32 protein-coding genes are annotated in these 43418 nt (G+C 40.7%); 29 read left to right on the forward strand and 3 right to left on the reverse strand.

From position 1 onward, the window contains the following. The coding region (locus HMPREF1516_RS09660) for a Spy0128 family protein (protein WP_156916947.1) at nt 1-1085 on the forward strand (1085 nt) is incomplete at its 5' end. 452 nt (nt 1086-1537) lie between these two features. Beyond that, nucleotides 1538-3643, forward strand: coding sequence for an ATP-dependent Clp protease ATP-binding subunit (locus tag HMPREF1516_RS01130; protein WP_001063420.1), 2106 nt, complete (start codon nt 1538-1540; stop codon nt 3641-3643). A 58-nt stretch (nt 3644-3701) separates the two neighbouring features. Here HMPREF1516_RS01130 and HMPREF1516_RS01135 read toward each other — a convergent pair whose 3' ends face one another. Continuing rightward, entirely contained in the window at nt 3702-4184 is a 483-nt protein-coding gene (locus HMPREF1516_RS01135) for an S-ribosylhomocysteine lyase (protein WP_000032557.1), read from the reverse strand. 286 nt (nt 4185-4470) lie between these two features. Here HMPREF1516_RS01135 and HMPREF1516_RS01140 point away from each other — a divergent pair, with 286 nt between their 5' ends. The 5 genes from HMPREF1516_RS01140 to HMPREF1516_RS01160 are packed head-to-tail and all read left to right on the forward strand — an operon-like array spanning nt 4471 to nt 8399. Then, nucleotides 4471-5178: an ABC transporter ATP-binding protein gene (locus HMPREF1516_RS01140; RefSeq protein ID WP_000400713.1), complete on the forward strand. Its 708-nt coding sequence runs from the start codon at nt 4471-4473 to the stop codon at nt 5176-5178. Between the two features lies 1 nt (nt 5179). Beyond that, nucleotides 5180-5968 carry a lantibiotic ABC transporter permease gene (locus HMPREF1516_RS01145; protein WP_033605609.1) on the forward strand — a complete coding sequence of 263 codons (789 nt, stop codon included), beginning with the start codon at nt 5180-5182 and terminating at the stop codon, nt 5966-5968. Continuing rightward, nucleotides 5968-6690, forward strand: a complete 723-nt coding sequence (locus HMPREF1516_RS01150; protein ID WP_000588285.1) for a hypothetical protein — start codon at nt 5968-5970, stop codon at nt 6688-6690. Before HMPREF1516_RS01145 ends, HMPREF1516_RS01150 begins: the two co-directional genes overlap by 1 nt. Before the next feature lie 12 nt (nt 6691-6702). After that, nucleotides 6703-7401, forward strand: coding sequence for a response regulator transcription factor (locus HMPREF1516_RS01155; RefSeq protein ID WP_000404915.1), 699 nt, complete (start codon nt 6703-6705; stop codon nt 7399-7401). Continuing rightward, nucleotides 7368-8399: a sensor histidine kinase gene (locus HMPREF1516_RS01160; protein WP_033605610.1), complete on the forward strand. Its 1032-nt coding sequence runs from the start codon at nt 7368-7370 to the stop codon at nt 8397-8399. The genes HMPREF1516_RS01155 and HMPREF1516_RS01160 overlap by 34 nt, the downstream gene beginning before the upstream one ends. A gap of 134 nt (nt 8400-8533) precedes the next feature. On the opposite strand, the gene HMPREF1516_RS01165 is transcribed toward HMPREF1516_RS01160, so the two are convergent. Continuing rightward, nucleotides 8534-10018, reverse strand: a complete 1485-nt coding sequence (locus HMPREF1516_RS01165; RefSeq protein WP_000743592.1) for a DUF1846 domain-containing protein — start codon at nt 10016-10018, stop codon at nt 8534-8536. 152 nt (nt 10019-10170) lie between these two features. On the opposite strand from HMPREF1516_RS01165, the gene HMPREF1516_RS01170 reads away from it, so the two are divergent. The 20 genes from HMPREF1516_RS01170 (at nt 10171) to rfbB (ending at nt 33965) form a co-directional block, all read left to right on the forward strand. Beyond that, nucleotides 10171-11781, forward strand: coding sequence for a glycoside hydrolase family 13 protein (locus HMPREF1516_RS01170; RefSeq protein ID WP_001156784.1), 1611 nt, complete (start codon nt 10171-10173; stop codon nt 11779-11781). Nucleotides 11782-11950: 169 nt separating this feature from the next. Further along, nucleotides 11951-13918, forward strand: a complete 1968-nt coding sequence (locus HMPREF1516_RS01175; protein WP_001256761.1) for a peptide ABC transporter substrate-binding protein — start codon at nt 11951-11953, stop codon at nt 13916-13918. 147 nt (nt 13919-14065) lie between these two features. Further along, the gene (locus tag HMPREF1516_RS01180) at nt 14066-16027 is read left to right on the forward strand and encodes a peptide ABC transporter substrate-binding protein (protein ID WP_084647620.1); all 1962 of its coding nucleotides are present in this window, start codon (nt 14066-14068) and stop codon (nt 16025-16027) included. A gap of 191 nt (nt 16028-16218) precedes the next feature. Then, nucleotides 16219-17664, forward strand: a complete 1446-nt coding sequence (cpsA, locus tag HMPREF1516_RS01185) for an LCP family glycopolymer transferase CpsA (protein ID WP_000091230.1) — start codon at nt 16219-16221, stop codon at nt 17662-17664. A 1-nt stretch (nt 17665) separates the two neighbouring features. Further along, entirely contained in the window at nt 17666-18397 is a 732-nt protein-coding gene (cps4B, locus tag HMPREF1516_RS01190; RefSeq protein ID WP_000565337.1) for a capsular polysaccharide biosynthesis protein Cps4B, read from the forward strand. Between the two features lie 8 nt (nt 18398-18405). Beyond that, nucleotides 18406-19098 (forward strand): capsular polysaccharide biosynthesis protein CpsC, encoded by a 693-nt coding sequence (gene cpsC, locus HMPREF1516_RS01195; protein WP_000664132.1) that lies wholly within the window; start codon nt 18406-18408, stop codon nt 19096-19098. 9 nt (nt 19099-19107) lie between these two features. Beyond that, nucleotides 19108-19791, forward strand: coding sequence for a tyrosine-protein kinase (locus HMPREF1516_RS01200; RefSeq protein WP_001142501.1), 684 nt, complete (start codon nt 19108-19110; stop codon nt 19789-19791). A gap of 22 nt (nt 19792-19813) precedes the next feature. Next, the gene (locus tag HMPREF1516_RS01205) at nt 19814-21181 is read left to right on the forward strand and encodes a sugar transferase (protein ID WP_033605611.1); all 1368 of its coding nucleotides are present in this window, start codon (nt 19814-19816) and stop codon (nt 21179-21181) included. A 28-nt stretch (nt 21182-21209) separates the two neighbouring features. Beyond that, nucleotides 21210-22382, forward strand: coding sequence for a beta 1-4 rhamnosyltransferase Cps2T (gene cps2T / locus HMPREF1516_RS01210; RefSeq protein ID WP_033605612.1), 1173 nt, complete (start codon nt 21210-21212; stop codon nt 22380-22382). A gap of 3 nt (nt 22383-22385) precedes the next feature. Beyond that, nucleotides 22386-23537, forward strand: coding sequence for a glycosyltransferase family 4 protein (locus tag HMPREF1516_RS01215; RefSeq protein ID WP_000822222.1), 1152 nt, complete (start codon nt 22386-22388; stop codon nt 23535-23537). A gap of 8 nt (nt 23538-23545) precedes the next feature. Beyond that, the gene (locus tag HMPREF1516_RS01220) at nt 23546-24547 is read left to right on the forward strand and encodes a glycosyltransferase (RefSeq protein ID WP_033605613.1); all 1002 of its coding nucleotides are present in this window, start codon (nt 23546-23548) and stop codon (nt 24545-24547) included. A 14-nt stretch (nt 24548-24561) separates the two neighbouring features. Further along, entirely contained in the window at nt 24562-25563 is a 1002-nt protein-coding gene (wefF, locus tag HMPREF1516_RS01225) for a receptor polysaccharide phosphotransferase WefF (protein ID WP_033605614.1), read from the forward strand. A 33-nt stretch (nt 25564-25596) separates the two neighbouring features. Continuing rightward, nucleotides 25597-26565, forward strand: coding sequence for a glycosyltransferase family 2 protein (locus tag HMPREF1516_RS01230; RefSeq protein WP_033605615.1), 969 nt, complete (start codon nt 25597-25599; stop codon nt 26563-26565). A gap of 37 nt (nt 26566-26602) precedes the next feature. After that, nucleotides 26603-27763: a hypothetical protein gene (locus tag HMPREF1516_RS01235; protein ID WP_000912322.1), complete on the forward strand. Its 1161-nt coding sequence runs from the start codon at nt 26603-26605 to the stop codon at nt 27761-27763. Further along, complete coding sequence (locus HMPREF1516_RS01240; RefSeq protein WP_033605616.1) at nt 27760-29172, forward strand: flippase; 1413 nt, start codon at nt 27760-27762, stop codon at nt 29170-29172. Before HMPREF1516_RS01235 ends, HMPREF1516_RS01240 begins: the two co-directional genes overlap by 4 nt. A 9-nt stretch (nt 29173-29181) precedes the next feature. After that, nucleotides 29182-30285 (forward strand): UDP-galactopyranose mutase, encoded by a 1104-nt coding sequence (glf, locus tag HMPREF1516_RS01245; RefSeq protein WP_000272512.1) that lies wholly within the window; start codon nt 29182-29184, stop codon nt 30283-30285. 27 nt (nt 30286-30312) lie between these two features. Next, nucleotides 30313-31365 (forward strand): hypothetical protein, encoded by a 1053-nt coding sequence (locus HMPREF1516_RS01250; protein WP_000878652.1) that lies wholly within the window; start codon nt 30313-30315, stop codon nt 31363-31365. 71 nt (nt 31366-31436) lie between these two features. Then, nucleotides 31437-32306 carry a glucose-1-phosphate thymidylyltransferase RfbA gene (gene rfbA, locus HMPREF1516_RS01255; protein WP_000676122.1) on the forward strand — a complete coding sequence of 290 codons (870 nt, stop codon included), beginning with the start codon at nt 31437-31439 and terminating at the stop codon, nt 32304-32306. Continuing rightward, on the forward strand, nt 32307-32900 hold the full coding sequence (locus HMPREF1516_RS01260; RefSeq protein WP_000131466.1) for a dTDP-4-dehydrorhamnose 3,5-epimerase family protein: 594 nt from the start codon (nt 32307-32309) through the stop codon (nt 32898-32900). A gap of 18 nt (nt 32901-32918) precedes the next feature. Further along, complete coding sequence (gene rfbB / locus HMPREF1516_RS01265) at nt 32919-33965, forward strand: dTDP-glucose 4,6-dehydratase (RefSeq protein ID WP_000141510.1); 1047 nt, start codon at nt 32919-32921, stop codon at nt 33963-33965. Nucleotides 33966-34025: 60 nt separating this feature from the next. Here rfbB and rfbD read toward each other — a convergent pair whose 3' ends face one another. After that, nucleotides 34026-34880 carry a dTDP-4-dehydrorhamnose reductase gene (rfbD, locus tag HMPREF1516_RS01270; RefSeq protein ID WP_000600924.1) on the reverse strand — a complete coding sequence of 285 codons (855 nt, stop codon included), beginning with the start codon at nt 34878-34880 and terminating at the stop codon, nt 34026-34028. 248 nt (nt 34881-35128) lie between these two features. On the opposite strand from rfbD, the gene HMPREF1516_RS01275 reads away from it, so the two are divergent. Together HMPREF1516_RS01275 and HMPREF1516_RS01280 are read left to right on the forward strand one after the other, a co-directional pair. Next, the gene (locus HMPREF1516_RS01275) at nt 35129-37111 is read left to right on the forward strand and encodes a peptide ABC transporter substrate-binding protein (protein ID WP_000842598.1); all 1983 of its coding nucleotides are present in this window, start codon (nt 35129-35131) and stop codon (nt 37109-37111) included. Between the two features lie 267 nt (nt 37112-37378). After that, nucleotides 37379-43418 (forward strand): SpGH101 family endo-alpha-N-acetylgalactosaminidase (locus HMPREF1516_RS01280; RefSeq protein ID WP_084647621.1); only part of this gene is annotated, 6040 nt, incomplete at its 3' end.

Consider the following 43418-nt stretch of genomic DNA (forward strand, 5'->3'; position numbering starts at 1 on the left):
CAGAAGCAGGTGTGACCTACTCAACAGAATCCTACACAGTTAAAGTAACTGTAGCAGATAACGGTCAAGGTCAATTGGTTGCGACTGTAGAAGATGCGGACGCGGAACGTGTCTTCACTAATATCTATATAGCACCAGTACCAACAGCTACATCAGCAACACTTGAGTTTACGAAAGAATTGACTGGTCGTGCCTTGGTTGATGGTGAATTCCAATTTGAATTGTATGAAGGTACAAAACTAGTTGATACAAAAACAAACCAAGCTGGAAAAGTGACATTTAAAGCAATCAACTATGATGCAGAAGGTGTTCATACTTATACTGTAAAAGAAGTGAATGCCGGAGCAACTGGTATTACTTACGACACAGAAAAGACTGCAGTGGTAACAGTAACCAAAGATGCAGCAACAAATGCCTTGAAGGCAACTGTTGAATACCCAGCAGGTAATGTCTTCAAGAATAGCTTCAAAGCACCAGCGGTAGAAGCTACGATTGAAGCAACTAAGAAACTTGAAGGTAAAGAACTTGCGGCTGATGCTTATACTTTCGAATTGAAAGAGAAAGGCGCTGTTGTAGCTACAGCTAAGAATACTGCCGAAGGTAAAGTAGCCTTTGTTCGTTCATTCGAAGAAGCAGGTACTCATACTTATACCTTGGTTGAAAAAGTTGGTACTGAAGAGGGTGTTGAATACGATAAGACCGAGCATACCGTAACAGTCACTGTAGTTGCGGATGATCAAGGTCTCTTGACTGCAAAGGTTTCGTATGCCGATGGTAAAGAAGTTGTATTTACAAATAAATACACTGTTCCAACACCAACACCAGAACCAAATCCAAATCCAGCTCCAAATAATCCAGGAACAACGCCAGATCCAGCACCAACACCAGATCCAAACCCAACACCGGATCCAGATCCAAATAAACCAGGAGAAAAAGAGGAACCAAAACCAACACCTCCAGCTACGGAGACTAAAGGTAAAGCTGAACTTCCAAATACAGGTGAAGCAACCTCTATCCTTTCTGCAATTGGATTTGTAGTATTGGCATTGAGCGGATTGGTATTCTTCGTAAAACGTAAAGCTTAGGCTTTCGTAGGAGAAACATGAAACTTGGTAAGTGAGAATATTTCTTCTCTCTTAAACTTGATAGAGAAAGTCTCTAGAAAATTCGTTTTCTAGGGACTTTTTTTGTACTTCAAAAAATTTTTTAAAAAATAGTCAAATTTGGTCAAAAAGTTATTGACTTTTACTGACTAATGTGATATAGTAGAAACATAAGGAAAATGAATTCCTTAGAAAACCTCATTTTCAATGATTCTATTTCTTGAAAATGTATAATAGATACCCTAGAAAGGGGTGAGGCCTATGTTAAATCTAACAGACTTTGAAAAGAAAATGATAAAAGGCTTATTTAAAAAAGAAAAACCAGAAGTTATTCTTAGGGTAGCAAGTTAGCTAGTCTAAAATTTTTAAAACAAAGGTCAAAGATAGTCAATATCAGAGATCGCATCTAATTAAGAATAAACGAGGTAAAGAATATGAACAACAACTTTAATAACTTTAACAACATGGATGATTTATTTAACCAATTGATGGGTGGTATGCGAGGATACAGTTCTGAAAACCGTCGCTACTTGATTAATGGACGTGAAGTGACACCTGAGGAATTTGCTCACTATCGTGCAACTGGTCAATTGCCAGGAAATGCAGAAGTTGATGGACAAATGCAACAACACGCTTCAGGTATGAAACAAGACGGTGTCCTTGCTAAACTAGGTCGTAACTTGACCGCAGAAGCTCGTGAGGGCAAGTTGGATCCTGTTATCGGACGAAACAAGGAAATTCAAGAAACATCTGAAATCCTCTCACGTCGCACCAAAAACAATCCTGTACTTGTCGGAGATGCAGGTGTTGGTAAGACAGCCGTTGTCGAAGGCCTAGCACAGGCCATTGTGAACGGAGATGTTCCAGCTGCTATTAAGAACAAGGAAATTATTTCCATTGATATCTCAGGTCTTGAGGCTGGTACTCAATACCGTGGCAGCTTTGAAGAAAACGTTCAAAATCTAGTCAATGAAGTAAAAGAAGCAGGAAATATTATCCTCTTCTTTGATGAAATTCACCAAATTCTCGGTGCTGGTAGCACTGGTGGAGACAGCGGATCTAAAGGGCTTGCAGATATTCTCAAACCAGCTCTCTCTCGAGGTGAGTTGACCGTTATTGGGGCAACGACTCAAGACGAATACCGTAACACCATCTTGAAAAATGCAGCTCTTGCTCGTCGTTTCAACGAAGTGAAGGTCAATGCTCCTTCAGCAGAGGATACCTTTAAAATCCTTCAAGGGATTCGTGATCTCTATCAACAACACCACAATGTCATTTTGCCAGACGAAGTCTTGAAAGCAGCAGTTGATTATTCTGTCCAATACATTCCTCAACGTAGCTTGCCAGATAAGGCTATCGACCTTGTCGATGTAACGGCTGCTCACTTGGCAGCTCAACATCCTGTAACAGATGTGCATGCTGTTGAACGTGAAATTGAGGCAGAAAAAGACAAGCAAGAAAAAGCAGTTGAGGCAGAAGACTTTGAAGCAGCTCTTAATGCCAAAACACGCATTGCAGAATTGGAGAAAAAAATCGAAAACCACACAGAAGACATGAAAGTGACTGCAAGTGTCAACGATGTGGCTGAATCTGTGGAACGAATGACAGGTATTCCAGTGTCACAAATGGGAGCATCAGACATCGAACGTTTGAAAGATATGGCTCATCGCTTGGAACACAAGGTTATTGGCCAAGATAAGGCGGTAGAAGCTGTCGCTCGTGCCATCCGTCGTAACCGTGCTGGTTTTGATGAAGGCAATCGCCCAATCGGTAGCTTCCTCTTTGTAGGGCCTACTGGGGTTGGTAAGACAGAACTTGCTAAGCAATTGGCGCTCGATATGTTTGGAACTAAGGACGCTATCATTCGTTTGGATATGTCCGAATATAGTGACCGTACAGCTGTTTCTAAGTTAATCGGTACAACAGCAGGTTATGTGGGTTATGATGACAATAGCAATACTTTGACAGAACGTGTTCGTCGTAATCCATACTCTATCATTCTCTTGGACGAAATTGAAAAGGCTGATCCTCAAGTAATCACCCTTCTCCTCCAAGTATTGGATGACGGTCGTTTAACTGATGGTCAAGGAAATACAGTGAACTTCAAGAACACTGTCATTATCGCAACATCAAATGCTGGATTTGGCTATGAAGCCAACTTGACAGAAGATGCGGACAAACCAGAATTGATGGATCGTTTGAAACCATACTTCCGTCCAGAATTCCTCAATCGCTTTAACGCAGTTATCGAGTTCTCACACTTGAATAAGGAAGACCTTTCTAAGATTGTGGACTTGATGTTGGCGGAAGTCAACCAAACTTTGGCTAAGAAAGACATTGATTTGGAAGTTAGTCAAGCAGCTAAGGACTTTATCACAGAAGAAGGCTATGATGAAGTTATGGGTGTTCGTCCGCTCCGCCGCGTGGTTGAACAACAAATTCGTGATAAAGTAACAGACTTCCACTTGGATCATCTAGATGCCAAACATTTGGAAGCAGACATGGAAGATGGCGTTTTGGTCATTCGTGAAAAAGCCTAACTCAAGATTTTGAGAATAAAAAAGAAGGAACTAGCTAAAAGCTAGTTCCTTTTTGTGTTTAGATAACATGACGCTCAAAGGCATCATCTGAGATTCCTTGTTCCAGGATGAGTTTCGCCCATTCTTTAGCTGAAAAGAGGCTGTGGTCCTTGTAGTTTCCGCAAGATTCGATGGTTGTTCCAGGGACATCTTCCCAAGTAGTGGTTTCAGCAATTTCCTTGAGCGAATCCTTGATAACGGCCGCAATTTCAGCGCTAGTATGGCGTCCCCACATAATCATGTGGAAGCCTGTGCGGCAACCAAATGGTGAGCAGTCAATCATGCCGTCAATGCGGGTACGGATGAGTTTTGCCAAGAGGTGTTCGATAGTGTGAAGGCCAGCGGTAGGGATAGAGTCCTCATTTGGCTGTACCAAGCGAATATCAAAGTTGGAGATGACATCTCCCTTTGGCCCTGTTTCTTCCCCAATCAAGCGAACATAGGGTGCTTTAACAATAGTGTGGTCAAGTTCAAAACTTTCAACAATAACTTCTTTTGACATGGTAGTTCCTTTCAGTTTTCTTTTTTCATTATATCATAAAGGGTGCTGTTGATGGAGTTTGATAAATAATTTTTTGAGACTAGAATGATAATAAAGTCTCTATACATAAACCTCAGAATTATAAAAAAGAATGGAGTAAAGGAAAAGAAAAACTGAGTTCTTTCTAATGAAGCTAGAGCGACTTTTGAAAAGTGGATCAACTTTTTCTGAAATTTCTGTTTAATCTCTGAACTAATTCTGAACTAGATTGGGTATACTGGAGAAAATAAAGATAAAGGAGTTCAGTATGGAACATATGGTGAAAATAGAAGGCGTCTGCAAAAAGCATGGCAGCAAGCAGATTTTAGAAGATATTTCTTTTACAGCTAGAAGCGGTCGGATTACAGCTTTTCTAGGCCCAAATGGTGCAGGGAAAAGTTCGACCTTGAGGATTCTCTTGGGGTTAGATTGGGCGACAGCAGGAACTGCGACTTTTGATGGACAAACCTATCAGTCAATGATTTATCCTCTCAAAACAGTAGGTGCAGCTTTTGACGGTATTGGAGGTCTGCCAAATAGAAAGGTTTACGACCATCTGCATATTATTGCTGCAAGTAATGCTATTTCCAAGTCTCGGATCGATGAGGTTTTGGAGATGACTGGAATCGCTCATAAGAGGAAGGACCTCTTGTCAAGCCTGTCTCTGGGGGAAGGTCAACGCTTGGGTTTGGCAGCAGCTTTGCTGGGTGATCCTCAGTTTCTTATATTAGACGAGCCGACTAATGGGCTGGATCCAAGTGGGATTAAGTGGTTTAGAAAGTTTATCCGTCAGCAGGTTGATTTAGGGAAAACGGTACTTCTATCTTCCCATATCCTATCAGAGGTGCAAATGGTGACAGATGATGTGGTCTTGATTCATCATGGGCGAATTATTGAGCAAGGACGATTGGAAGAGGTGCTGCAAGATTCAGACAGTCTAGAAGATCTCTTCTTTGATTTGACAGAGGAGGTTTAAGATGAAAGAAACGATGTCCTTATTGCATTCAGAATGGTTGAAAATCCGATCAATCAAGGCTTTCAAAGTGAGTGTGGCCCTCATGCTGCTATTGGTGCCTGTCGTATCCTGGTTGGAGGGCCGACAGTATCTGTCTATCGGCTTGGAGGCTACGCCTGAGACGGTTCCTAATCTGATAAACGCCATTGATCCGCTGGAATATCTAGGTCTCAACGGGGCTTCTATGGCGGTCATGGTTTTGGTCATTTTAGCTGGAATTTTGGGAGCTATGGAATTTCAGTCTCATAGCTTGAGAACCAGTCTTTTAACCTGTAATAACCGCCTGAAGCTGCTTGTGGGGAAACTCATGACCTTTACTTGCTTTTCTCTTGCCATTAGCTTTTTATCAATCTACTTTAGTTATATGGTCATGCATTTCGCTTTAGGAAAGGAAGGGCTTGATCCGATTCTGCTCAATCAAGCAGCTTGGAGTCTGATTTTGTGGAAAACCTTATCTCTAACCTTATTGGGAATCCTTTCATTTTTGATAGGTTTATTGGCTCGGACCATGCTAGTTCCTCTGCTTTTTCTCGTACCCCAAATCTATAATTTAGGAAACTACCTAGCTGCTCACACGAGTTGGGGGACTTATTTGCCACAGCCAGCAGGAGAGTTGTTTGCTGCAACGCCAACTTCCCAATATGCTAACAATCCCTTGCAAGGGCTGTTGATACTTGGTGCATGGTTGCTAGTCATCGGCGGCATGGCTTCTCTGCGCTTTTTGAAGACGGATTTAGGAGGGCGATACTGATGATAAAAGCTCTGCTTAGAAGTGAATGGATTAAGTTCCGTTCTTACTATCTCGCTCTTGGTGCAGCCTTGGTGGTTCTGGTAGTCGTTCCTTTTTTCCTGATGAATCTTGACTATAGTCAGACAGCAGTTGGTCAGACGAAGGCTCTGAGCGAGGTTTTGCATGCCCTCTATCTGGCGCAGCCTGTCATCGTCATCTTCACTTCTCTCTATTTTGCCCAGGAGTTTGTCAAGTCTGGGATGCGAACGAATTTTCTAACTGTATCAAATAGAAAGGCTTGGTTGGCTGGGAAAATCCTTTTTCTGGCCTTACTGCTCTTGGCTCTCTACAGTGTCATGGTAGGCAGCTGTTTCTTTGTTATGCTGGCTCGTTTTGACCTGGACTTTAGCTGGTCCTTACTGGGAAAATTCCTCTATTACAGCTCTTTTGGTCTTCTCAGCAATATTTTTCTGGCTTTTTTAACTGCTGGCCTCGCTTTGCTCTTTCAATCTTGGGTTGTGCCGGTGTCGGTGCTCTTTCCTCTCTTGATTGGTCTCAGCCGTTTATTGGCGACTTTCATCAAGGAGGCAAAGTACCTGCCCGATCTGGCTACGCTAAATCTTTTTGAGTATGAAGGGCTTCAGCATTCAATAGATTTATCAGGGCTGGGAACACAGCTGTTATGGTTAGCTTTGGTTTGGAGCTCTGCTATATTCTTAACCTTGAAACGAGATGTTCGCTAGAGGTATGCTATAATGGAAATCATGAGACAGTATCGTATTTTGATGGTTGATGACGACCAGAGCATTTTGAAGCTGGTGAAAAACGTCCTAGAGCTAGATGCCTATGATGTGACGACGCTTGATCGGATAGAAGACCTAGAGCTGACGCATTTTGTCGGATATGACTTGATTCTGCTGGATGTGATGATGGAGCCTGTTAACGGTTTTGAGCTGTGTTCCTACATTCGTCCTCATCTTTCGTGTCCGATTATCTTTTTGACGGCTAAGGAGTTAGAGGCGGACAAAGTGGAAGGACTCTTTCGCGGAGCAGATGACTATATTGTCAAGCCTTTTGGAACCAAAGAATTGCTGGCGCGTGTCAGAGCTCATCTTCGGCGGGAGGAAAGACGTGAGGAGCGCTATTCTGAAATTGCTTCTTGTCAATTTTATCCAGAGCGCTATGAAGTTGCCTGTTTTGGTAAAGTCTTGAAATTTTCAGAGCGTGAGTTTAAGTTACTGCATTTACTTGCTAGCAATCCCAAGCAGACCTTCTCAGCTGAACGCCTGCATACCTTGCTTTACCCAGAAAGCTCAGAAACACAGCTTCGCTCCATCTCAGAATACGTATATCAGATTCGCCAAAAATGCAAACAAGAAGGGTTGCAAGCAATCGCAACAGTGAGAGGAGTAGGCTATAGATGGCAATTAGAACCCGAAATTTCAAAAGCCTAGTCTGGACAACCAGTTTAAAGATCGTCTTTTTTCATGTTTTGATTTTTGTGCTTATAGGTTATGAATTTACGCAAGGAAGTGATCACGTTCTTTTCACCTTGTTCTTTTGGGCAGGGAGCTTGCTGCTGATTACTTTTTATCATATTTTGAAATTGCTCCGAAAAATCGACAGGGAAATAAAAATGCTAACGAGCGAGAAGCTTCTAGAAGAAAATCAAAGCCAGTTTTTTCGGATTGAGGAAATGCTAGAAGTCTATAGCGATTTACGGAGCAGCCACCAAGAAAATGCTCGTCTTCTAGAAAAAGAGCAGCAGCATAATCAGGAGTTGATTTTACAGCTATCAGGGACATCGCACGATTTGAAGACGCCCCTAACTGTGATTAAGGGTAATGCTGAGCTCTTGGAAATGGCGCAGTTAGGCCAGCCACAGGCAGACTATGCTGCTGAGATTTTGCAGGCTAGTTACAAGATGGAAGAATATTGTGCCTCTCTTATTGATTACGCTAAGGCTTTTCAGATTGATTCTAATCAGTTCAGTCAGCTTTCCTTAGAGGACTTTTTGGCCTATCTCCAGGACGATTGGGCACTGTTCAGTAAACAGGAAAGCTATCGTTTTTATCTCCAAGAAGATTGTGATCTTAGTCTGATTTTGTCGATTCATTTGGACTATCTCAAACGGGCTTTGCTCAATATTTTACTGAATGCGCTTGAACATGCGGACCAGGATCAAAAGGAAGTCAAGCTAACGGTATCAGTGCAGCAGGACCAGTTGGTTTTTGCTATCTGGAACAACGGCCCTTCATTTTCAGAGGAGATGCTACTGGGAGCGGAACGGCTCTTTTACCAGAGTGACCAAAGCCGCAATTCAGCTAATCCCCATCATGGTATCGGCTTAGCCTTTTCTAAGCAGGTAGCTCTCTTGCATGGTGGCCGTCTGACCCTGCTCAATCCAGATCAAGGAGGAGCCTCTGTCGAGTTGACAATTTCATTAAAATAAATGAGGATGGAAGATTATAAAAACGCATAATACCAAGTGTCCAAAAGACTTGATATTATGCGTTTGATTTTTTTATTATGTAAAGATTTACTGGATTTTTCTCTCAAATTGAGTTTTTGTCCAGCCTTGTTTATTTACTTACGATACAGGCGATCGTATTGGTAGTATGGGTCAAAGGTTACGTTGATGCCTAGCTTGCGAAGGACATTCTTGTCTTCATCGGTCAAGATGATGGTTGAGTGGGCTTCGCTTCCTTTGAGGTTCCCAAGTTCTTCCATGGCACGCGCAGCATCTGGATTTTCCATAGCTGTGATGGCTAGCGCAATCAAAATTTCATTTGAGTGGAGGCGAGGATTGCGGCTACCTAGATGATCGATTTTAAGACCTTGAATTGGCTTGACGACTTCAGGCTCGATTAGTTTCACTTCCTTAGCGATATCAGCTGATTTTTTGATGGCATTGATTAAGGCGGCAGCTGTAGGACCAAAGAGTTCAGAGTTTTTACCAGTCACGACTTCCCCGCTTGGCAATTCAAGGGCTAGGGCAGGACCACCAGTTTCTTCTGCTTTTTGGCGTGCAGCAACAGCAACCTGACGGTCTGCAGGAGTGATGCCGAGGTCGTTCATGAGCAGTTCAATTTTCTTGACAGCAGTTTCTCCGACTTTTTCAGCTTTAAAATCAAGTACAGTCTGATAGTAGCGACGGATGATTTCTTGTTTCGAAGCTTCGATAGCAGCTTCATTATCAGTAATAGCGAAGCCAACCATGTTGACACCCATGTCTGTTGGTGAAGCGTATGGAGATTCACCGAGAATGCGTTCCAACATACGTTTTAGCACTGGGAAGATTTCGATATCACGGTTGTAATTGACAGTAGTTTCTCCGTAAGTTTGAAGATGGAAGGGGTCAATCATGTTGACATCATCAAGGTCTGCGGTTGCAGCCTCGTAGGCCAAGTTGACCGGATGATGAAGGGGAAGATTCCAAACTGGGAAGGTTTCAAACTTAGCGTAACCAGACTTGATGCCATTGAGTTGGTCATGGTACATATTGGACATACAAGTGGCCAATTTTCCAGAACCAGGTCCAGGAGCGGTTACGACAATCAAGTTGCGACTGGTTTTGATGTAGTCGTTTTTCCCCATACCTTCTGGAGAAATGATGTGGTCCATATCCGTCGGATATCCTTTGATTGGATAATGAAGATAAGAATCAATTCCGTTTTTATCTAACTGGTTGCGGAAGGCATCTGCAGCTGGTTGGCCAGCGTATTGTGTGATGACAACCGAACCAACAAAAATTCCCAGCTCATTGAATTTGTCAATCAAACGGAGAACTTCTTGGTCATAAGAAATGCCCAGGTCGCCACGCGCTTTAGAATGCTCGATGTTGCTTGCGTTAATGGCGATCACAACCTCAACCTGCTCTTTCAATTCTTGCAAGAGCTTGATTTTGTTGTCAGGCTCATAACCAGGAAGAACGCGAGCAGCGTGGAAATCTTCTAACATTTTGCCACCAAACTCCAAATAGAGTTTGCCGTCAAATTGGTTGATGCGCTCCAAGATGTGGTCGCGTTGTAGATTCAAATATTGTTCAGAACTAAAAGCTTGTTTTTTCATTTTTTTACCTCTGACCTCTATTATAATAAAAAAATGGGAGTTAGGAAACTACGGAGCTAAAAAAGAAATCAAAAAGATTAGGCAAACGCTTGCACTAAGTTTAAAAAAGCGCTATCATAGACTATAGATTATTAAAATAATGAGGTAAACAGATGCAAGAAAAATGGTGGCACAATGCCGTAGTCTATCAAGTCTATCCAAAGAGTTTCATGGACAGTAACGGAGATGGGATTGGTGATTTGCCAGGAATTACTAGTAAGTTAGACTACCTAGCTAAGTTAGGAATTACAGCGATTTGGCTTTCTCCCGTTTATGACAGTCCTATGGATGATAATGGCTATGATATTGCTGATTATCAAGCGATTGCAGCTATTTTTGGGACTATGGAGGATATGGACCAACTCATCGCAGAAGCTAAGAAGCGCGATATTCGAATTATCATGGACTTGGTGGTCAATCATACCTCGGATGAGCATGCTTGGTTTGTCGAGGCCTGTGAAAATCCTGATAGCCCCGAGCGTGACTACTATATCTGGCGCGATGAGCCCAACGATTTGGATTCCATCTTTAGTGGATCTGCTTGGGAATACGATGAAAAGTCAGGTCAATACTATCTCCATTTTTTCAGTAAGAAACAGCCTGATCTCAACTGGGAGAACGAAAAACTTCGCCAGAAAATTTACGAGATGATGAACTTCTGGATTGATAAAGGTATTGGTGGTTTCCGTATGGATGTCATTGATATGATTGGCAAGATTCCTGATGAGAAAGTAGTTAATAATGGTCCTATGCTCCACCCCTATCTCAAGGAGATGAACCAAGCCACCTTTGGAGACAAGAATCTCCTGACAGTAGGAGAGACCTGGGGAGCAACGCCAGAGATTGCTAAGCTTTACTCGGATCCAAAGGGACAAGAATTGTCAATGGTCTTCCAGTTTGAACACATCTGTCTTCAATATCAGGAAGGGCAACCTAAGTGGCACTACCAAAAAGAGTTAAATGTAGGGAAATTAAAAGAGATTTTTAACAAATGGCAGACAGAGTTGGGAGTTGAAGACGGCTGGAATTCCCTCTTTTGGAACAACCATGACCTTCCTCGCATCGTCTCTATCTGGGGAAATGACCAAGAATACCGTGAAAAATCCGCCCAAGCCTTTGCAATCTTGCTTCATCTCATGAGAGGGACTCCTTATATCTACCAGGGTGAGGAGATTGGGATGACCAACTATCCGTTTGAAACCCTGGATCAAGTAGAAGATATTGAATCCCTCAACTATGCGCGTGAAGCTCTTGAAAAAGGCGTTCCGATAGAAGAAATCATGGATAGTATCCGTGTCATCGGTCGTGACAATGCCCGTACTCCAATGCAATGGGATGAGAGTAAAAACGCTGGCTTCTCAACAGGTCAACCGTGGTTGGCAGTTAATCCAAACTATCAAGAAATCAACGTTCAAGAAGCACTGGCAAATCCAGATTCTATTTTCTATATTTATCAAAAACTCGTTCAAATCCGCAAGGAAAACAGTTGGCTGATTCGCGCTGACTTTGAATTGCTTGATACGGTTGATAAGGTCTTTGCCTATATTCGTAAAGATAGAGACCGTCGTTTCTTAGTTGTGGCTAACTTGTCCAATGAAAAACAAAACTTTTCAGTAGAAGGAAGAGTTAAGTCAATCTTGATTGAAAACACTACTGCTAAAGAAGCAGTTGAAAAACAAACCTTGGCTCCATGGGATGCTTTCTGTGTGGAACTAACGGATTAAAATAAGTGAACCTCAAGTCTTTGATGCTTGAGGTTCTTTTACTAAAAAAATATGTAGAAAAGTCTTTAAAAATATTTGTTAGAATTTTCTAAAAAATCTGTCGAAAGCCCTTGCTTTTATGAAAAAATAGGGTATAATGGTGAAAACACTATCTTTAAGGAGATTACTTATGAGATCGAAAAAGTGGCTCTTAGGAGCAGGTGCCGTCCTGAGCACAGCCCTTCTTTTAACTGCTTGTGGGCAAAGTGAAAAGAAGGCTGATGCACCCAAGACATTCTCTTATGTCTATGCTATGGATCCATCATCTTTGGACTATAGTGTGACGAGCAAGAGTTCAACTTCTGACGTTATAGCGAACGTCGTCGATGGCCTTTTGGAAAATGATAAGTATGGAAATTTAATTCCATCGCTTGCAGAAGACTGGTCCGTTTCTAAAGATGGCTTGACCTATACCTACAAACTTCGTAAGGGTGTAAAATGGTATACTTCTGAGGGAGAAGAGTACGCTGAAGTCAAGGCTCAGGATTTTGTTACTGGTCTAAAACACGCAGCTGATGGGAAATCAGATGGTCTTACTTTGATTCAAGATTCTATCAAAGGATTAGCTGCCTACATCAGTGGAGAAAGCAATGACTTTTCTACAGTAGGAGTCAAGGCTGTTGACGATTACACGGTAGAATATACGCTCAACAAGCCAGAAAGTTTCTGGAACTCTAAAGTCACAACTGCGACCATGCTTCCAGTAAATGAAGAGTTTTTGAATTCTAAAGGGGGCGACTACGGTGCGCCAACTCCATCAAGCATCCTTTATAACGGTCCTTATTTCTTGAAATCATTGACTTCAAAATCAGCCATTGAATATGAAAAGAATCCAAATTACTGGGATAAGGACAATGTTAAGATTGACAATGTCAAATTAACTTTCTACGATGGATCTGACCAAGAATCTTTGATTCGTAGCTTTACACAAGGTGCCTATACAACAGCTCGTCTCTTCCCAACAAGCTCAAACTTTGAGTCAACTAAAAAAGAGTATGGCGATAAGATTGTTTACAGTCCACAAGAAGCGACAAGCTACTATCTTACTGTTAACGTAAACCGTCAATCTTACAATAAAACAGCCAAAACAGACGAAACTCAAAAAACATCAACGAAAGAAGCTCTTCTCAACAAGAACTTCCGCCAGGCGCTGAACTTTGCTCTTGACCGTCATTCTTATACTGCTCAGTTGAATGGTGAAGAAGGTGCAGACAAGATTATCCGTAACAGCCTAGTGCCTCATGACTACGTTCAAGTGGGCGAAAAAACCTTTGGAGAGTTGGCGCAGGCAGAGCTCGTTTCATATGGAGACCAGTGGAAAGATGTAGCCCTTACAGATGGCAAGGATACGATTTACAGCCCTGAAAAAGCCAAGGCAGCCTTTGCTAAAGCAAAGGAAGAATTGCAAGCTAAGGGTGTTACCTTCCCAATCCATTTGGATATCCCAGTTGAACAAACAGATGTAATCGCGGTTCAACAAACCAACTCACTCAAGCAGTCTATCGAATCATCACTTGGTACTGAAAATGTCATTGTTGATGTCCTTCAAATGACCGATAATGAGAAAATGAGCATTACGTCTCAAGCCAAGGTTCCATCCCAAAAAGACTATGACTTGAACGGAACTGGTTGGGGACCAGACTATCAAGACCCAGCTACCTACCTCAACATCCTTGATGCTAAGAAGGGTTCTGCCCTTAAACACTTGGGTATCACTCGTGGAAAAGATCCAGAAGTGATGGCTCAAGTCGGTCTAGACGAATACAAGAAACTCTTGGATGATGCTGCAGCTGAAACCAGCGACCTCAATAAGCGTTACGAAAAATATGCCAAAGCGCAAGCTTGGGTGTCTGATAGCTCGCTCTTGATTCCAATTGCTTCTTCAGGTGGTTCTCCAACGGTTAGCCGTACCGTACCATTCACAAAAGCATACTCTCAAGTCGGAATCAAGGGAGACCCATTTGTGTTCAAAGGTTTGGAGTTGCAAAATGACGTTGTGACTGCAAAAGAATACGAAGAAGCCTTCAAGAAATGGCAACAAGAAAAAATCGAAACAAATGCCAAATACCAAAAAGAACTTGAAAAACACGTCAAGTAATCTATAAACAGAAAAGGAAGTTGCAGGAAACTATGCTTCCTTTTTTGTTTTGAGACACCAGTTGTCATAAAAGCAGCAACTTTACATTTTTGAATAAATTTGATAAAATATGGTTATGTTATAAAAAGTGACATAAAGGAGCAAATGATGATCAAACTGAAAAAAAGACTAATCGGGACAGGTCTCGTCTTAGCGACAGGGATTTTGCTTTCGGCATGTGGGCAGTCCAACACAGATACTAGCACTTATTCATCAACATTTAGTGCGAATCCAACAACTTTTAACTATCTTCTAGATTATTATGCAGATAACACTGCCGTTGTTACCAATCTCGTTGATGGTTTGCTAGAAAATGACAGCTACGGGAACCTCGTACCTGCTCTTGCAGAGGATTGGTCAGTTTCAGCAGATGGTTTGACCTATACCTACAAGCTTAGAAAAGATGCCAAGTGGTATACAGCTGATGGTGAGGAATATGCTTCAGTCAAAGCTCAGGATTTTGTCACTGGGATCAAATATGCTGCGGACAACAAGGGGCAAGCCATGGATCTGATTCAAAATTCAATCAAGGGATTAGATGACTATGTGACGGGTGTGACCAATGACTTTTCAACTGTTGGTGTGAAGGCTTTGGATGATTACACAGTCGAGTACACTTTGACTCGACCAGAACCGTACTGGAACTCAAAGACGACTAATAGTATCCTTTTCCCAGTCAATGAAGAGTTCTTGAAATCAAAGGATAAGGATTTTGGTACCTTGACGCCAGACAGCATCCTTTATAATGGTCCATATTTGTTAAAAGATTTCACATCAAAATCTTCGATCGAATATGTGAAGAATCCACACTATTATGACCATGATAAAGTGACCATTGAAAAAGTTAAGTTAGCCTACTTTGATGGGTCCGATCAGGAGATGACCATTCGAAACTTTGAAAATGGCGCCTACTCAATTGCGGGAGTCTATCCAAATAGTTCGAACTATGCCAAGACAAAAGAAAAATACCAAGACAATATCGTTTATAGCCTACAAGACAAGACATCTTGGTACTTTAACTTTAACGTCAACCGCAAAACCTATAATCATACCGCTAAAACAACGGATGAACAAAAGAAATCAGCTCAAACAGCTATCTTAAATAAAAATTTCCGTCAGGCTATCAACTTTGGTATTGATCGAACAGCCTACTCTGCTCAATCTAACGGTGAAGAAGCAGCAAGCAAGACCCTCCGTAATACTCTAGTTCCTCCAACATTTGTCCAGGTGGGAGATAAGACCTTTGGAGAAGTAACAGCTTCTAAGCTTGTGAACTACGGGACTGAGTGGTCAGGCATCAATTTGGTAGACGCTCAAGATGCCTACTTTAACAAGGGAAAGGCCCAAGCAAAATTTGCAGAAGCTAAAAAGGAATTGGAAGCCCAAGGCGTGACTTTCCCAATTCATTTGGATGTTCCTGTTGATCAGACGAATAAAAATGCGGTTTCTGGTATGAACTCGGTTAAACAAACCCTTGAAACAGTACTAGGTTCTGACAATATCGTCATTGATGTTCAACAGCTTTCTACAGATGACTTTGGAAATGTTGCCTTCCTAGCACCAAATCCAGCAGCTCGTGACTACGACCTAAACTTTGATGGTTGGGTTGGTGATTACCAGGATCCATCAACTTATCTAGACCCCTTCAATGCTGAAACCGGCTTCTATCTCAAGATTTTTGGCCTTGATGCCAAGGAAGACCAAGAACTCATCAAGAGTCTAGGGTTAGATACCTATACACAACTACTAAAAGAAGCAGATGCTGAGAATAAGGATGTCGCTAAGCGTTATGAAAAATACGCTGAAGCTCAAGCTTGGATGATTGACAATTCTCTAGTCATGTCTGCTATGTCAAATGGTGGTACAGCCTCTGTAACTAAAGTAACTCCGTTTACACGTGCCTACTCCCTAGTAGGTATCAAGGGTGACGGAAATAATTACAAGTACATGAGATTGCAAAAAGACCCTGTCACCAAGAAACAATTTGATGAAGCCAGGGCTAAGTGGGAAGCAGAAAGTAAAAAGGCTATCGAAAAGAGCCAGAAAGAGTTTGAAAATCATATCAAATAAAAACAGAAATGGGGCCCCATAATAAGGGGCCTTGTTTTTGTTTGATCAAGGATTCCGTTAATAGAAGTCATAAATTCAAAATATAGCTAAGAAAAAATGAATGAAAACACTGATATTAGCAGGAATGGATGGAATTTCTTTCATGATTGTGATATAATAATTATAATTATTAACGTGTATAGGGGATTACCATGAGTAGACGTTCAAAGAGAAATCGTTCAGGAAATGTGAAGCGAAGTATTAATATAGCTTTATTAGCCATTTATTTATTATTGAGTGGCTCTTTGCTGTTCTTAATTTTTAGACATAATATCCTAGCCTTTAGGCATCTCAATATCTTAGCTACTGTTCTAGTTTTACTATCTGCTATCGTAGCTCTACTTTTGATAGTATATAAGAAAGCCGAAAAGTTCACGATTTTCTTTTTGGTACTTGCGGTGTTGACTAGTTCGGTTTCGCTATTTGCTCTGCACCAATTTGTGGGCTTGACTAATCACATCAATGCGACATCAAACTACTCAGAGTATTCGATGAGTGTTGTGGTTTTAAAAGATAGTGAAATCAACAACGTTACCCAGTTGGAAAGTGTAACAGGTCCGACTGAAACGGATAATGACAATATCCAAAAATTAATAGCGGATATTAAGACGACTCAGAGCAAAGACTTGGCGGTTGAACAAAGTGCATCTTACTTAGCAGCCTATAAGAGCTTGATTTCAGGTGATGCGAAAGCGATTGTCTTGAACAGTGTCTTTGAAAATATCATTGAAGCAGAGTATCCAGATTATGCTTCGAAGATTAAGAAAATCTATACGAAAAAACTAACCAAGGATGTTGCGGCACCAAAGGTATCTAAGAATCAATCCTTTAATATTTATATCAGTGGTATTGATACCTACGGACCTATCAGTTCGGTTTCACGTTCAGACGTCAACATCTTGATGACTGTAAATCGAGATACTAAGAAAATCCTTCTCACCACAACACCTCGAGATTCTTATGTTCCGATCGCGGACGGAGGAAATAATCAAAAGGATAAATTGACTCACGCAGGGATTTATGGAGTGGACTCATCAATTCATACCTTGGAAAACCTATATGGAGTTGATATTAACTACTATGTTCGTTTGAATTTTACCTCTTTCTTGAAATTGATTGACCTTCTAGGTGGTGTGGATGTTTATAATGACCAAGATTTCACTTCTTTGCATGGGCAGTACCATTTTCCTGTTGGGAATGTCCATCTAGACTCGGAACAAGCCCTTGGTTTTGTCCGCGAACGCTACTCTCTAGCGGATGGAGACCGCGACCGCGGTCGGAACCAGCAAAAAGTCATTGTTGCCATTATTCAGAAGCTAACCTCGACAGAGGCTTTAAAGAATTATGACAACATTATTCAAGGATTGCAAGATTCTCTTCAAACCAATATGCCTTTGGAAACCATGATGGACTTGGTTAATACACAGTTGGATAGTGGTGGTCAGTATAAGGTTAATTCCCAAGACTTAAAAGGAACTGGTAGAACGGATCTTCCATCCTACGCTATGCCAGATAGCAACCTCTATATGATGGAAATTGATGAAAGTAGCTTGGCTGCAGCCAAGGCAGCTATCAAAGATGTGATGGAGGGGAAGTAGCATGATAGACATCCATTCACACATTGTTTTTGATGTGGATGATGGTCCAAAGTCGATAGAGGAGAGTAAAAACCTTTTAAGAGAAGCCTATAGTCAAGGGGTCAGGACCATTGTTTCCACCTCTCATCGTCGGAAAGGGATGTTTGAGACACCAGAAGAGAAAATAGCAACTAACTTTTTGAAAGTTCGCGAAATGGCCAAGGAGGTGGCAGATGATCTTGTCATCGCCTATGGCGCAGAAATATACTATACGCCAGATGTTGTCGAAAAATTGGAAAAGAAATTGATTCCAACCCTCAATGATAGTCACTATGCTTTGATTGAGTTTAGCATGAATACACCCTATCGAGATATACATAAAGGACTGAGCGATATTCTCATGTTAGGGATTACACCAGTTGTTGCCCATATTGAGCGTTATGATGCTCTAGAAAATAATGAAAAGCGAGTTCAGGAACTGATTGATATGGGGTGCTATACCCAGGTCAATAGTTCTCATGTTTTGAAACCAAAACTCTTTGGAGAAACCTACAAATTCATGAAAAAGAGAGCTCAGTATTTCTTGGAACGTGATCTAGTTCACGTCATCGCTAGTGATATGCATAACTTGGATCGCAGACCACCTCATATGGAAGAAGCCTATGATATCATTGCTAAAAAGTATGGTGAAGATAAGGCGAAGGAACTCTTCAAAGATAACCCACGAAAAATAATAATGGATCAATTAATTTAGGAGAAACAATGAAAGAACAAAATATGATGGAAATTGATGTATTTCAATTGCTTAAAATTCTTTGGAAACGGAAAGTTCTAATTGCACTGGTAGCAATCGTAACTGGGGTAGTAGCCTTTGCCTATAGTAGCTTTATCGTGAAACCTGAATATACCAGTACGACACGTATCTATGTAGTTAATCGTAATCAGGGAGATAAGCCTGGATTGACAAACCAAGATTTGCAAGCAGGATCTTACTTGGTTAAAGACTATCGCGAAATTATTCTATCACAAGATGTTTTGGAGAAGGTCGCAACGGATTTGAAACTGGATCTTCCTTCAAAAGGTTTGGCTAGTAAAATCAAGGTGACCGTACCGGCTGATACACGTATCGTATCGATCTCTGTTACAGATCGTGCGCCTGAAGAAGCAAGTCGTATCGCCAACTCATTGAGAGAGGTTGCAGCTCAAAAGATTATAAGTGTTACACGGGTTTCGGATGTGACGACACTCGAAGAGGCTCGCCCAGCAACCTCACCATCTTCACCAAACATTCGTCGTAATACCATGATTGGATTTCTCGCTGGAGCGGTTGTGATGATTGTCGCGGTTCTCCTTATTGAACTCCTAGATACACGTGTTAAACGACCAGAAGACGTTGAAGATGTTATGCAAATTGCATTATTGGGAGTTGTTCCAAATTTGGATAAATTGAAATAGGAGAGAAAAATGCCAACGTTAGAAATTGCACAAAAAAAATTAGATTTGGCAAGAAAAGCAGAGGAGTATTACAATGCGCTTCGTACCAATATACAATTGAGTGGAAATAACTTAAAAGTTATTTCAATTACATCAGTAAAACCAGGGGAAGGGAAGTCAACTACTTCTACCAATATTGCTTGGGCCTTTGCGCGTGCTGGATATAAGACGCTTTTAATTGATGCCGATATTCGTAATTCTGTCATGTCAGGTGTTTTTAAATCACGTGAAAAGATTACGGGATTAACAGAATTCTTATCAGGGACAACAGATTTATCACAAGGGTTATGTGATACGAATGTTGAAAATTTGTTTGTCATTCAAGCTGGTTCCGTTTCTCCAAATCCAACAGCTTTGTTGCAAAGTGAGAATTTTAAGACTATGCTTGACACTTTGCGCAAGTACTTCGATTACATCATTGTGGACACTGCTCCTATCGGGGTTGTGATCGATGCGGCTATCATCACTCAGAAATGTGATGCTTCGATTTTGGTGACTGCAGCTGGTGAAACAAATCGACGTGATATCCAAAAAGCCAAAGAACAATTGGAACAAACAAGTAAACCATTCTTAGGGATTGTATTAAATAAATTGAATACCTCGGTTGAAAAATATGGATCATATGGAGCTTATGGCTCTTACGGGAAAAAATAAGAGATAGCTTAGGGAAGATATTATGGAAGAAAAAGGATTGAAGATTACTTTGGCGGTAATCCAGAGTTTTCTTGTCATTGTATTAGCTTATTTACTTAGTTTTGTAAGAGAAACAGAGATTGTGAACACCTCTGTTATCATCTTGTTCATTCTGCATTTTGTTGTTTTTAACATTAGTGATTATGAGCGTGATTTTTTTAAAAGGGGTTATTTATCTGAGTTTATCAGCACTACAAAATATATCGTTTTCTTTGCTTTAGCCATCAGTATTTCAAACTTCTTTTTAGAAGATCGTTTTAGTATCTCTAGACGAGGCATGATTTATTTTTTGACAATACATTCTATTTTGTTGTATTTGTTGAATCTGTGCATTAAACGCTATAGGAGACGTATCTTTCCAAATTTCAAGGGGAGTAAAAAGATATTCTTGATAACAGCTACTTCCAGAGTTGAGAAAGTTGTAGATAGACTGATAGAGTCGGGAGATATTTTTTGGGAATTGGTGGCGGTCAGTGTTTTGGATCAGCCTAATTTTCAGCATGCATCCGTAACCGTTGTACCTGCAGAGAGCATCTTAGATTTTGCTACCCATGAAGTTGTTGATGAAGTTTTTATCAATTTACCAAGTGAAGAGTATGACATCGGGGAGTTTATCTCTCTTTTTGAAACAATGGGAATTGATGTGACAGTTAACCTGAATGCTTTCAATAACTATCTAGGTAGCGATAAAAAGATTCGCGGAATGGCAGGCTTGAATGTCATTACATTTTCTACAAAATTTTATAAGACAAGCCACGTCATTGCTAAACGTTTCATTGATATCATAGGCTCGATTATCGGACTACTTATTTGTGGATTGGTGAGTATTGTTTTGGTTCCGGTGATTCGAAAAGATGGCGGACCCGCTATTTTTTCTCAAACTCGTATCGGAAAAAATGGTCGACATTTCACTTTTTATAAATTTAGATCTATGTGCGTGGATGCTGAGAAAAAGAAACAAGAGCTCCTTGCACAAAATACCATGCAAGGTGGTATGTTTAAAGTCGATGATGATCCTCGTATAACAAAGATAGGGAGATTTATCCGTAAGACCAGTCTAGATGAACTCCCTCAGTTTTGGAATGTTTTAATGGGAGATATGAGTTTGGTTGGAACACGTCCCCCAACAGTTGATGAGTATGAAAAATATACTCCTGAACAGAAACGTCGTCTTAGTTTTAAGCCAGGAATTACTGGCCTATGGCAGGTGAGTGGACGTAGTAAAATCACGGACTTTGATGATGTTGTCAAGCTGGACGTGGCCTACATTGATGATTGGACCATCTGGAAAGATATCGAAATATTGTTAAAGACCGTCAAAGTGGTATTTATGAGAGAAGGGGCGAAGTGATTTGTGCCCTCAGCCTGTTAGGAGAGAAATGAAACAATCAGTTTATATTATTGGTTCAAAGGGGATTCCTGCTAAGTATGGAGGATTTGAAACCTTTGTTGAAAAATTAACCGAATATCAAAAAGACAGCAACATACAGTACTATGTTGCTTGTATGCGTGAAAATTCAGCTAAATCTGGCATCACGGATGACCAGTTTGAGCATAATGGAGCCATTTGTTTCAACATTGATGTACCTAATATTGGACCGGCTCGTGCCATCGCTTACGATATTGCAGCAGTCAACAAGGCTATTGAATTGGCTAAGAAGAACAAGGACGAAGCTCCCATTTTTTACGTTCTAGCTTGTCGCATTGGCCCTTTTATTTCTGGGCTTAAGAAAAAAATTCGTGCAATCGGAGGCCGTTTGCTGGTAAATCCTGATGGTCATGAATGGTTGCGAGCAAAGTGGAGTTTACCAGTTCGTAAGTATTGGAAATTTTCAGAGCAGCTCATGGTCAAGCATGCTGATTTACTGGTCTGTGACAGTAAAAACATTGAAAAATATATCCAAGAGGATTATAAGCAGTACCAACCAAAGACCACCTATATTGCCTATGGAACGGATACTACTCCTTCAATCCTGAAAGCAGAAGATGCCAAGGTTCGGAACTGGTATCAGGAAAAAGGAGTTAGCGAAAATGGCTATTATCTAGTAGTGGGACGATTCGTTCCTGAAAACAACTACGAAGCCATGATTCGTGAATTTATCAAGTCCAAGTCCAAGAAGGACTTTGTCCTCATTACAAATGTGGAGCAAAATAAATTTTACGACCAGTTGTTACAAGATACTGGTTTTGACAAAGATCCTAGGGTTAAATTTGTTGGGACTGTCTATGACCAAGAGTTGCTCAAGTACATTCGTGAGCATGCCTTTGCCTATTTCCATGGGCATGAGGTTGGAGGGACTAACCCTTCTCTACTGGAAGCCCTAGCATCTACAAAACTGAATTTGTTGCTAGATGTTGGCTTTAACCGTGAGGTTGGTGAAGACGGGGCTATTTATTGGGAAAAAGACGAGTTGGCACGCGTCATTGAGAAAGTAGAAGGATTTGATCAGGCAGCAATAGCTGACTTGGATTTCAAGTCAAGCCAAAGAATCCTCTCAGCTTTCACATGGGAAAAGATTGTGTCAGATTATGAAGAAGTGTTTAAAGGATAGGGAATGAAACGGATTTTATACTTACATGCTGGTGCAGAAATGTATGGAGCAGATAAGGTTTTACTGGAATTGATCAAAGGATTGGATCACAAAGAATTTGAAGCTCACGTCATCTTGCCAAATGACGGTGTTTTAGTCGAGGTTTTGCGCCAAGTTGGAGCTAAGGTCAGCGTGTTGGATTATCCGATTTTACGTAGAAAATACTTTAATCCTAAAGGCATTGCCGACTATATTCGCTCTTATAATTTCTATGCTAAGCAAATCGCCCTCTATGCTCGACAACACAGTATAGATATGGTTCACAATAATACAGCGGCTGTTTTGGAGGGCATCTATTTGAAACGCAAGCTCAAGCTGCCTTTGATTTGGCATGTTCATGAGATTATCGTCAAACCCAAAGCTATTTCTGACTTTATCAATATGCTCATGGGACGATATGCAGACAAGATTGTGACGGTGTCCCAAGCGGTCGCTAATCATATCGAGCAGTCTCCCTTTATCAAAGATAGCCAAGTGGAAGTGATTTATAACGGTGTCGATAATGCTGTCTATTATCCAATGGATGCGTCTTCTATTCGTGAAAAATTTGACATTGCGCAAGATGCACTTGTGATTGGCATGATTGGTCGGGTCAATGCTATCAAAGGGCAAAATGATTTCATAGAAGCAGTCGAGCCACTTTTGGAAAAGAATGAGAAAGCGGTTGCTTTCCTAGCTGGAGGTGTTTTTCATGGTGAAGAATGGCGCTTAGAAGAACTAGATAATAGAATAGCTTCTTCATCTGTTGTGTCACAAATTCATCGTATTGATTACTACGATAAGACTTCTGAACTTTATAATATGTTTGATATCTTTGTCTTACCAAGTATAAAACCTGATTCCCTACCTACAGTAGTCCTAGAAGCCATGGCTTGTTCAAAACCAGTTGTTGGTTATAACAATGGGGGAATAGCTGAAATGGTAGTAGATGACAAAAGTGGTTACTTAGTCAAACCAAATCGTCCTCAAGAACTTTCTAATGCCATTTCTCTCTTACTAGATAGTTCTGAAAAAAGAGAAAAATTTGGGCGAGTAGGATATCAGAGACAAAGAGAGCTGTTTTCTTTGGAGAGTTACATCAAGAACTTCTCGGAATTTTATGATAATTTACAATAAGGGGTATAATGGAAAATTTAATCATTTTAGACAGTGAGCTACAAAAAAAGAATGAAGAGCATTATCAATCTCTTCATGGCGGGAGCCGAGTAGTTTATACCAACTATGAAAGTCCACTTATAAGAAGAGTACGTAATTTCAAATACATCGGTAGTGCTTTGTATCATTTTTTAATGTGGAAAATGTCCTACGATTATGCTCGGAAATTCATAAAATATGATGTCAAGAAAATTATTTGTGTAAATCCTCTTGTAGGTATCTTTTTAGGAATTTTAAATAAAAGTGGCAAGGAAATTACATTAGCAGGATTTTTGTTTGAGAATAAGAAAAATAAAATCTATTATTATTTACGAAAGCAACTTGTGAGAAAATCTTTCCAGAATATCAGAAATATCATAGTCTATGGTTCAAAAGAAATCCATTATTATTCGGAACTCTTTCCAGAATTTCAGGAGAAATTTAAATTTATTCATTACGGCTTAGATTATGATAATCAACTAACTTATCAAGGTTCTTTACCAACTAAGTATATCTTTTCAGGTGGAGGCAGTAACCGGGATTATGAGACACTAGTTAAGGCAGTGGAGGCTTCAAATCTTTCAATGCCGTGTGTGATTGCAACTCAGCCATGGAGAGTTCCTACGCATGGTTCAAACATTCAAGTTTTATCTGATGTAGTAGTAGAAACCTTTGGAGATGTATTAGCTAAGTCTGATTTTCTTGTCCTATCGTTAAAAGATATTGATTTATCCGCTGGTCATATGGTCATGTTGCAAGCAATGTCTTTAGGAGTTCCAATCATAGTAAATGATATTCCTTCTGTTCGAGACTATGTTAATGAATCGCTAGTGACTTTCTATCCGTCAGGTGACTTTGAAAAACTAGCACAAATTATAGAAGATTTTGATCCTTCAGTTGATGAGGTGCTTCAAAAGGTTGCGAAGGCGAAGAATCTATACTTTGAACAATATACCTCTATAAAATTGATGGACAGACTGTTAGATTTTTAAATAGGAGAGACTGAATGGTAGAAAAAATTGATTTTGTTGTCGCATGGGTTGATGGGAATGATCCGGTTTGGAGAAAAAAGAAAGCACAGTACGATGGAACAATTAATACCTCTAAGGAAGGCATGAATTCGGATAAGGCTTATCGTGAATGGGGAACCTTTAAATACTGGTTTAGAGGGGTAGAAAAGTTTGCCCCTTGGGTCAATAAGGTCTATCTTGTGACTGACAATCAAAAGCCAAGTTGGTTAGAGTTAAATAGCGATAAATTGGTCTTGGTAGATCATACAGAGATTATCTGCAATGACTACCTACCAGTTTTTTCTGCCAATCCTATCGAAAGCAATATTCATCGGATTCCAGGTCTTTCTGAGTGCTTTGTGTTCTTTAACGATGATGTTTATCTCACAGCTCCAGTTGAACCGACAGATTTCTTTTCAGATGATGGTTTACCAAAGTATGTTACGGCTTTAGCTCCTATTACAACGGAGAGATATGGCACTGGCCATTTCCAAATGAATGATATGGGAATTATAACAACACATTTTACTCGTGAGGAAATTTTAAAGAATGGCAAATTCTTCTCAATTAAACAAGGTGTTAAAGGTATTGCTAAATCTTTGTTGTATAGACACAGCAAATTTATTTGTGGTTTTTGGGAGAATCATTTAACGCATCCACTCTTAAAGTCAACAATGGAATTGGTATGGGAAAAGGAAAAAGATGTCTTAGAAAAAACATCTGCTAGTCGCTTTAGAAGTCCATCTGATACCAATGTTTGGCTCTTTAAGTATTGGCAGATTGCTAGTGGTCAATATGCAATTGGAAATCCTAAGTTAGGCGGTCTCTTTTCATTAGATAATGCTGGACCAGATTTTTGGAAACTTCTAAATTCTAGGAAATATAAGGTTATGTGTATTAATGATGGTTTTAATGTCCAAAATGAAAATCAGGTGATGGATGACTTTATTAAAGCTATGAATCAACTTTTCCCAGATAAAAGTTCATTTGAGATTTAAATATCTAACTGAGTAAGAGAAAGAAAAGAAAATATGATTTCAGTAATTGTACCTATTTATAATGTAGAGGACTACCTTCATTATGCCATGGAAAGCTTGGTCAATCAAACCTATAAAGATTTTGAAGTTATCTTAGTTGATGATGGTTCCACGGATGATTCTGGGAAACTATGCGATCAATATGCAAGTGAGCATGATTGGGTATCGGCCTATCATAAAGAAAATGGTGGCTTGTCTGATGCTAGAAACTATGGTGTCGCAAAAGCTAAAGGGGAATGGATTGTTTTCCTAGATCCAGATGATTATTTTGAGCCTTGTGCACTTGAACTTTTGGTGGAACTTCAAAAACGTACAGGTGCTCGTATTGTCGCAGGAAAAGGTAAGGATACTTACGAACATGATTCTTACCAAAACTACCAAATAAATGAAGAAATGCTAGCGAAAGCTACCCTTCTTTCTTCTGAAGAAACTTTAATAGAGATGCTTTATGGTACAATTACCACTGTCTCTGCTTGGGCTAAACTCTTTCCCAGAGATATCGTAGAAAAATACCCCTATCCAAAAGGGAAAATCTATGAAGACTTATATGTTATCAGTGACTACTTGAAAGAAGTGGAATCAGTTTGTGTGATTGATTTAGGTATCTATCATTATTATCGTAGACCAAACAGTATTACCTTATCAAACTTCAATAGTAAGCACTATGATTTTTATGATTCTATGGATCATTTGGCAGAAGTTGTCCAGAAGGACTATTCTGCCAATACAGAACTTGATGATGCTATCATCGCCCGTTTGTTCATCGGTAGTCTCCACATTTTCATCTTAATCTCAGATTCTTCCAAAGAGGAAATCGTTCGCATTCAAAGAAGGATTCGTCCTTATCTAAGAAGAATCTTGAAAAATAAGCGGATTAACTTGAAAAACAAGGCGATTTATCTTATGTTATCATTGGTTCCAGGTCTGTATTATCAATTTAAAAAATTAAAAAAGCCTCAATGAAATAAAAGAGGTTAGAGATTAAAAAAGGAAAAAGAAAATGTTAAAGATAGAACGTGATAAATTGCTCGTGACACCAGTTTTATTTGTGATAATTTCTATAGATATGATAAACACTTCAATGTTAGCACCTGTATTACCTAGTATACCTAATTTTGTTCCTTTCTTTGCAATCATGTTACTAGCTGTGCGTTTTTTATATATTCGTAACTATTCTTTGAGTTTTTTAATATTTGCACCTACCCTCATTTTAGTTGGAAGTATGGTTTATTATAAGGCAGGAAACTTAAATGGTTTAATGTTTTTGCTGTTGATTGTTTTTCTTTATAAAGCAGATTTAGAGTCTATACTTAAAATTTATACTTGGACGAGTTTATCTTTTATAGTTCTTATTATTTTACTATCGTTAGTCAATGTTATTCCTAATTTACAGTTTGTTCAAACTCGCCCTGTGGGTGTAGTTGTACGTAACTCTTTTGGTTTCATCTATCCAACAGATTTTGCCTCGCATTGTTTCTATCTCTTTACTGCTCTGTCCTATCTTCTGAGAAAGAAGTTTATCTTACTAAGAACCCTATCAGGTGTAGCCTTGGCGGCCTTTATTATTTATTATTGTGATGCCCGTTTAAATGCAGGCTCCATCTTAGCAGCAACAGGAATTTTTCTATACTTTTATTATCGTAACAAGACTGAATGGCGCTTATTTGGCCTACTGCCTTTTTCGGCTGGTATCGCTTCTTCGGTCATGATTTATCTATCCAACAAGTTTAGTTGGTCTCATCCAATATATGTTTCTCTGAATAACTTTTTCGGAATGCGATTGTATTTGGGACATGAAGCGCTTAAGAAATATGGCGTACAGTTATTTGGAATTCGTGGAATTTCCTTTGTTGGATATGGAGGAAAGACAGAAACGGTTTTGAACTATGACTATGTAGATTCGTCTTATGTACAAATGTTATTTACTTACGGTTTGATTCCAGTTGTTATGTTGGTATGCCTATACATGGTTCAGTCTTGGACTCTCTATCGTAGGAAGAACTATTTATTGTTAACCTGCCTGGCCTTAGTAACAGTCAATTGTATGTTTGAGGCCTTCTGGGTTCGTCCATCATACAATATTTTTATGTTCCTTCTTTTTGCTACCATCCCAGCGATGGAATTTGAAGGAGAAAAATTTGAGATGGGGGAAGCCGTGTGAGAGTTTTAAAAAATTACTTGTACAATCTGTCCTATCAGTTACTTGTCATCGTCCTACCAGTGATTACAACTCCCTATATCACCCGAGTTTTCTCTTCGGATGATTTGGGGTCTTACGGATACTATAACTCTATCGTGACTTATTTTATCCTACTAGCGACGCTGGGAGTAGCCAATTATGGGACCAAGGAAATTTCCGGCCATCGTAAGGAAGTTGAAAAGACCTTCTGGGGTATTTACAGTTTACAAGTCCTTTCAACCTGTTTAGCGGTTATACTTTATATAATTGTTTGTTTGCTTGTACCGTCAATGAACAATCCAATTGCTTATATTCTTGGCTTTAGTTTGCTGTCTCGTGGTTTTGATATCTCTTGGCTCTTTCAAGGGTTAGAAGATTTCAAAAAAATCACTGCTCGTAACACAATGGTCAAACTTCTAGGTGTTGTATCGATATTCCTATTTGTTAAGAAACCATCTGACTTGTACTTGTATATCATCCTCTTGGTTGCCTATGATCTACTAGGTCAGTTGAGTATGTGGCTTCCTGCTCGGGAGCACATTCGCAAGCCGCATCTGGATATAGCCTATGCCAAAGAGCATATCAAACCAGTCATTCTCTTGTTTCTGCCACAGATTGCCATTTCGCTCTACATCACGCTAGATCGCACTATGTTAGGTGCCTTGTCTTCGACCAAGGATGTCGGGATTTATGATCAAGCCTTGAAATTATTGAATATTTTGTTGACCTTGGTAACTTCGCTAGGTAGTGTCATGTTGCCTCGGGTCTCCAATCTCCTTTCATCAGGCAATCAAAAGGCGGTTAACAAGCTACATGAAATGTCTTTCTTAGTGTATAACTTGGTTATCTTTCCAATGATTGCGGGGATTTTGATTGTTAACAAAGATTTTGTTAATTTTTTCCTAGGGCAAGACTTCCAAGATGCTCGCTATGCGATTTCCATCATGGTCTTTAGAATGTTCTTTATTGGCTGGACCAACATAATGGGAATCCAGATTCTGATACCTCATAATCGCAATCGTGAATTTATGCTGTCAACAACTATTCCAGCTATTTTCAGTGTAGGCTTGAATCTCCTCTTGATCCCGCCTCTGGGCTATATTGGAGCGTCGATCGTATCTGTTGCGACTGAAGGTTTAGTCTGGCTCATCCAACTCTACTTTACACGTTCGTATCTAAAAGAGGTCAAGATCCTTCCATCTATGCTAAAAATATTTTTAGCTGCTCTCTTGATGTACGGCGCCTTGTATTCTGTACAAGCTTTCATGCACTTCTCGTCTGTTGTGAATGTCTTGATTTATGCTGTCCTTGGCTTCCTAGTCTATGGTGGCTTGGTTTTGGTCTTACGTGTCTTGGATTTTCAAGAACTAAAAAGTGTTTTAAAGAAATAAGGAGATTTTATGTACGATTATTTGATTGTCGGTGCTGGCTTGTCAGGTGCAATTTTTGCCTACGAAGCTAACAAACGTGGCAAGAAAGTGAAGGTGATTGATAAACGAGAACACATTGGTGGGAATATCTATTGCCAATCTGTTGAAGGAATCAATGTCCACAAGTATGGGGCTCATATCTTCCATACATCCAATAAAAAGGTCTGGGACTATGTCAATCAGTTTGCGGAGTTTAACAATTACATCAATTCTCCTATTGCCAATTATCAAGGACATCTTTACAATCTGCCTTTCAATATGAACACTTTCTATGCTTTGTGGGGGACAAAGACACCCCAAGAAGTCAAGGACAAGATTGCTGAGCAGACGACACACATGCAAGATGTTGAGCCTAAAAACTTAGAGGAACAAGCCATTAAGTTGATTGGTACGGATGTCTATGAAAAGCTAATCAAGGGTTACACCGAAAAGCAATGGGGGCGTTCTGCTACTGAACTACCACCCTTTATCATTAAGCGTTTACCAGTTCGATTGACCTATGACAACAATTATTTCAACGACCGCTACCAAGGCATTCCTATTGGTGGTTACAATGTCATCATCGAAAAGTTGTTGGAAGGAATCGAAGTAGAGCTTAATACAGATTTCTTTGCTGATCGTGAGAACTTGGAGACTTCAGCAACTAAGATTGTCTTCACAGGGATGATTGATCAGTTCTTTGACTACAAGTTTGGTGAACTTGAGTATCGTAGTCTCCGTTTTGAGCATGAGATTCTGGACCAAGAAAATCATCAAGGAAATGCTGTAGTCAACTATACTGAACGTGATATTCCTTATACGCGTATCATCGAACACAAACATTTTGAGTTTGGGACTCAGGACAAGACGGTTATTACTCGAGAATATCCAGCAGATTGGAAAAGAGGAGATGAACCTTACTATCCAATCAATGATGCCAAAAACAATGCTATTTATGAGCAGTATCTAGCAGAAGCTGAGAAAAATGGCCACGTTATCTTCTGTGGTCGCTTGGCAGATTATAAATACTATGATATGCATGTGACTGTTGAACGTGCATTGGATGTGGTAGAAGAAGAACTAGGGAGCATCTAAGAACATCACAGATAAAGGGGAGAAAAGGTGAAATATTATCTGAAGGATTCATTTCTGCATAATGCACACGAAAAGAATGCAGGGAGTAAGGCGCGAAATGATGTAGAATCTATTCTAATCTCAGAGGGTTATGAGGGGTTGGAGCTCAAGGTTGAGAATTGGTATAAGATGAATTTCTTTAAAGCTCAACAACACAAATATCGTGCGACCAAGTCTGTGTTTGATCAGTTGGGAGCCGGAGATGAATTGGTGATTCAGTTCCCTATTATCCACCATACATTTTTCATCTCACAACTCATTAAGCAGGCGCAAAAAAGAGGAGCAAAATTCTATCTTTTGATCCATGATATTGAAACCTTGCGTCATGCAGCAGGTTCAGAAGTGAAATTCCGTCATAAAGTGCGCAATTACTTCCAGGAAAAGAAAGCTTTGATGTCAGTGGATGGCATTATCGTTCATAACGATATCATGAAGAAAGTTTTGGTAGGTCAAGGAGTGCCAGCAGATAAAATGGTTAGCTTGGAAATTTTTGACTACTTGATTCCAAACTTTGCTGAAAAACCAAATCTCCAAAAAGACCAGCCTATTATCGTAGCTGGAAATTTGAACCCTGCAAAGTCAGGTTATCTTTATAACTTGCCAGACCAGCCAGCCTATAACTTGTATGGAGTGGGCTATGATGAAAGTCGTGCATTGAAAAACACCACCTACTTTGGTTCCTTTATGCCGGATGACCTCCCAGCTGCTCTTGAAGGTAGTTTTGGTTTGGTCTGGGACGGAGATAGCTCAGAAACCTGCCAAGGTTCTTACGGAAACTACCTACGCTTTAACAACTCGCACAAGGCCTCTCTCTACTTAGCTTCAGGTTTTCCCCTAATAGTCTGGAAAGAGTCGGCTCTCGCACATTTTGTTCTGGATAAACAGTGTGGTCTAGCAGTTGATTCTCTACACGACCTCCAAAAAGTACTAGATGATTTGACACTTCAAGACTACAAGGAACTTTCAGAACAAGCTAGGAAAGTTGGAGCTGCTCTTCGAGACGGAGCCTATTTAAAAGCTGCCTTATCCAAATTGAAGTAAATTCCTTAGGGAATTTGGGACAAAATGAAATATAATATAGGATAGGTAATTAGCCAGAAAGGAAGCCTATTATGAAAGGTATTATTCTTGCGGGTGGTTCGGGAACGCGCCTGTACCCACTTACTCGAGCTGCGTCAAAACAGCTGATGCCGGTTTATGACAAACCCATGATTTACTATCCTTTGTCAACCTTGATGTTGGCTGGGATTAAGGACATTTTGATTATCTCAACACCACAGGATTTGCCCCGTTTTAAGGACCTGCTCTTGGATGGCTCCGAATTTGGGATCAAGCTTTCCTATGCGGAACAGCCTAGTCCCGACGGACTTGCTCAGGCTTTTCTTATCGGTGAAGAATTTATCGGCGACGATAGTGTTGCCTTGATTTTAGGCGATAATATCTATCATGGGCCTGGTTTGAGCAAAATGCTTCAAAAGGCAGCTAAGAAAGAGAAGGGTGCGACTGTTTTTGGCTACCAAGTGAAGGATCCAGAGCGTTTTGGTGTGGTCGAGTTTGATACAGACATGAATGCTATTTCCATAGAAGAAAAACCGGAGAATCCTCGCTCTAACTATGCAGTGACAGGTCTTTATTTCTACGACAATGACGTTGTGGAGATTGCCAAACAGATAAAGCCGAGTGCTCGTGGAGAGTTGGAAATCACAGATGTTAACAATGCTTATTTGAAACGTGGGGATTTGTCTGTTGAGGTTATGGGTCGTGGTTTTGCCTGGTTGGATACAGGGACGCATGAGAGTCTGTTAGAGGCCTCCCAATATATCGAAACGGTTCAAAGGATGCAAAATGTTCAGGTTGCCAACCTGGAAGAAATTGCCTACCGAATGGGTTATATCAGCCGTGAAGATGTGCTGAAGTTGGCGCAACCTCTCAAAAAGAATGAATACGGGCAATACTTGCTTCGTTTGATTGGAGAAATCTAGATGACAGATAATTTTTTCGGCAAAACACTTGCAGTGCACAAGATTGATGCCATTCCAGGTTTGTTAGAGTTTGACATTCCGGTTCATGGTGACAATCGCGGCTGGTTTAAGGAAAATTTTCAGAAAGAAAAGATGCTACCGCTTGGTTTTCCTGAAAGCTTCTTTGCTGAAGGAAAACTGCAAAACAACGTCAGCTTTTCTCGCAAAAATGTTCTCCGAGGCCTCCATGCTGAACCTTGGGACAAGTATATCTCAGTAGCAGATGGTGGCAAGGTTCTGGGTTCTTGGGTTGACCTACGTGAAGGTGAGACTTTTGGAAATGTTTATCAGACCGAGATTGATGCAAGTAAGGGAATCTTTGTCCCTCGTGGCGTAGCTAATGGTTTCCAAGTCCTCTCAGATACAGTTGCTTATAGCTATCTGGTCAATGACTATTGGGCACTTGAACTCAAGCCTAAATATGCTTTTGTCAACTATGCAGACCCAGCTTTGGGCATTGAGTGGGAAAACCTAGAAGCAGCAGAAGTCTCAGAAGCTGATAAACATCATCCACTGCTTAAGGATGTAAAACCTCTGAGAAAAGAAGATTTGTAAGAAAGTTAAGGAATAAAAATGACTGAATACAAAAATATCATCGTGACAGGTGGGGCTGGTTTTATCGGTTCTAACTTTGTTCATTATGTTTACAAGAACTTTCCAGACGTCCATGTGACAGTGCTGGACAAGCTGACTTATGCGGGTAATCGTGCCAATATTGAAGAAATTTTAGGTGACCGTGTTGAGTTGGTTGTTGGAGATATTGCTGATGCAGCCTTGGTAGACAAGTTAGCGGCTGAAGCGGATGCTATCGTTCATTACGCTGCAGAAAGCCATAATGACAACTCGCTCAATGACCCGAGCCCCTTTATCTACACTAACTTCATCGGGACCTACACTCTATTAGAAGCAGCTCGTAAATATGACCTTCGTTTCCACCATGTGTCGACTGACGAAGTCTATGGGGATCTGCCTCTGCGTGAAGATTTGCCAGGTCATGGAGAAGGTCCAGGTGAGAAGTTTACAGCTGAAACCAAGTACAATCCAAGCTCGCCTTACTCATCAACAAAGGCAGCTTCAGACTTGATTGTCAAAGCATGGGTGCGCTCTTTTGGCGTGAAAGCGACGATTTCTAACTGTTCAAACAACTATGGTCCTTACCAACATATCGAGAAGTTCATTCCGCGCCAAATTACCAATATTTTGAGTGGAATCAAGCCAAAACTCTATGGTGAAGGTAAGAATGTCCGTGACTGGATCCATACCAATGACCATTCATCAGGTGTTTGGACAATTTTGACAAAGGGTCAAATTGGCGAAACTTACTTGATTGGTGCGGATGGCGAGAAGAACAATAAGGAAGTCCTGGAACTCATCCTCAAGGAAATGGGACAACCAGCTGATGCTTATGATCATGTGACGGACCGTGCGGGTCACGACCTCCGCTATGCCATCGACGCTAGCAAGCTCCGTGATGAATTAGGATGGAAGCCAGAGTTTACCAACTTTGAAGCAGGTCTCAAAGAGACCATTAAGTGGTACACAGACAACCAAGACTGGTGGAAATCTGAAAAAGAAGCGGTCGAGGCTAACTATGCCAAGACGCAACAAGTAATTAACTAAATGCATACTAAAAAGCAAGAGAACTCAAGGTCCCTTGCTTTTTATGTATGTCGTAATCTTTTATTTTCTTACTTCTTGTTTATAAAACTCTTTAAGTGCATCTTGCCAAGTTGGAATGACGAAACCTATCGCCTTCGCTTTGGCTAAACTCATGGTTGAGTTGAGGGGACGTTTAGCCTTAGCAGGGAACTTGCTGGAGTCTACTGGTACTACTTCAACATCACTGTCCTTAAGAATTTCAACAGCAAAGTCATACCAAGTGGTGTCTTCAGTTGAGTCATTTGATAAGTGGTAGTAGCCAAATTCTTTTTGATTTTCAGTCAAGTAGGTCATGAACTCAGCCAAGGTACGTGTCCAGGTTGGGCGACCGTGTTGGTCGTTAACTACAGTGAGAGTTTTATGGGTTTTGGCAAGATTTTTCATGGTAAAGACAAAGTTTTTGCCATAATTTCCAAAGACCCAAGCAGTACGGATGATATAATGTTGTGACGTAAGATTTTCAACGAGTTCTTCACCCATTCGCTTGGTACGCCCGTACTCTGTCTGCGGATCGGGTAGGTCATCGACTTCCCATTCTTGTCCGACGGGTTTCTTCCCATCAAAGACATAGTCTGTTGAGATATAGACCAGGGTAGCTCCGTATTTCTCAGAGGCCTTGGCTACATTTTCCGTTCCAGTTACGTTTATGGCAAAATCCAGTTCTTTCCCCTCGTCTTCAGCCGCATCAACAGCAGTGTAGGCTGCACAATGATAGACTAGAGTTGGCTTGACCTCAGCAAAGACTTTCTCAACCATTTCAGCATTAGTGATATCCATTTCGGCCACATCCACTGCAACATAGTTCACATTTCGTTCATCTAGTAAATAACGTAGTTCGGTACCGAGCTGACCATTTGCACCTGTAATTAATATCATTGTCTCCTCCTTAACTTTTCTTCTATCTAATCATAGCAAAAAAATGATAAAAAATCTGATTTTTACCTTTGGTTTGACCGTTTGTATTTTGGAAATCGTAAGTTATACAAATTGGAATTTAATACTATGGCTATCTATCAAAAAAATTTTTTCAGAAAATGCTAAAATCATTCAAAAATTCTGAAAATTCTGTTGACAACTTTCTGAAAAGGGTCTATAATGGGATGTAAATTTTAAAGGAGAAAATGATGAAAAGTTCAAAATTACTTGCCCTTGCGGGTGTGACATTACTGGCAGCTGGTACTCTGGCTGCGTGCTCTGGATCAAGTTCAAGTGCTAAAGGTGAGAAGACATTCTCATACATCTATGAAACGGATCCTGATAACCTAAACTATTTGACAACTGGTAAGGCAGCTACAGCAAATATTACGAGCAACGTTATCGATGGCTTGCTCGAAAATGACCGCTATGGTAACTTTGTACCATCTATGGCTGAGGATTGGTCTGTATCTAAGGACGGCTTGACTTACACATATACGCTTCGTAAGGATGCAAAATGGTATACCTCTGAAGGTGAGGAATACGCAGAAGTCAAAGCTCAAGACTTTGTAACAGGACTTAAATATGCTGCTGATAAAAAATCTGATGGTCTTTATTTAGTTCAAGAATCAATCAAAGGATTGGACGCCTATGTTAAAGGAGAAATTACAGACTTCTCTCAAGTAGGAATCAAGGCCCTTGATGATTATACAGTTCAGTACACATTGAACAAGCCAGAAAGTTTCTGGAATTCTAAGACAACGATGGGAGTTTTGGCCCCAGTAAATGAAGAGTTCTTGAACTCCAAAGGGGATGACTTCGCTAAGGGAACTGATTCAAGCAGTATTCTCTACAATGGTCCGTTCTTACTCAAATCAATTGTTGCTAAATCTTCTGTCGAATTTGCGAAAAATCCTAACTACTGGGATAAGGACAATGTCCATATCGATAAGGTTAAATTATCATTCTGGGATGGACAAGATACCAACAAACCAACTGAAGCTTTCAAAGACGGCAGCTTTACAATGGCTCGTCTCTTCCCAACAAGCGCTAGCTACACAGAGACTGAAAAGGCATTTAAAGACAATATCGTTTATACACAACAAGACTCTACTACTTATTTAGTAGGTACGAATATCGATCGCCAGTCTTATAAGTACACTTCTAAGACAACCGATGAAGAAAAAACATCAACCAAGAAAGCTCTTCTAAACAAGGACTTCCGTCAAGCTCTTGCTTTTGGTTTCGATAGAACGGCCTATGCTTCTCAAGTAAATGGTGCAAGCGGGGCAACTAAACTGCTTCGTAACTTGTTTGTTCCTCCTACATTTGTACAGGCAGATGGAAAGAACTTTGGCGAAATGGTCAAAGAAAAATTGGTGACTTATGGTGACGAGTGGAGCAACGTGAACTTGGATGATGCTCAAGATGGACTCTACAACCCAGATAAGGCCAAAGCAGAGTTTGCTAAAGCTAAGACAGCTCTTCAAGCGGAAGGTGTGAAATTCCCAATCCACTTGGATATGCCTGTAGACCAAACCAATACAACAAAAGTTCAACGTGTCCAATCTTTTAAACAGTCAGTTGAAGAAAACTTAGGATCTGATAATGTGGTTGTCGATATCCAACAACTTCAAAAAGACGATGTCTTGAACATCACTTACTTTGCTGAAACTGCGGCTGGAGAAGACTGGGATATCTCAGATAACGTGGGTTGGTCTCCAGACTTTGCAGACCCTTCTACCTACCTTGATATTATCAAACCATCTGTAGGGGAAAATACAAAGACTTACCTAGGATTTGACTCAGGAACAAACAACGCTGCTGCCAAGCAAGTTGGTTTGGAAGACTACGAAAAAATGGTTGTGGAAGCTGGGGAAGAAACTACTGACGTTTCAAAACGTTATGAAAAATATGCTGCTGCCCAAGCTTGGTTGACAGACAGTGCCTTGCTCATCCCAACAACTTCTCAAACTGGTCGTCCAATGTTGTCTAAGATGGTACCATTTACACTTCCGTTTGCATACTCTGGTAACAAGGGTATGAGCGAAGCCCTCTTGTATAAATACCTAGATGTACAAGACAAGGCGGTAACAACAGAAGAGTACCAAAAAGCTCAAGAAAACTGGTTGAAAGAAAAAGAAGAGTCTAATAAGAAGGCTCAAGAAGACCTTGCAAACCATGTGAAATAATTTTACAAGATATGAGAAAGGATTTAGTATTCCCCTTGGGTGCTAAGTCCTTTTTATATCTTTAAAGCGAGCTTTTAAATTTAGGACATCTTAAGAAATTTTTGCGAATTTTCCTTTTTCCTATTGCTTTCTTAGATATTATTTGTTATATTAAAAGCATAATTATTTTTTATTTATGACAGTTAAGCACGGTACTTTCAGAGAAAGGAGTATTTTTAAAAAAAGAAATGTAAACGCTTACTGTTGAGTGAAAGGATTAAGGAGTTTATGGATAAACAATTTTTTGAAAAACGCTGTAAGTTTAGTATTCGTAAGTTTACGCTTGGGGTAGCTTCGGTGATGATTGGAGCGACTTTCTTTGCGACTGCCCCAGTATTGGCTGATCAAGCAAGGGTTGGTTCAACAGATAATTTGCCAAGTGAACTAGCTGATTTGGATAAAAAGGCTAGTGATGAGGGGCACGATTTTGACAAGGAAGCTGCCGCTCAGAATCCTGGTTCAGCTGAAACTACTGAAGGCCCACAAACAGAAGAAGAGTTGTTGGCTCAAGAAAAAGAAAAGTCTGAAAAGCCAAGCAATCTGCCAAAAGAATTAGAAGATAGGTTGGAGAAAGCTGAAGACAATGGGCGCGAAGTTGACAAGGATCAATTGGCCCAAGATACTGGGAAGCTTGTCCCAGAAGATGTGGCTAAGACTACCAATGGGGAATTAAACTACGGCGCGACTGTTAAGATTAAGACGCCATCAGGAGAAGGTAGCGGTATTGTCGTTGCAAAAGACCTTGTCTTGACGGTTTCTCATAACTTTATCAAGGACAGTCAAGACGGCAATATCCGTAAGGTTGTGGACAATGATCAAGGGGATGGAGATATCTATAGTATCTCTTATCCAGGATTGCCAGATGTCAAGTTTAGCAAGAAAGATATTATTCATTGGGATCGTGAAGGCTACCTGAAGGGCTTCAAAAATGATTTGGCCCTTGTGAGATTGCGTACAGTTCTCGAAAATACGCCTGTTGAAGTAACTAAAAAGCCAGTAGTTAAGAAAATCGGAGATAAACTTCATGTCTTTGGTTATCCAGAAGGGAAATTGAATCCGATTGTCAATACTACAGTTGATTTTGCGGAACCATACGGAGAAGGTGTCCAAGGGATTGGTTACCAAGGAGGGAAACCAGGCGCTAGTGGTGGCGGTATCTTTGATACAGAAGGCAAACTAGTCGGTGTTCACCAAAATGGTGTAGTTGGAAAACGGAGCGGAGGCATTCTCTTCTCACCAGCTCAACTAAAATGGATCCAAGACCACATACAGGGAATTTCAAGTGTGAAACCAGCAGACTTGGAAGAGAAAGAAAAACCGGCTGAAGAAAAACCAAAAGAGGATAAACCTGCAGCTGCTAAACCTGAAACACCTAAGACAGTAACCCCTGAATGGCAAACAGTAGCGAATAAAGAACAACAGGGAACAGTTACGGTTCGTGAAGAAAAAGGTGTCCGCTACAATCAATTGTCCTCAACTGCACAGAACGACAATGGCGATAAACCAGCCTTGTTTGAAAAACAAGGATTGACAGTTGACGCTAATGGAAATGCGACGGTTGATTTAACCTTCAAAGATGATTCTGAAAAAGGCAAATCACGCTTTGGTGTCTTCTTGAAATTTAAAGATACCAAGAACAATGTTTTTGTTGGTTATGACAAGGACGGCTGGTTCTGGGAGTATAAATCTCCAACCGATAGCACCTGGTATAAGGGCAACCGTGTAGCAGCACCAGAACCAGGTTCTGTAAACCGTCTTTCTATCACCCTCAAATCAGATGGACAACTCAATGCAACGAATAATGATGAGAAACTCTTTGATACGGTCACTTTGCCAGCAGCTGTTAATGAAACTCTCAAAAATGAGAAGAAAATCGTCCTAAAAGCTGGTTCCTATGGCAATGAGCGTACAGTTGTCAGCGTTAAAACAGACAATCAAGAAGGTGTAAAATCAGATGATACTCCTGCCCAGAAAGAAACAGGTCCGGCCGTTGACGATAGCAAGGTGACTTATGATACGATCCAGTCTAAGGTACTCAAGGCAGTAATTGACCAAGCCTTCCCTCGTATTAAAGAATACAGTTTGAACGGGCATACCTTGCCAGGACAAGTCCAACAGTTCAATAAAGTATTTATCAACAAACACGAAGTCACCCCTGAAGTTACCTACAAAAAAATCAATGAGACAACAGCAGAGTACGTGATGAAGCTTCGCGATGATGCTAATCTTATCAATGCAGAAATGACGGTCCGTCTGCAAGTTGTTGATAATCAGTTGCACTTTGATGTGACCAAGATTGTCAACCACAATCAAGTTACTCCAGGTCAAAAGATTGATGACGAAAGAAAACTACTTTCTTCTATTAGTTTCCTTGGTAATGCTTTAGTCTCTGTTTCGAGTGATCAAGCTGGTGCTAAGTTTGACGGGGCAACCATGTCAAATAATACCCATGTCAGCGGAGATGATCATATCGATGTAACCAATCCAATGAAAGACTTGGCCAAGGGTTACATGTATGGATTTGTTTCTACAGATAAGCTTGCTGCAGGTGTTTGGAGCAACTCTCAAAACAGCTACGGTGGAGGTTCTTATGACTGGACTCGTTTGACAGCTTACAAGGAAACAGTCGGAAATGCCAACTATGTTGGAATTCATAGCTCTGAATGGCAATGGGAAAAAGCTTATAAGGGCATTGTCTTCCCAGAGTATACTAAGGAACTTCCAAGTGCCAAGGTTGTTATCACTGAAGATGCCAATGCGGACAAGAAAGTCGACTGGCAGGATGGTGCCATTGCTTATCGTAGCATCATGAACAACCCTCAAGGTTGGGAAAAAGTTAAGGATATTACAGCTTATCGTATCGCGATGAACTTTGGCTCACAAGCACAAAACCCATTCCTTATGACCTTGGATGGTATCAAGAAGATCAATCTTCACACAGATGGTCTAGGACAAGGTGTTCTCCTTAAAGGATATGGTAGCGAAGGCCATGACTCAGGCCACTTGAATTATGCTGATATTGGTAAGCGTATCGGTGGTGTTGAAGACTTTAAGACCTTGATTGAGAAAGCGAAGAAATATGGAGCTCATCTAGGTATCCACGTTAACGCTTCAGAAACTTATCCTGAGTCTAAGTACTTCAATGAAAAAATTCTTCGTAAGAATCCAGATGAAAGCTATAGCTACGGCTGGAACTGGCTAGACCAAGGTATCAACATTGATGCTGCTTATGACTTGGCGCATGGACGTTTGGCTCGCTGGGAAGACTTGAAGAAAAAACTTGGTGAAGGTCTCGACTTTATCTATGTGGACGTTTGGGGTAATGGTCAATCAGGTGATAACGGTGCCTGGGCTACCCACGTTCTTGCAAAAGAAATCAATAAACAAGGCTGGCGCTTTGCGATTGAGTGGGGACACGGTGGTGAGTACGACTCTACCTTCCATCACTGGGCAGCTGACTTGACCTACGGTGGCTACACCAATAAAGGTATCAACAGTGCCATCACCCGCTTTATCCGTAACCACCAAAAAGATGCTTGGGTAGGGGACTACAGAAGTTACGGTGGTGCAGCAGATTATCCACTTCTAGGTGGCTACAGCATGAAAGACTTTGAAGGCTGGCAAGGAAGAAGTGATTACAATGGCTACGTGACTAACCTCTTTGCCCATGACTTGATGACCAAGTACTTCCAACACTTCACTGTAAGCAAATGGGAAAATGGTACACCAGTTACTATGACCGATAATGGTAGCACCTATAAATGGACTCCAGAAATGAAGGTTGAGCTAGTCGATGCAGCAGGTAACAAGGTTGTTGTGACTCGTAAGTCAAACGATGTCAATAGTCCGCAATACCGCGAACGTACAGTAACGCTCAACGGACGTATCATCCAAGATGGTTCAGCTTACTTGACTCCTTGGAACTGGGATGCAAATGGTAAGAAACTTCCTACTGATAAGGAAAAAATGTACTACTTCAATACGCAAGCTGGTGCAACAACTTGGACACTTCCAAGCGATTGGGTAAATAGCAAGGTTTACCTTTACAAGCTAACTGACCAAGGTAAGACAGAAGAGCAAGAACTAACTGTAAAAGATGGCAAGATTACCCTAGACCTTCTAGCAAATCAACCATATGTTCTCTACCGTTCAAAACAAACCAATCCTGAAATGTCATGGAGCGAAGGCATGCACATCTATGACCAAGGATTTAACAGTGGAACCTTGAAACACTGGACCATTTCTGGTGATGCTTCTAAAGCAGAAATTGTCAAATCACAGGGTGCAAATGAAATGCTTCGTATCCAAGGCAATAAGAGCAAGGTCAGCCTTACTCAGAAACTGACTGGCTTGAAACCAAATACCAAGTATGCGGTTTATGTCGGTGTTGATAACCGTAGTAATGCTAAGGCAAGTATCACAGTGAATACTGGCGAGAAAGAAGTGACTACCTATACCAATAAGTCACTCGCTCTCAACTATATCAAAGCTTATGCTCATAACAATCGCCGTGAAAATGCTACAGTTGATGATACAAGTTACTTCCAAAATATGTACGCCTTCTTTACAACTGGAGCTGACGTATCAAATGTCACTCTGACATTGAGTCGTGAAGCTGGTGATGAAGCAACTTACTTTGATGAAATTCGTACCTTTGAAAACAATTCAAGCATGTACGGAGACAAGCATGATACAGGTCAAGGAACCTTCAAACAAGACTTTGAAAATGTTGCTCAAGGAATCTTCCCATTTGTAGTGGGTGGTGTCGAAGGTGTCGAAGATAACCGCACTCACTTGTCTGAAAAACACGATCCATATACACAGCGTGGTTGGAACGGTAAGAAAGTCGATGATGTTATCGAAGGAAATTGGTCATTGAAGACAAATGGACTAGTGAGCCGTCGTAACTTGGTTTACCAAACAATCCCACAAAACTTCCGCTTTGAGGCAGGTAAGACTTATCGCGTAACCTTTGAATATGAAGCAGGCTCTGACAATACCTATGCCTTTGTAGTTGGTAAGGGAGAATTCCAGTCAGGTCGTCGTGGTACTCAAGCAAGCAACTTGGAAATGCATGAATTGCCAAATACTTGGACAGATTCTAAGAAAGCCAAGAAAGTAACCTTCCTCGTGACAGGTGCAGAAACAGGCGATACTTGGGTAGGTATCTACTCAACTGGGAACGCAAGCAATACTCGTGGAGATGCTGGTGGAAATGCCAACTTCCGTGGTTACAACGACTTCATGATGGACAATCTTCACATCGAAGAAATTACGCTAACAGGTAAGATGTTGACAGAAAATGCTCTGAAGAACTACTTGCCAACGGTTGCCATGACCAACTATACGAAAGAGTCTATGGATGCTCTGAAAGAGGCGGTCTTTAACCTCAGTCAGGCAGATGATGACATTAGCGTGGAAGAAGCGCGTGCAGAGATTGCCAAGATTGAAGCTCTGAAGAATGCTTTGGTTCAGAAGAAAACAGCCTTGGTAGCAGAAGACTTTGAAAGTTTGGATGCGCCAGCTCAACAAGATGAAGGTCTTGAGAATGCCTTTGATGGTAATGTGTCTAGTCTATGGCATACATCTTGGAATGGTGGAGATGTAGGCAAGCCTGCAACCATGGTCTTGAAAGAACCAACTGAAATCACAGGACTTCGCTACGTTCCACGTGGATCAGGTTCAAATGGTAACTTGCGTGATGTGAAACTGGTTGTCACAGATGAGTCTGGTAAAGAACATACCTTCACAGTGACAGATTGGCCAGATAACAACAAACCAAAAGACATTGACTTTGGCAAGACAATCAAGGCTAAGAAAATTGTCCTTACAGGTACCAAGACTTACGGAGATGGTGGCGATAAATACCAATCTGCAGCGGAACTCATCTTTAACCGTCCACAGGTAGCAGAAACACCGCTTGACATGTCTGGCTATGAAGCAGCTTTGGCTAAGGCGCAGAAATTAACAGACAAGGACAATCAAGAGGAAGTGGCTAGCGTTCAGGCGAGCATGAAATATGCGACGGATAACCATCTCTTAACGGAAAGAATGGTAGCCTACTTCGCAGATTATCTCAACCAATTAAAAGATTCTGCTACGAAACCAGATGCTCCAACAAGTAGCAAGGGTGAAGAACAACCACCAGTTCTTGATGTACCTGAATTCAAAGGTGGCGTCAATGCAGCAGAAGCAGCTGTACATGAAGTCCCTGAGTTTAAGGGTGGAGTCAATGCAGCAGAAGCAGCTGTTCATGACTTGCCTGAGT

The organism is Streptococcus sp. CM6 (assembly GCF_000526095.1).
Classification (GTDB): Bacteria; Bacillota; Bacilli; order Lactobacillales; family Streptococcaceae; genus Streptococcus; species Streptococcus oralis_BW.

Excerpts from the sequence above, each read along its gene's own strand:
- HMPREF1516_RS01130 (WP_001063420.1), top strand. The coding sequence starts at position 1,538 with ATGAACAACAACTTTAATAACTTTAACAACATGGATGATTTATTTAAC.
- HMPREF1516_RS01135 (WP_000032557.1), bottom strand. The coding sequence starts at position 4,184 with ATGTCAAAAGAAGTTATTGTTGAAAGTTTTGAACTTGACCACACTATT.
- HMPREF1516_RS01140 (WP_000400713.1), top strand. The coding sequence starts at position 4,471 with ATGGAACATATGGTGAAAATAGAAGGCGTCTGCAAAAAGCATGGCAGC.
- HMPREF1516_RS01145 (WP_033605609.1), top strand. The coding sequence starts at position 5,180 with ATGAAAGAAACGATGTCCTTATTGCATTCAGAATGGTTGAAAATCCGA.
- HMPREF1516_RS01150 (WP_000588285.1), top strand. The coding sequence starts at position 5,968 with ATGATAAAAGCTCTGCTTAGAAGTGAATGGATTAAGTTCCGTTCTTAC.
- HMPREF1516_RS01155 (WP_000404915.1), top strand. The coding sequence starts at position 6,703 with ATGGAAATCATGAGACAGTATCGTATTTTGATGGTTGATGACGACCAG.
- HMPREF1516_RS01160 (WP_033605610.1), top strand. The coding sequence starts at position 7,368 with ATGGCAATTAGAACCCGAAATTTCAAAAGCCTAGTCTGGACAACCAGT.
- HMPREF1516_RS01165 (WP_000743592.1), bottom strand. The coding sequence starts at position 10,018 with ATGAAAAAACAAGCTTTTAGTTCTGAACAATATTTGAATCTACAACGC.
- HMPREF1516_RS01170 (WP_001156784.1), top strand. The coding sequence starts at position 10,171 with ATGCAAGAAAAATGGTGGCACAATGCCGTAGTCTATCAAGTCTATCCA.
- HMPREF1516_RS01175 (WP_001256761.1), top strand. The coding sequence starts at position 11,951 with ATGAGATCGAAAAAGTGGCTCTTAGGAGCAGGTGCCGTCCTGAGCACA.
- HMPREF1516_RS01180 (WP_084647620.1), top strand. The coding sequence starts at position 14,066 with ATGATCAAACTGAAAAAAAGACTAATCGGGACAGGTCTCGTCTTAGCG.
- cpsA (WP_000091230.1), top strand. The coding sequence starts at position 16,219 with ATGAGTAGACGTTCAAAGAGAAATCGTTCAGGAAATGTGAAGCGAAGT.
- cps4B (WP_000565337.1), top strand. The coding sequence starts at position 17,666 with ATGATAGACATCCATTCACACATTGTTTTTGATGTGGATGATGGTCCA.
- cpsC (WP_000664132.1), top strand. The coding sequence starts at position 18,406 with ATGAAAGAACAAAATATGATGGAAATTGATGTATTTCAATTGCTTAAA.
- HMPREF1516_RS01200 (WP_001142501.1), top strand. The coding sequence starts at position 19,108 with ATGCCAACGTTAGAAATTGCACAAAAAAAATTAGATTTGGCAAGAAAA.
- HMPREF1516_RS01205 (WP_033605611.1), top strand. The coding sequence starts at position 19,814 with ATGGAAGAAAAAGGATTGAAGATTACTTTGGCGGTAATCCAGAGTTTT.
- cps2T (WP_033605612.1), top strand. The coding sequence starts at position 21,210 with ATGAAACAATCAGTTTATATTATTGGTTCAAAGGGGATTCCTGCTAAG.
- HMPREF1516_RS01215 (WP_000822222.1), top strand. The coding sequence starts at position 22,386 with ATGAAACGGATTTTATACTTACATGCTGGTGCAGAAATGTATGGAGCA.
- HMPREF1516_RS01220 (WP_033605613.1), top strand. The coding sequence starts at position 23,546 with ATGGAAAATTTAATCATTTTAGACAGTGAGCTACAAAAAAAGAATGAA.
- wefF (WP_033605614.1), top strand. The coding sequence starts at position 24,562 with ATGGTAGAAAAAATTGATTTTGTTGTCGCATGGGTTGATGGGAATGAT.
- HMPREF1516_RS01230 (WP_033605615.1), top strand. The coding sequence starts at position 25,597 with ATGATTTCAGTAATTGTACCTATTTATAATGTAGAGGACTACCTTCAT.
- HMPREF1516_RS01235 (WP_000912322.1), top strand. The coding sequence starts at position 26,603 with ATGTTAAAGATAGAACGTGATAAATTGCTCGTGACACCAGTTTTATTT.
- glf (WP_000272512.1), top strand. The coding sequence starts at position 29,182 with ATGTACGATTATTTGATTGTCGGTGCTGGCTTGTCAGGTGCAATTTTT.
- rfbA (WP_000676122.1), top strand. The coding sequence starts at position 31,437 with ATGAAAGGTATTATTCTTGCGGGTGGTTCGGGAACGCGCCTGTACCCA.
- HMPREF1516_RS01260 (WP_000131466.1), top strand. The coding sequence starts at position 32,307 with ATGACAGATAATTTTTTCGGCAAAACACTTGCAGTGCACAAGATTGAT.
- rfbB (WP_000141510.1), top strand. The coding sequence starts at position 32,919 with ATGACTGAATACAAAAATATCATCGTGACAGGTGGGGCTGGTTTTATC.
- rfbD (WP_000600924.1), bottom strand. The coding sequence starts at position 34,880 with ATGATATTAATTACAGGTGCAAATGGTCAGCTCGGTACCGAACTACGT.
- HMPREF1516_RS01275 (WP_000842598.1), top strand. The coding sequence starts at position 35,129 with ATGAAAAGTTCAAAATTACTTGCCCTTGCGGGTGTGACATTACTGGCA.